Origin of the sequence: Neobacillus canaveralius (assembly GCF_047237705.1) — a bacterium.
In the GTDB taxonomy this organism is placed as follows: domain Bacteria; phylum Bacillota; class Bacilli; order Bacillales; family Cytobacillaceae; genus Neobacillus; species Neobacillus niacini_K.
The window spans coordinates 5,065,172-5,122,842 of record NZ_JBDFLL010000001.1 but is presented as its reverse complement, the minus strand read 5'-3'; the positions used below and the strand labels follow the sequence as shown (position 1 = coordinate 5,122,842).

Sequence of the window (57,671 nt, the reverse complement as noted above, 5' to 3'; positions counted from 1 at the left end):
ATGCACAGCTTGAAAAAGATAAGAATTTTAAGTGAAGAGGTAGTACTTTCGAATATATAAATTTTCATCTAACATGCTGATAACTTATCTTTTTAAAAAGACCTTTAACAGATTATAGAGAAAACCTACCTTATTAGCATTAATGTTATAAAAGTATAAACGGAATATCCCTTTCCTTTTAAAGAAGAGAATGGGTATTCTGCTTTTATAGCAATTAGCATCTCTCTTAACAACAAGTCTTCCAAGAACAAGTCCATAGGTAAAAAATGAAGCAATCGCCATGACCATAAGTGCTGTGCCAGCAGTTAAATTATACCCACCAACATCTCATGTGTTGCCACATACATTCTGGACACGTTGAGTTCGTCTCGCAGATTGTTTTAAAAGAAGGAGCAGACCCCAAATAAGACAGGATGGAAATTTGTCACTTCAGACGCATAAAGAAGTAATCAATCTCAGGTCAAAGCAAGAGGGTTATCAAATTATAGAGTATATTGAGGAACCTGCACAAAGTGCTTACAAAAAGAAGTCATTACAAAGAAAAGGAATGCAAGAGTTACTATCAAAAGCTATGGATAGTAAGTTAAATATCCAAACAATTTTCTTCTATGATGAGTCAAGGGTCTCACGACAATTTGAGATTTTATTTTAGATATCTATAATACGATCCTTAATGAAAAGCCTTTTTTCAATTGTTTTCTACAGGTTCACCAGGACATAGTATCCAATCAAAAAACAACGGACAATTTCGTTGTTTTTTTGCTCTATATGTAAGCAAGCTATTAGGATCAAAAATTATCCTACATTCACCTTTTTAATATGATGGTAAAACAAGTTTCCTTCCCAACTTGACTTTCAACGCTAATTTCCCCGAAGAAAACTATGTTCATTAAAATAAGTAACGCAAATATACCGAGTATATAAAATGTTTCACTTAAGTTTTTGAAAACTGTGAAGACTCGCTAGGGCGGTTCCGATGATTATTAAGTAAAAAACTACCCTTAAAGGTTACATCACAAAAACGGCACTACACTACGAAGAATGAAAATGTACATGATCTGGCACACTTATTCTGTGGCTGGATGAGGAAGGTTAATCAATTAAATAGTTTGGGTACAGAGCTTTGTAGGAGAAAGGATACCAAAGATCTTGGTTATATTATTGCTACCCTGAAGAGAAAAAATAAATAAGAGGTAGATGTTATCAATGGAGGAAATTCCAGATTACATCTGCCTTTTTTTTATGAAAAATTATTAGTTAAATCCCTATGCAGAATTTGAATTATTCAAATAAAGGATTCTAAATAGATAGCTACTTGGGCAGGTGGAAAGCATTAGTGGAAAAATCTTGTTTCAACCAATTTTAAATGGGGTATTAAAAAAGAAAACCTATTAGAGAGGGTGGAACAATATGAAATTAGAAGTGAAATGTAATGTTGTAAACTGCAAGTATTGGGCTGAAGGTGACCAATGTGTGGCTGACTCCATCTATGTTATAGGTCCACACGGCAGCAGAAAGGCTGATACTGTGGAAGAAACTGCTTGCAGAACTTTTGAGCATCGTGAATGAAAACATGGGGACTGCTCTTCTAGCTTCTGAAGCGAAAAGAGCAGTCCTTTTCATAAATGCTGGGAAAGTAAAAGTATAGCTTGAATGAGAGAGGGGAAAATCAAGCATGGAAAAACGATACATAATTATTCTATCGTGCTTGTTCCTGATGGGGATGCTGACTGGCTGTATCCAAAAGGACCAGCTGGCTGATGGAACAAAGCTGATAGATAAGCAGAAATTTATTTTTGCAGCTTCAGGAGAATTTAAGCCCTTTAGCTATGTTAGCAATGATGATTTATCAATGACTGGTTTCGATATTGAGGTAGGAAACGCAGTCGGGAAAGAACTGGGCCTTGAACCAGTCCAAAAAAGGATGAAATTCAAAGGACTCATCGAGGGCATTAAAACGGGACGGGCAGACGCAGCCGTTGCCAGCCATACCATTAACCCAGAGCGTGCCAAACAAGTTGATTTTTCCACACCCTACTATTACTCAGGTCCACAGATTTTCACAAGACCTGACAGCGAGATCAAAACAGTAGATGACTTAAAGGGAAAAGAGGTTGCAGTAGCAAAGGGCTCCACCTATGCGAATACAGCCAAAAAGTATACCAACAATATTAAAATGTACGACAGTGATATTACGGCATTAAAAGCGCTAAGTATTGGCCGGCATGACGCCGTTATTACCGATTTTGTCACTGGTAAAAGTGCAAAAAAGGAAGGGTTTAAAATTCAGGAGCAGCAGTTAATCGAGCGGAGTGAACAGGCTATTGTTATTCCGAAGGATAATCCACACCTGCTCAAGCGGGTTAATGAAGCACTTCAAAAACTCCGTAGCGATGGAACATTATCTCGAATCAGTCAAAAGTATTTTGGTGAGGATATTACGAAAAAACCAGAATAATAGATTTGATCATTAGAAAGAAAGGATGTTGTAATTTTGCCTAGTTTTTCGCATTTTTTACATACGTTTATCAGTAGCAAAAACCTTTTCATAGATGCAGCGTTGTTGACGTTAAAGCTTACGGTTGTCTCCATTTTAATTGGGATTTTATTCGGATTATTTTTTGCACTTTTAAAAATTTCAAGGATTAAAGTATTGGAGTATATTTCAAATGCGTATGTATTCCTTGTAAGGGGAACTCCACTCATTGTTCAGATTTTCATTCTGTATTTTGGCTTCAGCGGAATTTTCCTCATTCCTGACTTTTGGGCAGCGGCACTTGCGCTCGCCTTCCATAACGGTGCCTATATTGCAGAAATTTTCCGGGGGACAATTCAGTCCATTGATAAAGGGCAAATGGAAGCGGCACGCTCTCTTGGCATGACCAGAATACTAGCAATGCGCCGTATCATTCTTCCACAGGCCTTCAAGAGGGCACTGCCTCCCCTTGGAAACCAATTTATTATTGGACTTAAGGATTCATCTCTGGCAGCTTTTATTTCCATGAATGAACTGTTCAACGTTTCGACGACGCTGGGTTCCAATAATTTCGATGAAATGACCTACTTGTTAATAGTAGCCGTTTATTATTTAGTACTTGTTGCAGTATTAACAATGCTAGTGAGCTTGTTCGAAAAGAGATTGGCAGTTAGTGATCGATAGGAGGACGACAAAGTGAATGAACGAGAAATGATAAAAATAGAAAACTTACATAAATCTTATGGCAGTTTACATGTATTAAAAGATATAAATATGTCCGTGTACGAAAGTGAAGTTGTCTGCTTGGTGGGAGCATCTGGCTCTGGTAAAAGTACATTGCTGCGCTGTCTTAACTTTTTAGAAAAAAGGCAAGGTGGGAGAATCTCAATCCGCGGGGAAGAGATTAACCCGGAATCCCACAATATTAACTCTGTCCGCCAAACGGTGGGGATGGTTTTCCAGCACTTTAATCTTTTCCCACATAAAACCGTCCTTGAAAATGTCATCGAAGCACCCACGATGGTAAAGAAAATCCCAAAAGACCAGGCCATTGCCGAAGCAAAGGAGCTGCTTCAAAAGGTAGGTCTAGAGGATAAGGCGAATGTTTATCCTAGCAAATTGTCAGGCGGTCAAAAGCAGCGTGTGGCAATTGCCAGGTCGCTGGCCATGAAGCCGGATATCATGCTTTTTGATGAGCCGACATCTGCCCTTGATCCGCAGCTTGTTGGTGAGGTATTGGCAACCATGAAGGAGTTAGCCGATGAAGGAATGACCATGGTAGTGGTTACCCATGAAATGGGCTTCGCTCGTGAGGTTGCTGATTGGATTGTCTTCATGGACGATGGTCGAATTATCGAAAGAAATCGGCCAAATGAATTCTTTGATCATCCAAAAGAGCAGCGCACAAAAGAATTCCTCCAAGCAACCATGTTAAAATAAAATGAGTTAATCACCAAAATAAGCTGACCCTGATTTCGTGAAAAAAACTTTTGCGATGTTGGGGTCTTTTTCCTGCAAACCCTTATCAGTCCAGTATTCTTCCATTTTTCTTTTCAATCTTTTTTATCGATTTGATAAAAAGTACTAAATCATGGTATAAGTGTAAAAGAAGCAGGGACATTATACTGCTTTTTATTTTGGCAAAAAGGATTAACTCGGTAACCGATAATGAGAGGATTTGAATATATATATGAAAGAAAATTTTTGGCGTGATTTACCACGACCATTTTTTGTACTTGCACCAATGGAAGATGTGACAGATCTTGTTTTCCGTCACGTAGTAAGTGAAGCCGGTCGACCGGATGTGTTTTTCACAGAGTTTACAAACTCGGATAGCTATTGTCATCCAGAGGGTATGAAAAGTGTGCGTGGCCGTTTGACTTTTACAGAAGATGAACAGCCAATAGTGGCACATATTTGGGGGGATAATCCCGAATATTTCCGTCAAATGAGTATTGGCATGGCAGAGTTAGGGTTTAAAGGAATCGATATAAATATGGGCTGCCCTGTACCGAATGTGGCATCGAGAGGGAAGGGCAGTGGCCTTATTCTCCGTCCAGACGTTGCGGCAGAACTTATTCAAGCAGCAAAGGCGGGCGGGCTGCCTGTCAGTGTGAAAACACGACTTGGCGATAAAGAAGTTCAGGAGTGGAAGGAGTGGCTAACGCATATTTTAAAACAGGATATTGCGAACCTTTCTATTCATTTACGTACAAGAAAGGAAATGAGCCAAGTAGCTGCGCATTGGGAGCTAATTCCAGAGATCAAAGAATTACGTGACCGTATCGCACCCAATACGCTGCTAACCATCAATGGAGACATTCCTGACCGTCAAACTGGGTTGCAGCTCGCTGAACAATATGGTATTGATGGCGTTATGATTGGGAGGGGTATTTTTAAAAATCCTTTTGCTTTTGAAAAAGAGCCAAAAGAGCATAGCAGTAAAGAATACCTTGATCTTTTAAGACTGCAGCTGGATCTTCAAGATCAATATGCGGAAGTACTTCCGCGTTCAATCACGGGGCTTCATCGTTTTTTCAAAATTTATGTCAAAGGATTCCCTGGAGCTGCTGAATTGAGAAACCAATTGATGAACACGAAATCAACAGATGAAGTGCGTGTATTGCTTGATAACTTTGGAAATGAATATTGATGGGATGGGGGTTCTTTCCGGTTTTTTTCGGTAAGACCTCCTTTTTTTATGAGATCGTTTTTTGTTATAGTGAAATTGTCTTTGAATTCCTCAATACCCAAAATCTATATAAGGATGTTTTCTATGCACTATACTACTGAACGCACACGCCGCCAAATTATACAGAGCTTTATCCATGTGCTGCAAACGAAAAGGTTCTCTTCGATCACGATTCAAGATATATGTGATGATGCATTGATTCATCGTACTACGTTTTATCGTTACTATGAAGATAAGTATAGTCTGCTAAGAGATTTTATTTATCATTTATCTGAAGAAATTATTAGCAGGAATAAAAGATCGAATACTGACACTTTTAGATTCCTGGTTGATTATGTAGAAGACCATTTTGTGTTATTTGAAAATACTTTGTTAGGGTCTGATGGGCACATATTTTTCAAAAGCATGGTGAAAATTGCAAGTGATATTATGCGTGAACATTCCAAAACAGGGGATGACCCCATATCAACCAAAATCAATCAGTCCAAGTATCCTGATGTGATGTGTGAGTTATATGCGACGGCATTTATGACGATTTTACAAAATTGGGTCAGTAAAGAGTACACCTACGAAAAAGAGGAGTTGTTCGAGATCTTTAATCAGGTGATGTTCTAATAATACAAATCCATCTGAATGTAGTATTTTGAGGCACTCGTTTTATTTTGCTTTTTGAATCCTTCCTTATCCCCTGATATAGTGTCTAGTGTGAAAAAGGATTTCTTTGATGTTATGTACTTTCCGAGACAAAACAAACAGAGAAAATAACAACTATAATGCAGATAACGGGGAGGATACAAGGGTGAACAAAATCATAAAAGGGCGTTGGGCGATTTTTTCAATTTGGTTAATTGCCACCATATTGCTCACTTTCTTTCAGCCGGACATCAATGCCATACTAAGGGAAAAAGGGCAGCAAGGAACAAGCAGTGAAAGCCCTTCTGTTATCGCAGACAATATCCTGAAAAAGATGGATACGACGAAAGGCACAAGCAACATTATCGTTTTTTACGATAAAAATAAAATTTCTAATGCTGAAATGACAAATATCGGTGATGCGATTAAGGAAATTAGCGATAGCAAGAAAGAACTTGGGATTACGGATATGATTGATCCCTTTAACATGCCTGAGGCAAAAAGCTCATTAGTTTCTAAAGATAAAACTACTGTTATGGTGAGCTTTAAGCTTGATAAGAAAGGCAGAGAAGTCGATGACATCCAAAAAGATCTTGATAAGAAGCTTGGTGATGTTCCTGTTGAATACTATTTAAGCGGCGAAGATTTTATCAATAACGACTATCTGAAGGCTTCTCTCTCGGGAGTGGAAAAGAGTGCAGCCTTGACTGTTATCTTTATTTTAGTCGTACTGATTATTACGTTCAGGTCAGTGGTTACTCCTTTTGTGTCATTAGTGGCAGTAGCCTTTTCATATCTTGTTTCTATGGGAATCGCAGCGCAATTAATCGACAAAGCCGGTTTTCCAATCACAAGTCTTACCCAAATGCTCCTGGTACTAATCCTCTTTGGTATTGGTACTGATTACAACATTCTTTTGTTTAATCGATTTAGGGAAGAACTGACTCATGGTTATTCAATCGATGAATCAATCATAAACACTTATAAAACGGCTGGTAAAACGATTGCTTACAGTATACTCACGGTATTTATTGCTTTCCTTGCTCTCGTTTTTGCCGAATCACCAATTTATAAATCCGGTGTCGTTGTGGCAATTGGTGTAACCATCCTCTTGCTTGAAATTTTGACGCTGACTCCTTTTATTATGAAAGTTTTAGGAAAAAAACTTTTCTGGCCATCGAAGAGTATAAGTGGGCATAAGGAAAACAAGTTCTGGGGTACAACATCCTCCTTTGCTACAAAGCGTCCACTTATCACAGTGATTGTCATTCTTTTAATTCTGGTGCCAATGGTATATTTACATGAAGAAAAGCTTAACTTTGATACCGTGGGTGAACTGGGAAACAAATATCCTTCTTCGAAAGGATTTAATATTGTTGCGGAACATTTTGGTAAAGGTCAGGCAATGCCTGCAACGGTTGTGATTGAAAATAGTAAAGCGTTAAATAATAATGAATCTCTTGCTGTGATTGATGATGTAACAGAAAGAATTAAAAGTATTGAAGGCGTGAAGCAGGTTTCTTCGGTCACACAGCCTTTGGGTGAGCCAATTGAAGAGTTTTACGTTGATAGTCAAATGGACTCTGTTACGGATGGTGTGTCACAGACTCAAAATGGTGTTGATCAAATAAATGATGGTCTGAAACTAGCTCAAGAGAAGCTTGGAAGTGCAGATTTTTCACAGGTCAACCAAATGGTTGACGGTACAGCAAAGCTTCAAGAAGGTATGATTGCATTAACAAACGGATTAATGCAAATTCAGAATGGTATCGATAATGGATCAAGTTCATCACAAACGATTAGCAACGGTATAGCTGCCATTGAAACAAATCTCACAAAAATGAGCAGCGGTGTATCACTGTTAGCGGAAAGTTATGGGAAAATGCAAATTGGTTACGCTGAGATGGGGACTCACTATCAGGGTGCAGCACAGGCTCTTTTGGGAGTGAAAAGTGCGCTCTCACAGATGCAATTCATGGTGACTGAACTGGGTAAAAGTTATTCCGGTGCCGACACTGATGGGAATTTCCAGGGATTAAAGCTAACAATTGACCAGTTATCCTCGTCATTAACTCAGATTACACCTGAAGGAATACAAGCATTAAATGAAAATTATAATGTTGCAACTGCAGGATTTGCTGAAGCCAATAAGAATCTTGCCACCATGGGCGACGGTTTATCCCAAATGGCGGCAGGTTTGAAACAGCTCGAAAGCGGTCTTGGTGAAGCTTCTTCAGGAATAGAGACAATTGTAACAAATATGAACAATGTAACTTCAGGGCTTGGAGAAATGAAAAGGGGTCAGCAACAGCTTGCCGATGGTCTCAATGGATTCAGTATCTTTGGACAACAACTTTCTGAAGTAAACGGCGGGTTAGAACAAATTTCTGACGGACTTGGGCAAACGAATGGATTCTTAACACAGTACAAAACAAATAAAACCTTCTTTATTCCAAAGGAAGCCTTGAACGACAAAAACTTCGAAAAATCGTTGGACTCATTTATGTCTGATGATAGAAAAATTACGAAAATGATCATTGTATTAAAAGATGATCCTTATTCAAAGGAAGCTTTAAGTACCATTGATAAAATTAATGCAGAGGTTTCCAATGGACTGAAAGGCAATGATCTTTCAGATGCTAAGTTTGGCACATCTGGACCAAGTGCTACAACCAAAGATATGAATGATGTTTTAAGCAGGGATTTAAGCAGATCAACAACGATCGTCATTATCGGGGTATTGCTGGTACTGTTTATCGTTATAAGGTCGTTCTGGACACCAGTTTTTATAACGGCATCGCTTTTAGGTTCTTACTATGCTGCGATGTTCATCATAAATTATATATTCATAGATTTGCAGGGGCTTGAAGGAATTTCTTCCTTTGTTCCTTTCTTCTCGTTTATCATTATTGTCGCCTTGGGAGTAGACTACAGTATCTTTTTGATGATGCGCTTTAAGGAATACCCTCATATGTCGCAGAAAGAGGCAATTGTTACGGCTTCAAGACATATAGGCGGTGTCATTATTGCAGCAGTCATCATACTTGGAGGCACATTTGCGACACTTATGCCTTCTGGAATCATCCTTTTATCTGAATTGGCCATAGCTGTCATTACAGGACTGGTGGTGCTGTGCTTTGTACTGCTTCCTATCTTTTTACCAGCTATGATTGCCCTGCCAGATACCTTGGTGAACTTATTCTTTAGAAAAAAGAAAGCTGACTTAAATTTAGAGGAAAAAGTAATATAATTGAACTACCCACCACTTAACACCCTAACGGGTTGTTTGAAGTGGGGGATTCTTGTAAAACAAGACACATATCTCAGATACATGACCGTCTCCCGTTCAACTAGGAGGCGGTTTTTCCACTTTTTAATTTTGACAAACCTTTTGCCTCCAGGTCTGTAATAGCTCCTGAGAGGAAGAGTTCGTTCGTAGAACGAAACCTGTCTACATCAAAAAGGTCCGAGCGAAAATAGGCACAAGTGCGTATTCCTTTCAGCGATTTAGAAACATACCCCCACTGCCTCCAATGATGAGTACCTGCTATCTTCTCTGGTAACAGTGCACCCAAAACTGGTGGGAGTTTTTCTTTGAATCCCATAGCTCTACGAGCGATCACAAAACTAGCTGCTTCGTGAACGGAGATTCCAAAACGTTTCATATATTTCATTTTGCCTATCTGACTTGTGTAGGCAGGGTTTACCTCAAATACTGCCACATCCAACTTTTCAGCTCTCGATTTTATAGCTGAAATCATTTTGTTGTATGCAAACATGTTAAATTTAAAATTCAACTTTTTATTCCCGTATGCGTTGGATACCTTTGATTTTGTGGTATCTAGTTTTTCAATCGCCAATGGTTTGTTTGCCCGATGGGCAATGTTCACAAGTTCAATTACTTCGGCTTCAATAATTTTGGTAATTTGACCTGATGTTTTACCTAAAATATCGAAATTTAATGACCGTGAGGAAATAAGCTGGCCCTTTGAATTAATGTCAGAAACCGCAAAATGGTCAACGTTACAATCCACGCCAATTATTCCGTCAGATTTGGAATAGTTGACAGTTTCCTTTCTATCTTCATTAACCATACATTTTATTATGTAGTAATTACCATGATCTTCTACAGACCACGCAATAGGCTTTCCATTCTCTTTCTTATTTTTGCAGTTTGTCTGCTTTAATATCGCACTATTTACTTCAACTTGACCGAAAGGAAAACAAACATCGTTTATTTTAACAATAACACCTGACGGTGTTTTAAAAGATAAGAGATGGCTCTGAGTATCATATTGAAATACAAAATTTCCATTAACAGAATCTTTTCTGCCAGAAATAGTCATTTGGTTATAACGTGAACGCTCCCACTTTTTTAGCCATAATTTATGATTATCTTTAAATTCATCTTTTGTAAATTGGGACTTGAATAGTTTTTTGGAACCGAAAACAACGTTGGATACACCTGTTTTTAGTTGTTTGAGTTGCTGCTCGAATTTATTTAATTTAAAGGTCAAGAAACCAATTCTAGTTTTAATTCTTTGGATTTCTCAATCCAAAAAGCCATTCTCAAATTGATAAGCATGGTAGTAGATGTCTGTTTTCTTTTTAAATTGCACAACAAAAAAGTTACCCATTTTATTCAAATTAGAATTTTTAGGAAATTGGGGTTTGCCTTTTACAAAGGAATTCTTAATCTTTTCTAGCTTTGTTAATCGAGTTCTTTCTTTTTTTAACTTCTTTTTAACAGAAGATATTTGTGTTTCTTTATTTGAAATATATAACTTATTAAGCTCAGTATTACTTTTCTGTATAGCAGAAGCTTCTTGGACTGCACTATTTGCATAATAATCATCCAGGGTGAATCGTTCTTTCACCGTAAGGTGCATAGACTTTGAGCGATTGTTTTGTCCAGAGCGTTTTTCCTTTGCAGATGTGTTAAAAGAAAAATGTTTTGCTCTATTAAAAACTAAAAGAGCATGACTAATAGCATCCAGTAATTCTTTAGGAAGATTATTTTTGTACACTCGGTTCGAAAAGAATGTTCTAGTGCTCATTGCTCATGCTCCTTTCAAAGATTTTATATTTATATTTTAACAGAATATATGTTCTTATTTCAACAAAAACCTCTCCTTCGGAGGGGCGATTCATCCCCTCCCTACTCGTTTGGGCTACACCCTACCTCACTCCTTGAGGAAGGGGTCTTCTCGCCCTAAATGATAAAAAGCCGACTTACTTGTTGATGAAACAAAGTAAGTCGGCTTTTTATTTGATGTTCACATAATTGTAGAAAAGCTTTTGAAAAGACTAAATTTATCTATGGTCTAATGTGATATTATTCTATCAAATACGTTGCATTACACTTCCAAATTTTCTCCATCATTCTCCCACCAAAACAATGTCTTTATGAAAACCTCAATATTAATTATTACTTTCAAAATTATGATGATCATATTGAAACCACCTCTATATTGAATCTTCACATGTTTCTGCCATAACACCCATTTATTAAATCGTTTAATAACAAAACTTGAAGGGAGTGGTAACCATGTAAACATATACTTATTTATAAGTTCCCAACACTAATAATTTTTGAAGGAGGATGACTAATGGGTCACGATATATCAGGATTTAATAATTCAGGAGAAGAAATTGCTTACGCACGTTTTAGCATGGGGAATAATAATTCAACCATCCTTTACAGTTTACTGGACGCAGATCAATTCTATGCAGGAGTGAGTGGATCGGGCAAAAGTTCCACCTTCTCAATTAAACAAATTGAAAAAGCGTTAAATACCTACAATCAACTATATGGAAATGGTAAATCCTTATCAGAAAGAGATTGGGATCTGAAACAAATCCAGGATTTTATCCAAAACTGTTTGGCCACTGCACAAAAGGAAGGGAAGGTAAATGTATATTTTGGCTAATAAATTCTATCATTAACATTACCTTCTTATGTAGCATATAGCAAAAAATCTCCAGATAATCTTTTCATTTCTTATTTCCCCAAAACAATAATCAACTTTAGTAAATTCTAGTAGAATAATGGTATAATAGGGTCGGTTCTTTCAAAAGGAAAAATTCCCCGTTGAGGGGGACTCCGCTTTATTATTTCTTACAGCCCAATTGAGTTTTAAAATTGGGCTGTTTTGTTTTGATCATATGGCAATTAAATATTAAGGATGGTGAAAATGTTTAATTTAGCAGCATTAATGCTTGAAAAGGTTGGAATCATTGTCATTGTGGCTTTTTTGCTTTCGCAAATGAAATCATTTCGTCATATTATTCAAACCAAACACAATACAAGTGAGAGAATTTTGCTTTTTTTACTTTTTGGTGCCTTCGGAATCATTAGTAATTATACAGGGGTTGAAGTTCATTATAATACTATTAATAGAGCGACATGGCTTTCTGAATTAGAACATGAGAGTGCGCTTGCAAATACAAGAGTGATGGGGGTTGTTATAGGAGGTTTGCTTGGAGGCCCGATTGTTGGTGTTGGTGCAGGATTGATTGCTGGAATTCATCGTTACACGCTTGGGGGTTTCACCGCATTTTCCTGCGCAATTTCTACTATCTTAGCTGGGATTATTGCAGGTTACTTTGGAAGAAAAAGAAAACAGATGGGAAAACAAATAACTGCAGGATTTGCTGTCATAATAGGCATGATATTGGAATCCGTACAGATGTTACTCATTCTTGTTTTTGCTAAACCCTTTGAACAAGCATGGAGCCTTGTAGAGTTTATTAGCTTACCGATGATATTTGGCAATGGATTAGGTACATTGCTGTTTATGTTCATAATTAGAGCAATTAAACGTGATAAAGAAGTTACTCGTGCAAATCAAACCAACCTGGCCTTTCTTATTGCCGATCAAACCCTGCCATATTTTCGACAAGGCTTGAATATCCATTCCTGCAGGGAGATAGCGAAAATTATGCTAAAACTAACCGATGCTGATGCGGTTTCAGTTACAGATGACCATCAAGTCCTAGCTCATGTCGGTGATGCGTCAGACCACCATATCCCTAAGTCAAAACCGGAGACCGGGTTGACAAAAAAAGTGCTTGAAAGCGGCAAGATTTCAATAGCAAGATCGAAGAAAGAGATTCTCTGTGTACATAATGATTGTCCTTTAGAAGCCGCCATTGTGCTGCCGTTAAAGGTTAAAAATAAAATCGTCGGTACTTTAAAAATGTACTATACTGAGCCGGAAAAATTAGATAAGGTGCAGCAGGAATTAGCGGAAGGACTTGCTAATCTCTTTTCTACACAGCTGGAGCTTGCAGAAGCAGAAAGGCAGACGAAGCTATTGAAAGATGCTGAAATCAAAGCCTTACAGGCACAAATCCATCCGCACTTTTTATTTAATAGTATCAATACTATCTCAGCGCTTTGTCGAACAGATGCAGATAAAGCTCGTAAATTACTGTTGGAGCTCAGTTCATTTTTTCGCGGAAATCTACAAGGAGCAAGGCAAATGCTCCTCCCGCTGGAAAAGGAATTGGCAAATGTCAGGGCTTATCTTTCTTTGGAACAGACCCGTTTTCCAAATAAGTACTTCGTAGATTTTCAAATTGAACCAGGTCTCGAAGAACTGCTGATTCCGCCGTTTACCCTGCAGCCATTGGTAGAAAATGCAATTCATTATGGCTTTCCCCGAAGTAAATCTGAAGGGAGAATCACCATCCGGGCCTTTTTCGATAGTAATCATTTGAAAATTATTGTTGCGGATAACGGAAAGGGCATTCCTAGAGATAGGATTGAAGTGTTAGGGAAGCAAATCGTAGATTCTAAAAAAGGTAATGGTACAGCTATTTTTAATATTAATGAACGTCTTAAAGGAATTTACAATGGTCAAGCCTATTTAACTATTGAAAGTCAAGTGGACCATGGGACAACAGTCACGATTTCCATTCCGCACGACTATAAAGGAGTTTTTGATCAAAATGCTTAAAGCCTACATAGTGGATGATGAACCGTTAGCAAGAGATGAATTAAAATACTTGCTGTTACGCAGTAAGCAGGTAGTCGTTTTAGGTGAAAGTGATTGTGTCGAGGATTCCATTGCAGAAATACTTGAGCTAAAACCAGATATTGTCTTTTTAGATATTGAACTGGCTGATGAGAGCGGATTGGAATTAGCAAAGCAATTAGAAAACCTAAATCCGGCTCCAGCGACTATTTTTGCTACAGCTTACGATGAATTTGCCCTTAAGGCCTTTGAATTAAACGCGGTGGATTATATATTAAAGCCCTTTGATGAAGATCGGATTGGTAAAACACTGAAAAAAATAAAAAAGATTAAAAAAATAGGAGATCAGGATTTTCCCATTTATTCCTCTGAGAAAAACAACCAAAATGAAAAAATTGCTGTTCTTGTCAATGAAAGAATAATTTTATTACCCAATGCTGACATTGTTTATTTAGAATCCAGTGAGGGTAAGTGCACAATCGAAACAATGGACCAAAAATACACAGTAAGTGAGGCACTCGTTGTATTAGAGAAAAAGTTACCTAACACCAAATTTCTTCGTGTCCACCGCAGTTTCATTGTAAACATTGATCATATCGTCGAAATAGAGCCTTGGTTTAACTCTACATATAATTTAATCATGAAAAACGACTCAAAAGTTCCGGTCAGCCGGACCTATGTAAAGGAAATGAAGCAGATTCTAGGATTTTAAATTTTCTGTTTTTAATTTATCAATTATTGTATTTCAGCTGTTGGTTTTTGCAATTCATCTTTCCATTTGTGCAAGTTATCTTGAAAATGATATAAAAGCGTTTTCATTTTGTAAGATAATGATTGTATATAAGGAAGTAATGGAGGGAGAATTAATAATGAATGCGATTTCAATCGTAGTAGGTTCAATATGTATCCTCTTAATCGTATATCGTTTATATGGCACATTTATGGCGGCAAAGGTTTTAAAGCTAAATGACTCAAAGCCGACACCTGCTCAGAAATTAGAAGATGGACAAGATTATGTACCTACAAATAAATGGGTTGTATTTGGACACCATTTTGCAGCGATTGCTGCAGCAGGCCCTTTAGTTGGTCCAATCCTGGCAGCACAATTCGGTTATTTACCAGGCCTGCTTTGGCTGTTAATTGGTGCAGTAATTGGTGGAGCAGTCCACGATATGGTCGTTCTCTTTGCATCAATGCGCAGAGATGGAAAGTCTTTATCAGAGGTTGCAAAGGAAGAACTCGGTCCTGTAGCAGGATTCTGTACAGGATTAGCGATGTTATTCATCATCACAATTACTATGGCTGGTCTGTCAATGGTTGTGTTGGGTGCACTTGAAAGAAACCCATGGGGAACATTCGCAGTTGGAATCACCATTCCGATTGCAATGGGAGTTGGATTATACCATAAAAAGACCGGCAATTTAAAACTCGCTACAACTGTTGGTTTCATTTTAATCATGGCAGCAATTGTTTGGGGCCCAAACATTCAAGGTACATGGTTAGGAGATTTGTTAACACTTGAAAAAAGTACGCTTGCTCTTATTTTACCAATCTATGCATTTTTTGCAGCAGCGTTACCAGTATGGTTATTGCTGGCACCACGCGATTATTTAAGTACATTTATGAAGATAGGGGTATTCGCAGCATTGATCGTTGGGGTATTCATTGTAAACCCCGAAGTTCAATTCCCTGCATTTACAGATTTTATTAATGGCGGCGGTCCTGTTGTTGCTGGTCCAGTTTGGCCGTTTATCTCGATTACAATTGCTTGCGGAGCAATTTCAGGATTCCACGCATTCGTTGGTTCTGGTACAACACCGAAGATGGTCAGCCGCTGGGGTGATATAAAAGGTGTAGCTTTTGGGGCAATGCTTGTTGAATGCTTAGTGGCAATTATGGCTTTAATTGCTGCCATCTCTCTTCAACCAGGAGATTATTTTGCTATCAATTCATCACCTGAGAAATTCGCAACACTTGGAATGGAAACAGTTGAACTTGACCAACTGGAGGAAAAAGTGGGAATGGACCTTGAAGGAAGAACAGGTGGAGCCGTTACCCTCGCTGTCGGGATGACATACATCTTCGCAGCAGTTCCATTTTTCGCAAAGTTAGCATCTTATTTCTATCAATTTGTCATTCTATTTGAGGCTGTCTTTATCTTAACTGCGATTGATTCAGGAACGAGGGTTGCTCGTTATCTTATTCAAGATTTCCTTGGAGACTTTATTAAACCATTAAAACGTACAGATTCACTTGGAGCAAATATCTTTGCCAGTGCATTAGCCTGCTTCGTCTGGGGATATCTTCTTTTCTCAGGGGACATCAGTTCCGTCTGGGCACTATTTGGTGTATCCAACCAATTAATGGCTTCTATCGGACTCATTGTTGGAGCGACAGTAGTTTTAAAGATTGCTGAAAAGCGCTGGTACATGCTGACATGTCTAATCCCTCTAGCATATTTATTTGTAACAGTAATGGTTGCGGGTTACTGGATGGTTAAAAACGTCTACTTCAATGTAGATAATGCTGGTTTTAGTGTATTAAACGGGATTCTATCCATTACCATGCTCATCCTTGGTATAGTCATTATGGTTGCTTCAATAAACAAATGGATTAAGCTTTGGAAAATACCACAAAATCAATTAGTAGAACAATCGGAAAAAGAAGTAGCATAAAAAACAAGCACCCATTCGACATTGATGAATGGGTGCTGTTTTTTACAGAAGCTTTGCGGAAATAGATTTAAAGAAACCGAAACCAGATAATTTAAGTATAAGTTTCTCCTTGCCTCTAATACTTTTTTGTACATAGATAGATAAATTATCGATTATAACTTCATTAAATTGATTTAAAGCTTTAGGTTTTCCTGGTACAGCAACCAGCTCTTGTACACCTGGAGCACAGCAAGCCTTTACCTCAAGCGTTTTTACGGTCAATTGATTGCCCTTTGACTTTATCCACTGTTTTGATTCAGTATCCAATTCAACTTTCATCAATTTTCGCTCCCCCTAGCTCTTTCCTTAAGTATAATATAGTAGTTTGTTATAGACCATTAAAGATACTCCAAACAGGTTGTATTCAGGAATGGGACTTTTTGATTAAAAAAAGTGAAAAATGTAGTTTCATGGAAGAAAAAGCAGGATTTTAATTTTTAAAAATGAATATATATAACATCTAGTATCTTCAGTTCGTCTAAGTTGTTTTTACAGCTGGACCAAAAAAACTACGATTATGAATCGGTATTAGGAAAACCAATCATTTCTTTCCACCAGGAAACCTTCCCTTAACTCAAAAGCTGCAGACAGAAAAGGATCAGAATCATTTTATTCATCCAGCCCAATCAATTCATGAAAGAAGGTATGCCGTATGAACGAAAAGTTTTTTGCTGACTATAAAAAATTTATTGTTGAACCGGTCGATGAAAAGCTAAATGGTAAAGAATCATTTGATCCAAAAAATTATGCTTCACATTTTATCATGACACTGTCTATATTTAATTCGCGTATAACGAATTGGAAAGATGCTGGTAAATATGAAATAGATGCCGAAAAAAGTATAAAATCGGTTCTGAAGGAATTTAATATAAAGCACCATGAAAGGTACCATCTTCAATTACTTGAATTAGATAAGTTTAAAAACTATTTTGTACTGGCTCTTTCCTCAAGAACAGAATTTGAAACAAATGAAGAAAATGACAGAATATCTTTTATTGTTGATAAAATGCTAACGAACCCTTTTTATGTTGGACAAGGGTGGTTCAACTTAATTGGTGAAAAAGGAAGAATAGCACGTAAGCTCTTTTGTTGTTCTTTTATGAAATATGTATTAGAAGACCAAGACCATTTAAAAATAGACAAAAAATTTGAAAGCATCAGTGGATTTATCTCAAAAAATGATGAGATTAAGCTTGTGAAAAATTTCTAAAAGTTTAGGACTACGTTCGTTCAAGGCTCTTCATCGCTTTTTCAAGATATATATCAAAGGATTACGATGGGCGAGTGAATTAAGAAATCAACTGAAATTTATTCATCGTCCAATGAGTATTTTTTTTTCGTGGATATATTAAATCCATCAAAACAAAAAACCCCATGTGTTGCCACATACACTCTGGACAAGTTGGGTGTTTCTTGCAGATAGTTATAAAAGAAGAAGCAGGAACCCGTTAATGGGCAGCCTGCTTCTTCTATTAGTTATGAAGATTTTAGTAAGGCGATACAAAAGGCTAATTCTTTGCGGGAGAGTGTCTCACAATTTCCGATTGGGTCATTATCGTTATATAATAGTATATGAGAATTCCATCAAACTCCCTACGAGAGGGGTGTTAGACATAGCGGTTACAATTAAGGATGTTGCAAAGCTTGCGAATGTTGCTCCGTCAACAGTTTCAAGAGTGATTGCCGATAGTCCCAGAATTAGTGAAGCAACAAAGCGTAAAGTAAATGAAGCAATGGGAAAGCTCGGGTACCATCCAAACTTAAATGCAAGAAGTCTTGCGAGTCAATCGACACAAACCATTGGGCTTGTCATGCCGAGTTCAGGAGATGTCGTATTTCAGAATCCCTTTTTCCCAACCGTATTACAAGGAATTAGTGAAGGGGCTCATGAAAAAAAATACGCTTTGCATATGACAACTGGAAAATCAGAAAAGGAAACACTTGAAGCAGTGGTTGATATGGTTCAGGGAAAAAGAGTAGATGGGATGATTCTACTAAAATCTATGGTGGAGGATAAAATTATCTCCTATTTACTAAAAAGAAATTTTCCATTTGTCCTTATTGGTAAACCTTATAAAAATATAGAAGAAATTACCCATGTTGATAACGATAATTTTCGTGCCATGCAAGAAGCTACCGAACATTTAATCATGCAGGGCCATCATCAAATTGCCTTTATCGGTGGATGTCTTGAGCTTGTGGTAACGGTAGAGCGGTTACTTGGTTATGAACGGGCATTACGAAATGCTGGTATTGAATTGAAAAATGAATATATTATTCATGAAGAATTTTTACGTGAAGGCGGTCAAGAAGCTGTTAAAGAGCTCATGTCACTAGAAAATCCACCTACTGCCCTCGTGGTAGTTGACGACTTTATGGCTTTAGGTGTCTTGAATACACTAGATGAGTTAGGAATCAGCGTTCCAGAGGATATCTCCATTGTCAGCTTTAATAACGTACTTCTTTCAGAAATGGTGAAGCCCCCGTTAACATCTGTTGACATCAATATATTTGATCTTGGCTATCAAGCATCAAAGAACTTGATTCAAAAGATTGAAAACAGTAACGAACCAATAAAGCGTATCATCATTCCTCATAAATTAATTGAAAGATCATCATGCTGCCATCTAAAAAACAAGTAATATCCACGAAGGCCCCTAATTTTAATAGGGGCTTTTACTATTTTAATTGGAATTGCTTATTTTTACCAAAAACAAGCATAAAGACCCGTAACCAAACCTCTTAATGAGTAGAAATGTCCTATTCTTTGGAAAATACAGATAATGAGATAATACATTTTAGGGAAGCGTTTGTAATTATTTGTGCAAACGATTGCTCGAAAATAATTTAAAAGGGAGTTGAATGTATGAAGGGTAAATCGAGAAAGATTATAAGTTTCATAACTCTTTTTGTTTTATTTGCGCAAACGATTGCTCTTGGATTTATTCATCCAATTGAAACAAACGCCGCAGAACGTGTGGTAACGCTAGTGGGGAATATACAGGATGAACTTGGCGGGTCAGGTGAATGGAATCCGGCTGAACCCTCAACAAGAATGACCCTTCAGGAAAATGGAAAGTACAAGCTGACAGGCACGCTTCCTGCAGGAAACTATGAATACAAAATTGCGATTAATGGTTCATGGGATGAAAACTATGGAGTAAACGGGGTTCCTGGCGGCGATAATTATAAGCTGTCTCTGGATCAGGAAAAACAAGTCACGTTTATTTATGATGATGTTACCCACAAAGTTTCTGTTCCTGCAGAGCTGCCAGACGACCAGAAACCAAGGATTGTGGGAGATATCCAGCCTGAGCTGAACGCTGGTGGAGAATGGGCGCCAGGTGAATCAACTGCTATTTTAAAGGATGAAGACCTCGACAACATTTACACTTATTCAGCACAAGTGCCGAAAGGAAAGCATGAATTTAAGTTTGTTCTTGGGAACAACTGGTCTGCTCCTGCGTATCCAGCGAATAACTTTGTTCTGAATGTAGTAAAAGATACGATAGTTACATTCTTCTATAACCATGATACAAAGGAAGTGTACACAGATTATGATCCTGGTTTGCCAGATGGCAATGTCCAAGGAGATAAGCTGTTTCACGACACTTGGGATCGAGCTTATAGGTCACCATTTGGGGCAGTAAAGGCAGGGGATACGGTCAAGATTCGACTCCAAGCGAAGAAAGGCGATTTAACAGCTGCAAAGGTTCAGCTAAAAAACTACAACACTGGTAATACCATCATGGTGGAAATGGAATATGCCGGATGGGTTGAGCTAAATGCTGCACCAGTAGAGTTATGGGAAGCTGATATAAAGCCGGAAGAAAAGGGCGTTTATGGATATAAATTTATTGCACGTGACGGAGAATCTCAGAAGGAATACGGTGAAGATATTACTGAAGGTGGAAAAGGGACAACTTCTGATGCCAATGCTTCTCTATTCCAATTAACGGTTTTTGATCCAGCCTACAAAACGCCAGATTGGATGAAGGAAGCGGTCGTGTATCAGATTTTTCCGGATCGCTTTTTCAATGGAAATAATAAAAATGACGATGCCAAAGATACAGCACGCGGTGATGAGCCAATTGAACATCAAGAATGGAGCGAACTTCCGGACAACCCTCGTGAAGCTAATTCCGAAGGCTATACTGGAGATGAAATTTGGTCCAACGATTTCTTCGGTGGTGACATTGCTGGAGTTCAAAAGAAACTCGACTACATTCAATCTTTAGGGGTCAACACACTTTATCTAAACCCAATCGCTTATGCATCATCGAACCATAAGTACGATGCGACAGACTACAAGGAAATCGATCCAATGTTTGGTTCTCCAAAAGAATTTGAGGCTTTCACAAAAGAATTAAAGAAACGGAAAATGCATTTAATTTTAGATGGCGTGTTTAATCATGTCGGTGACGATTCCATCTATTTTGACCGTTATGGAAAATATGAAACGGTTGGTGCTTATGAATACTGGTCAGCGATTTATGACCTTGTCAATAAAGGAGTTATAGAAGAAGAGGCAAAGAAACAAGTGGAAGAAAAATTAAAGGCAGAAGGACAAACCTTTAGCCCATACGGTTTCCACAACTGGTTTAACATTGAAAATGTGAAGGTTGATGGTATTTATAAATACCAGGCATGGTGGGGCTTTGATTCATTGCCAGAAATCAAATCGATTCCTGGAGAAGTGGTGGACTATCCATCTGAGTTAAATAATAAGCAGTTTGCTAACTACATGATGTATGATGACGATTCTGTTGCCAAATCGTGGCTGGATCGGGGTGCAACAGGCTGGCGTTTAGATGTTGCGAACGAGGTCGATCCAGAATTTTGGCGTGAATTCCGTAATGAGCTTAAGACCAAAAAGAAAGATGAACCGCTGATTCTAGGTGAAATCTGGGATGATGCTTCTGAATATTTCCTTGGCGACTTATATGATTCCGTTATGAATTACCGATTCCGCGGTGCTCTTATAGATTACCTGAAAAATGGAAATGCCGAAGGGGCAGAAAATCAGTTGAATGCGGTATATGAAGATTATCCGAAAGAAGCATTTTACTCCCTGATGAACTTAATGGGCTCGCACGATACCCCTCGCGCAGCGTTTGTGTTAGGTAATGGAACCGACTCTTTTGAACGTGCAGAGTACGATAAAAATTACAACCATCAACTCGGAATTCAACGCCTAAAGCTTGCCGCGACCCTGCAAATGGGTTATGCTGGTGCGCCGACTGTTTATTACGGCGATGAAGCGGGTGTTACAGGATCGAAGGACCCCGATGACCGCAGAACTTATCCTTGGGGTAACGAGGACACAGATCTTGTAAAACATTATCAATCAATTGGAAAAGTAAGAAATACCTATCATGACCTTTTCAGTTACGGTGATTTAAACCATCTTTATGCAAAAGGCGATGTGCTTGCTTTCTCCCGTTCAGACAAAAAGAACTTTGCGGTTGTTTTAACAAACAGAGGTACTGAAGAACAGACGATTGAACTCGAATTAGAAGATTTATTGATTAATGGTGTGAAATTAACAGATCAGCTTGATAGAAAGTACAAAACTGTATCAAAAGATGGAAAGCTTTCAGTTACAATTCCAGCCATGAGCGGGCGCATGCTTGTGTCTGATAAGGGTCAAAATCTGAAACGTCAGGCTGCCGTCACGGGATTAACCATTGAAGAAGGGAGCCGCTCGGCCACTTTAAAGTGGGAAGGTGATGCAGCTAAGTATGCTATTTATCAAACAACGATTTCTGGCGCTTTTTATAAAAAAGTAAAGGAAACGTCCGCGAATACGGTAACCATCGATGGTTTAGACAATGGCCGCAACTATTATTTTGCCGTGGTAGCACTTGATAAAAACGGGAATCCTTCTGATAAAGCAGCAACAGAGAATGCTGTTATTCCACATGTTGAGTTAACAGATGGAAATCACCAGATTACGAACGTAACATCAATTGAAACGGGGATCATTGACCTTTCGAAGCCGCAGACGATCACCGCTGCTATCTTTGTACAAGGTGAAACAGAAACTGGTCAGATGGAAGGTTTACAGGCAAAGCTCGAAGTAAAGCAACCTGGTAATGAAAACTGGACTACCTATAAGGCTTCCTATATCAATCAACAGGAAACCATAAATGCCTTTAGTGGAAATTTCCTACCATTAAAAGAAGGTAACTATGAATATCGGTTTGCTTTTTCAACCGATCTTGGTCGAAACTGGATCACGAGTGAAACGCAGGAGGTACGTTTTACAAAGGGGGAAGATACAATTGATCCGGCTGATAAAGTAACGTTAGATCAGCCAGAGCAGGAATCGGGACAGGTCAATCTTTCATGGAAGCTGGAAGGTGTGAACGATCCCTATATGATTGCCTTAGTCCGCGATGGTGCAATCATCGATATGTTGTTTGATCCAACCAAGCAATCCTACAAAGATATCAATGTCTCGAATGGAAAGCTGTATTCCTACGAAGTGCACGTGTATGATCAGGCTGGGAATGTCGTTACATCAAACGCTGTTGCCGTGACGCCTGAACTTATAACCGTTAAGGTGACCTTTAAAGTCAACGCACCAGCGTACACTCCACAGGGAATCAACATTACAATGCCAGGAACGAAAAATGGCTGGAATACGGGCGCGTGGGAAATGACACGCGGCGGCGCAGTCACAAATGATTATGAGTATACAATCGAAGCACAGGAAGGGGAAGTGCTTACTTACAAATACGTCAAAAATGGCTCTTGGGAGCAAGAAGGTTTAGCAGATCACACTCCATTGAACCCAAATGATGATGACGTAAGTTACAATGGTTACGGAGCAACGGGAACTGACCTTTCTATAATCGTAACCAATCAAGGCGGTAACCAAATGGTGGTTCAAGATAAAATCCTTCGTTGGATTGATATGCCAGTGGTCGTGACTTCTCATACGGATGGGCAATCCGTCACAGCGGACAGCATCACCCTTCAGGGGAACGCCATTAAAGATGGAGTTCTCACTATTAATGGCGAGCCAGTAACAATAAAAGACGACATGACCTTCTCCTATAATATTATGTTAAAAGAAGGAGAAAACAAATTGACCATCCGTATCGAGCCATCAGACGAAAATAAATCAACTATCTTTAAAAATGATGGCGGTGCCATTGGCAAAGCTACGAAAACCATTCAAATGACGATTTTTAAAAATTTATGAAAAGAGTCTCTCTCTTCCAAGAATTATGGATATACGCATCTCAAGTAGACAGTAGAAAAAAGCACCCTCTTGATTTTTAGGGACTCACACCATGCGGGTGTGAAGAGATTAGCCAAATACACTGGTCGTTGCCGCTGAGCAGCTATTCTACCAATTTAATATAACGCTTAAATATTTGACCATTATTCCACTTGCCTTGTTGTTTATGGTTACGACACATCCCAGTGAATTTGCAGCTTCTCTTAATAAAATCGGAAGCTATCGAATTGCATATGCAGTAGCTCTTGCGCTGCGATATATTCCAGATATTCAGCGGGATTATCAGAACATCTCACTCGCTCAACAGGTACGAGGGATTGATTTATCAAAAAAACAAAAATTGACCAAAAAATTACGCTATGCATCATCCATTTTAATGCCGTTAATTTTTTCAAGCCTCAATCGGATTGAAACAATAAGTGCTACGATAGAGCTTCGAGGCTTTGGCAGTCAAAAGAGAAGATGATGGTACCATGAGAGACCCTTTACAAAAGCAGATTATTTGGCCATTATGCTTATTGGCCTTTTGTTTGTCTTTTCAATGATCATTACCTTTTTGGATGGAAATCGTTTTTATAATCCATTTAGGTAAGTAAGAACTACATCTCGTATGTTGCCAAAGACGACCAACATTCATTGAGACAGTAGCATTGATTGAAATGCATAGTTGGGTATGAATAGTTTTAGTAGATTAAGTGAAAATTGAAGTGCGTTTATGTTCCCTCAGACAAAAAAGTATGGGGGATTTTTTTGTTATGGAAGCTGATGGCAATTGGTAGATTATACCTATACTAGAATGTAAAATAGGATTATCTTTCCACATATTTATAATATTAAAATAATTACAATTATTCATGCTATTTAAATTCTACTAACCTATAATAAACTCTATGGAAAATAATAGGAGGTGTTGGGAGATGAAGAAAAAGTTTATTATACCTGTAGCTCTGTCGACAGCGATGTTGGTAGGTTCTATCCCAGTTAGTAGTGTTTTTGCGCAGCCGGCTGATACAAAGGTCGTTAATAGTGTACAAGCTTCTAAGGAATGGAATGAGAAAGCAAGTGTTCCATTATTTTTGAAGGAGCGATTTGTAGAGAAATTCTCTTCTAGTACCTCTACCGAAGCATTAAATTATTTGAAGAAAAACGAAGGCAAAACTGGAATTAATAATCCGGATAAGAATCTAAAAGTGAAGAGTGTACAAAAAGATAGACTTGGTATGACTCATGTCCGCTTTAAACAGGCAGTAAATGGAGTAAATGTTGAAGGGTCAGAGGTTGTTGTGCATTTTAATGAGAATAATGAAGTGGTATCCGTAAACGGAAGAGTAAATCAGACGATTGCGGAAGGTGCAGTGGACACTGCTGCCTCTTTAAGTAGTGATACTGCACTAAAGACGGCTTTATCCTCTGTCAATGCTCCTCAAGAGCTGACCTATGAGCCAACTACTGAGCTTGTTGTCCTTCCATTCGAAGGGGAAAATTACACAGCCTATAAAGTGAATGTTAACTTCATGGGGGATAAGCCTGGAAACTGGTTTGTCTTTGTGGATGCTAACACAGGAAAAGTCATCGACAAGTATAATGGCTTAATGCATGCTGATGAAGTGAATACACAAAAAGGTGCTGGAAAAGGTGTACATGGCGAGCACAGGGAATTACATATTACTCAGGTAAAAGAACCGAATGCTGGAACGAAGTTTGCGTTAGCTGATTACTCTCATGAGAACCTTGGAGGAATCATAACGTATGATGCAAAAAATGATAACACTTCCATTAATGATACTGTCTATGTAGGAAATTCTGCTGCATTTATCGGCGACTATGATCGGGCGCTGGTCGATGCACACTATAATTCTGAAAAGGTATATGAGTATTACTTAACTGAGCATGGCCGCAATTCTCTTGATGATGAAGGAATGGCGATTATTTCTAAAGTTCACTATGGTACCAATTATAACAATGCTTCCTGGAATGGACGCTGGATGACCTATGGTGATGGTGACGGTGTTTTCATGACGTCTCTATCAGCTGGCCTTGACGTTGCTGCCCACGAAATGACGCACGGAGTCATCTCTAATTCTGCAAATTTAGTGTACCGCAATCAATCTGGAGCATTAAACGAATCGTTTGCAGACGTCTTCGGTGCGCTTGTTGACCATAGTGATTGGGAAATGGGCGAGGATATTATGGCACCGGCTGCTAAAGCTAATGGTGTAAATGTATTACGCAGCTTAAGTAATCCAAATAGTGTTGTAGTCAGCAACGAGGAAAGAAGATCATATAGCACAAACGGCGGAGTCTATCCAGATCATATGAACGAGTTTTATAACATGCCAACATCCGTTGATGGCGGCGGCGTTCATGTTAACTCTTCGATTACAAACCATGCTGCATACTTGATTGGTCAAGAAATCGGCAGGGAAAAGTTAGGGCAAATCTACTATCGTGCTCTAACGGTTTATTTAACTTCTAATTCCGATTTCAGCGATGCCCGTCAGGCGGTTGTTCAGTCTGCTATTGACCTTTACGGTGAAGGCAGCGAGGAAGAGGCTGCAACAAATGCTGGATTTGATGCGGTGGGAATTTACTAAGTCTCAAGATTGCCTGTAAGATGAATAATGAATTCCGTTTTTTAAACCCTCAGACTAAGAGTTTGAGGGATTTTTATTATGGTTTACCAGAAGTAAGTAAAAAATAGTTTATAATGGAGTTTATCCTTTCCAGAAGGAGGGCTATTTTGGAAAAGCATGGAGTTATATCACTAGGTGAAGCTTTTGTAGATTATATTTCAACTGATAGTAACAATACAAAATTCCGGCAGCTGTTAGGTGGCGCTACTGTTAACTTGGCAGTTGGAACCAGCAGACTGGGGCTCCCTACTTACTATATATGTAAATTGGGGAAAGATTCAAACGGTCAATTTGTGGAAGAGGAATTAAAAAAGGAAGGAGTCAGCCTTGAATTTTCGGTTCGTACAGATAGGAAAAGAATGTGTGGGGTTTATGTACATCTGACAGAAAGTGGAGAGCGAAACTTTCATTCCTATATCAACCAGACTCCGGATGAAGTATTAACAGAAGATGAATTAGGAAGAGGAATTTTTGAAAAGACAAGAATATTTTATTTTGGCTCCGGCACCCTTTTTCAACAGAAATCCAAAAGGACAACCGAGGCCGCACTAAAATATGCTAAAGAAACTTCCAATCTAATCGCCTTTGATGCGAATCTTCGTTTGAAACGGTGGGAAAGTGAGCACCATTGCCGTGAGACAGTGGTTTCGTTCCTTAAACAGGCAACTATCGTCAAGTTGGCTGAAGATGAGTTGAATTTTTTAATGAAAACAACTTCACTTGAGGCTGGATTGGAAAAAATATTAAAATGGAATATTCCTTACCTATTTATCACGATGGGCGGGAAAGGTGCTTGTGGAGTGATGAATGGAAAAAAACTTTTCAGTAGTGCTCCAAAGGTAGATACCATTGATACAACCGGTGCAGGAGATGCTTTTATGGCTGGACTTTTGTATTGCTTCCACGAAAAGGGAATGCCAGCAGGGAAAACGGAATTAACGGAGTATCTTCAATTTGCCAATCATGTTGGTGCTCAAGCAACAACTGAAATTGGATCTTTAACTTCTAGAATGGATTTAATGGAGTTGAAAAAACAAATTGAGATGTAAAGTTTTTTGTTGAGCATATTTTGGTTATAATAAGAGATAGCAAACTAGAGCGGATACATAAAAAAAGTTAAAGGAAATGGCGGGAGGAAATGATGGGTAGATTAGTTCATTTTGAAATTCATGTGAGTGACATGGAACGGGCAAAGAAGTTTTATGGAGAGGTATTCGGATGGAAATTCGAAGATTATAGTGAATATGCAGGGATGCCTTATTTTGGTGCGGTGACTGGGGATGAAAAAGAGCCAGGAATCAATGGTGCTTTAATGCAGCGGCAAAGTGCTCCGCCAGAAGCAGGCCAAGCACTAAATGGATTTGCTTGTACAATGGGAGTAGAAAATTACGATGTAACCGAAGCAAAAATTCTTGAAAATGACGGTCAAGTCGCACTGCCTAAATATGCCCTGCCTGGAATGGCGTGGCAAGGATATTATATTGATACTGAAGGAAACGTTTTCGGAATTCATCAACCCGATGCCAATGCAAAATAGAATAGAATGAATTACATAATCGAAGTAGAGAGGCGAATTAATTTGCCTTTCTATTTTTTGTTACATGCTCGACAGACACCTTACGACAAAAATACCCACCTTCCTTCCTTTAATAAATACAGGAGCTGACTTTTTTAATAGATTATTCAACAATAAATTACAATTTAATTACAATTCCGACTATATCATTGTTTTTTAGCCCTCTTGCAATATAAACTAGTAATATATTAAAAATTTACTAGGGTACGTTACAAGAGGAGATTTTGTGATGATAAAAAAATTCTTTAAATATACAGCAGCAGCTTTGGTCCTTGCCACTACTATACAAGTAACACCTACTTTTGCAAATCCAGTAATAAACGGACAAATCGATGCAACTAAGGAACAAATTAATGACTTTGAAACAAAGATTCAACAATTGGACAACCGAATTAGCGTAGCTATCGAGAAGAGTCAAGAACTAAATGAAGAAATTGCCACTCAACAAGGTAAAATTGAAGAGACTGAGGCTGAAATTGGTAAAGCTGAAACCGCTTTAGAGAATCATAAAGAGGTCTATTCAGAACGACTAAAAAGCATTCAATTAAATGGGGATCAGTCTGTCGTTAGATACGCAGAACTTTTGCTTTCATCTGGCAGCGTTTCTGAGTTTTTTAATCGTTTTACTGCCATTTCACAGTTTATTGAAAGTGATACAGAATTACTAAACGGGTTAAATGAAAAAGAACAAGCCCTATTAGAAGCGAAGGAACAATTACATACTCAGATTGACCAATTAAAACAGAGCCAAGTGCAATTAGCCGCTGAACAAGCACAGATTGAAAAAGATAAGGAACAAATTGAAACAGATTTAGCTGCGGCAGAGGGCACTTTGCAGGCTCAACTGGCTCAACAAGAGGCAGAACAGCAGGCTGCTGAACAAGCCCGACAACAATTGGAACAGCAATCTTTAGTAACCACTACCACAACACTTACATCAGCATCGGCACCAGCACCAGCGCTAGCATCAGCACCAGCAACACCTACTGCTATTGCAACAAATGTAACAAGCTCTGCAAGTGCAAATGCGGTTATTGCCAATGCTAAACAATATTTGGGTGTTCCTTATGTATGGGGTGGATCAACGCCAAGCGGATTTGATTGTTCGGGATTTGTTTCATATGTGTATCGTTCCGTTGGCATTAGTCTTCCAAGAACGTCTAGCGCTCAGCAAAATGTCGGAACAAGAATCTCATTGAATCAACTACAGCCGGGAGATTTAGTATTCAGGGGCTCCCCTGCCTATCACGTCGGAATTTATATCGGGGGAGGACAATATATACATGCCCCGCAAACGGGTGATGTTGTAAAAATTGCTCCATTTAATCCGTCTAAATTCTCTACTGCTTCTAGGATTCTACAATAGGATCGATTATTTTAATAGGTGAACCATTCTAAAAAAGGCAACTACCCTGATAAAATGGGTGTTGTCTTTTTCTGCTTCTATTCAAGAAATACCTCTAACCTGTAGTCTCCTAATTCCTCAATTCATAATGATACTTTATAAAATAACTCATATATATAGAAGTAAAAGCCAATAGGAGAATAATCTTTGGATAAACAAAATAGCAAATTTAGATGGGTAGTATTTGCTTCTGTATTGTTTACTTACTTTTTAATGGCAAGCCAACGAACTGCTCCAGGACTAATAACTGACGAAGTTATGAGGGATTTTAATGTTACTGCATCAACGATTGGGTTACTGACAAGTATGCAATTTTTTGTATATACTAGTTTACAAGTTCCGATGGGGATATTGGCTGACCGTTATGGACCTAATTTTTTTCTTATAATTGGGGCAATACTTACGGGGCTGGGTACCATTATCTATAGTCTTGGAACGCATGAATCGATCCTATTTATTGCCAGGATCATCACGGGTATAGGGGATGCGACCATCTGGGTTAATATGGTGTTAATTTTGGGCCAATGGTTTAAGGTGAAGGAGTTCGTACGCTTAATAGGGATTGCAGGAATGACAGGAAGTCTTGGGTTTCTCTTGGCAACCGTCCCTTTCTCCCTGTTAATTGACTTACTTGGATGGAGAGCGGCATTTTTATTAGCTGGGATATTATTATGTTTATGTGGAATAATTCTTTATTTTGTTCTGATAAAAAAACCAAAACAAATCTTTGTTAACGAATATGTTCCTCTCAAAAAAGAGGTCCAACGCGAAAAGACCTTAGTTTTAATAAGAAGGATATTTTCGAATCGACAGGCATGGGCTTTATTCCTGTGTCACTTTGGTATTGTTGGCGCGTATGTTGGGTTTATCGGTTCATGGGCAGTTCCTTATGGGATGACTATGTATGGAATGACACGTTCAGACTCGAGTCAGCTCATCATGATTGGGCTTATCGGAGCACTTATTGGAGCTCCGTCTTCTAGTTGGATTTCAAGCCGCTTGGAAACCATTAAACGTCCTTATGTTGTTATTCATATTATTATTTTATTGTGCTGGGCCACTTTTCTTTTATTTAAAGGGAATCCTCCGCTTTCGGTGCTAATCATCCTTTTCTTTTTTATTGGCTTTGGATATGGAGCAAGTGCCTTAACCTTTGCGGTTGTTCGTCAATACTTTCCTTTAAAAGAATCGGGTATTGTATCTGGGTTTGCGAACACGGGTGGATTTCTGAGTGCCGTCCTGCTGCCGAGTATTTTTGGGGTGATTCTGGATCAATTTCAGACTGCCTCAAGCAGTGCAGGTAACGGATATTTCTACGGATTCATCACTCCGGTTATCTTCTCTTTACTCGGTTTGATTGGAGTAAGTTCGATTAAGGAAAAGCGTAAGGAAGCTGACCGATCAAGTGAAAGGTAACATAAATACGTATTTACAAATTAATGTAAAAATGAGATAATTAAGGAAATTTTGAAGGGGGAAAGTAAGTTTATGGAACCAACTAATTGCTAATGTTAATTGATTTTAAAATTAATATGGATTTTGTATGGAGTGTGAAATTGCCTATAAATAATAGGTTTATTTGTTATGCTCTTTATGGAATTACGGCAATTTAGAAGGTAACTTACTTTACTGAATCAAGATTATAATTTATTTAAAGTACTTCGTAGTTTTTAAGGCGGAGTAAATAGGCATATTCATGCGCTTTTTTAGAATGCGCATTTTGCTTAGACTATTTTAAATAAATTACATCCACTGATTATGTAGACTGTAAGAAGAAATCATCTTCTTATAGTCTTTTTTATTTTACAAATAAATAGGTAATGCAGGTTCCTCTTTGCCTTGTCCATAAAAAGTGTAACTGGAATATGGATGAAAGAAGGAGATTTTATGTTAGAGATGAAATTGCATGGCGTTAAAAAATTTATGGAAGCTACTCTTGTGGTTAATAATATATCGTTTGAAGCCTATGAAGGAGATAAGGTTGGGATTGTTGGTGCCAATGGAAGCGGTAAGAGTACGATTCTTAAACTAATCGCGGGAATCGAGAAAATGCATTATTATCCGGGCTACCCTAAAACTTCAAGCCCTGGATATGATGAAGGACTAATTAACCTGCCGAGAGGAGCGTCTAAGGCATACCTTGAACAATCCCCTGTGTATCCAGAAGGTTTAAGAGTCATTGATGTTCTTAACTTGGCCTTTGAGGAGATAGTCAGTATCGAGAGCCAAATGAGGGAATTAGAGGATCAAATGAAAACGCTGGAGGATAAGGCTCTGGAAAAAGCATTAAATAAATATAGTGATTTGGTCCAGCTTTTTGAAGTGAAGGGCGGATATGAACGTGAAGAGAAATTAAGCAAGGTTTGTACCGGGCTTAATTTTACCTACAGCTTTTTAGACAAGGATTTTGATTTACTAAGCGGCGGGGAAAAAACGACGGTAGTCCTTGGAAAGCTTTTGATTCATAATCCGGATATATTGCTGCTCGATGAGCCGACCAACCATTTGGATATGGAAGCCATTGAATGGCTGGAGGGCTACCTTAAAAGCTACAAAGGAATTGTCATTATCGTATCCCATGACAGATACTTTTTGGATAATGTCGTCAATAAAATTGTGGAAATAGAGGATATGGAATCAATATCGTATAAGGGCAATTACTCTTCTTATGTTATTCAAAAAGAAGAAAATATGCGGATTCAATATGAGCATTTTCGTGAACAGCAGAAAAAAGTAAATAATATGGAAAGTCAAGTTAAAAGTCTGAGAGACTGGGCATTGCGGGCTGATAATAATAAATTCTTTAGAAGAGCGGCAAGTATTCAAAAAAAGCTCGATAAGATGGAGCGAATTGATAAACCTATTTTTGAACGAAAAAATATGATATTGGATCTCAAAGTAGCACAACGCTCCGGAAATGAAACCATCAAGGCGATTGAACTGTCCAAAAGTTATCAGGATAAGGTAATCTTTAAGGATGCAAATTTAATGATTCATTATGGTGAAAGGGCTGGGCTGGTCGGACCTAATGGAAGTGGGAAAACCACCTTTTTAAAAATACTTTTAGGTGAAGAACAGCCTGATAAAGGTGTGGTGGAATTAGGTGCTAATGTGATGGCAGCCTACTTACCTCAAAAAATTACTTTTAAAAATGAAGAGCACACAGTGCTGGAGGCTTTTAGAGAAGATATATCTATTCTCGAAGGAAAAGCGAGGGAATATTTAGCAAAATTCATGTTCTTTAAAAAGAGTCCCTTGAAAAAAGTTAAACACTTGTCAGGCGGTGAGCGGATAAGGCTAAAGCTTGCCATGCTCCTGTATCAAGACATAAATCTATTAATCCTCGATGAGCCAACGAATCATCTTGATATTGACTCGATCGAAACTCTTGAGGAAGCACTTGAAGACTTTAAGGGTACGATATTCTTTATTTCTCATGATCGATATTTTATTAATAAAATCGCTGAAAGAGTTATTGCTTTGGAGGATTATGGTTTTAAAAGCTACCAGGGAAATTACGATTATTATAAAAGTCAGCAGCCTAAGGAAGTGCCAATCGTAAATCGTGAAAAAGATAAGAAACAAAGAATTAAAACAGAAAGTTTAAACCAAGAAGAGTTAAGTGCTAATGCACTGACTAGGATTGAAAGCCTTGAAAAAGGAATAAAAGCGATAGACTTAGCCATGTCCGACGACCAAATCGAATATGATGAACTTACTATACTTTATTCTAAAAAAATCGAATTAAGTAAAGAATTGGATTCAGTGATGGAATTGTGGTTAAGTTAAAGACGTAATATTGCAGCCAACCATAAAAGCTCTCCGCTATTCCGATATAGGCGGGGAGTTTTATTTTAGGGAAAATTATTATCTATCTTCTCAATTTGGGAGGTGATAAAATCTAAATGTGTATAAAAATGAAAGGAATTGATATCAATGGAGCAAGTTAAATTGTTTCAATTAATCTTGGAAGAAGTTAAGGAATCAAACAAGGAGATTTCGGATTCTATTAAAGAAGTTAAAGAATCTATAAAGGAAGTTAAAGAATCAAATAAGGAGCTCAAAGAATCTACTAAAGAGCTTAAAGAATCTAATAAAGAGCTTAAAGAATCTAATAAAGAGATTAAAGAATCCATTAAAGAAATAAAGAACGAACTAGGTCATTTGAATGAGAAAATAGATCGAATCGAAGTTACTGTTAACTCTCATACAGAAATATTAAATTCTTTTAAGTTTGATGTAGACTTTTTAGCTGAAAAACAAGCAAAGATAGAGATGAAGGTAAATCGACTAGAAAAGATAATGGAATCCTAACGTTAAGGTTTTTACTCGCCCCTGCAAACCCTCTATTCATACTCTGAATTTCTTTGTATAATCATCATCAAATTTCGATTTACAGCAAATTAAGTGCATTTCCAATCCCCAATTCTATCAACTGAAAAAATCATAATTCAAAATTATAAAATTAATTTCTATAGAAAGAGCAAGATTTTTAATTGTAGAGTAAAATACTGGCATACATCAATATGCTTGGGGGATAAAATAAATAGAAAGATAAAAATTAGAAAAGAGGATACGATGACAAAGGATTTAAGTGAAACAGGATGGAATTTTGATAATAGTTATGCTCGTTTGCCGCAAACATTTTTTACCAGCCAGAATCCAACACCAGTAAGTTCACCCAAGATAGCTGTCTTTAATAAACAGCTGGCAGCTTCACTAGGTTTGAATGTAAAAACCTTGCAAGGTGAAGATGGTGCAGCTATTTTCGCAGGAAATAATATTCCGGATGGCGCATCGCCACTTGCAGAAGCATATGCGGGACATCAATTTGGGCATTTTACGATGTTAGGGGACGGTCGTGCTGTACTTCTTGGAGAGCAGATAACACCCGCGGGTGAGCGTTTTGATATTCAGCTTAAGGGTTCAGGGAGAACACCATACTCACGTGGGGGCGATGGCCGGGCGGCCCTCGGACCGATGCTTCGTGAATATATTATCTCGGAAGCCATGCATGGTTTGGGCATTCCTACCACTCGCAGTTTAGCGGTGGTAACAACAGGTGAAGAAATAGCCCGAGAATCATATTTACCAGGTGCTATTTTAACCCGCGTGGCTGCTAGTCATCTGCGCGTTGGTACCTTTCAGTATGGTGCAAGATGGGGCAGCGAAGAGGAACTACGCCAGCTGGCAGACTATGCAATAAAACGCCATTATCCTGAAATTGAAGAAGACGAGAACAAATACCTTACATTCCTTCAGGAAGTGATTAAACGTCAAGCGATGCTGATTACTAAATGGCAGTTGGTCGGTTTTATACATGGAGTGATGAACACCGACAACATGACCATTAGTGGAGAAACGATCGATTATGGGCCTTGTGCCTTTATGGATACCTTTGACCCTGCTACTGTGTTCAGTTCTATTGACAGAGAAGGTCGGTATGCATATGGTAATCAGCCAAATATTGGTGTCTGGAATTTAGCCAGACTAGCTGAAGCCCTCCTGCCGCTGTTGCATGAGAATCAGGAGGAGGCAGTTACGCTCGCTCAAGATAAGCTCTCTGACTTTGCTCAGGTTTTTGAATCTAATTGGCTGGAGGGAATGCGAGCGAAATTAGGATTATTTAATGAAGAGGAAAAAGATAAACCCCTTATTAAAGACCTTCTAGATATGATGCAGAAGCACCGTGCTGACTATACGAATACCTTTCGTGCACTAACTATTGATAAACCAGAAGATACAAATCTGCACGGAAAAATAGAATACACGGAGTGGCATAAGCGGTGGGAGGAAAGATTAGGAAGACAGAGTGAATCGATGGACGCCTCCAAACTGTTAATGAGAAACAGTAATCCAGCGGTAATACCTCGGAATCACCGGGTAGAGGAAGCATTGGAAGCAGCGAATACTGGAGATTATAGTGTAATGGAGAGGCTTCTTGAAATCTTATCCAATCCATATGCGCACTCTCCAGAACAGACAAATTACACTACTCTGCCAGGGCCATCACCTCGTCCTTATCGAACCTTCTGCGGAACATGAGAAATGCAAAATGATAAAGAAAAAGCCTTTTATGAGAAAGGCTTTTTGTCTTGTATTGATTCTATCGATTGTAAATGAAAATATTTACCATTTAAATCTATTGAAAATATTTCCAGTTTGTTTATAGTTAGTAGTAGATAAATAATAGAATCCACGGGGGTATATAGGTGAAGAAAAAGGTATGGATATGGGTAGCAGTTATTGTAGGAATACTTCTCATTGCGAGCACGGGTACATATTTATATGCGAAAACAGGCACAGAAACAGTAAGTAATGATAGCGGTGTCATGAGTATAAGTGTACAAAAGGTTAGTGAACAAGAATTGGTAGAATCCATTCTTGTTACGGGTAAAATTGTCCCGGAAAGTGAGCAAAAAGTCTTTTTAGAACCTGAAAAAGGGGAAATAAGTGAATTTAAAGTGGCGGAGAACCAGGCAGTCAAAGCTGGAGACTCACTATTAATCTATGATTCTTCAAAAATAGATAATGAACTTAATAGAGCAGTCCGTGAGAAGGAATTGCTGCAGAGTAGAGGGAAAACAGAACAAAGCCAAATTTCCGATATAACGAAGCGCTTAGCCGATACCAAAAAGAAGTTAGAGACTCAGGGTACTGGAACAGAAGAAGAGGCAGCTGAAGGCTTACTTACACAAGAAGACGTAAACCAGCTAGCGAATGAAAAGGTCCAACAAGAAATGCAATATGAAAGTACAAAGTCGGAAATTACCTCGGCTGAAGACAGAATAAAAGAATTAAACGCACAGAAAAATGAAATGACGATTGTAAGCAAAATGGATGGGATTATTGTAAAGATTAATCAAAATGTCGCAAATACAGAAGCAGGAGCTGCGGAACCAGTTATCCACATTATTTCAAGTCAACCCTATAAAGTTATTGGGTCGATGAGCGAATTTGACACAGTCAAGATTAAGGAAGGACAACCGGTTATTATCCGTCCAAAAGTGTTTAAAGACCGTGAATGGAATGGTGCGGTTGAATCTGTTTCACAATTCCCCAATGCTGATGGCGGCGGCGGTGAAGGATTTGAAGGCGGTGGGGGAGCTGGTAATGTGACCATGTATCCTTTTAAAGTAGTTATTACAGATGATACCTCCGAGTTGCGTCAAGGTTTCCACGTTTCTTTAGAAATAAAAGCTGGTGATTCTACCAAAAAAATTGCAATCCCACATCCCGCCTTAATTTATGAAGCTGGAATCAAAATTGTTTATGTCCTCAAAGATGGGACATTAGAAAGACGTGAAGTTCAAACAGGGGTTATGAATGATGCCTTTATTGAAATTACATCTGGAGTTACATCTGGAGAACTTGTGGTCCTTACACCAACTGGAGAAATGCATGATGGAATGGAAGTGACCTCCTATGATGAAGTTGAGTGATATTACAAAAATATATGGCAAGGGTTCTTTAGAGGTCCCAGTACTTCATGGTATTGATTTAACGATAGAAGATGGAGAGTTTGTCGCTATTATGGGTCCTTCTGGATCTGGTAAATCTACTTTGATGAATATAATTGGATTCCTAGATTATCCGTCTACAGGTACATATGAATTAAATGGGGAACAAATCGCTTCCGCAAAAGAGAGCACTCTTGCTAAGTTGAGGAATGAACATGTGGGTTTTGTTTTTCAACAATTCTTTATGTTTCCAAGAGACAACGCCATTAAAAATGTAGCCTCACCGCTTGTATATGCTGGAGTTTCCAAACGTGAAAGAACAACGAGAGCAAAAGACCTACTAGTAAAGGTCGGCTTAGGTGACCGAATGAAGCATTTACCCAATCAATTGTCTGGAGGTCAGAAGCAGCGTGTTGCAATCGCTAGAGCACTGGTTAATAATCCTACTATTCTCTTAGCTGATGAACCGACGGGTGCACTTGATTCGAATACGAGCGAACAAATAATGAAACTTTTTAAACAGCTCAATGAAGAAGGAAAAACGGTGATCATAGTTACCCACGAAGAAGAAATAGCAGCATATGCTAAGAGAATTATTACGATAAAAGATGGGCGGATAACGGATGACCGGAGGGTGACATCATGAATATATGGGAGAGTTTCAAAATTGCCCTTTCATCTATCTGGAATCATAAAATAAGATCCATTTTAACTATGCTTGGAATTATCATTGGTGTAGCAGCGGTTATCATTATCGTGGCAATTGGTCAAGGCACAAGGAAGCAAATGACGAATGAATTGTTTAGTACAGATAAAAATGCTATTCAAATTTATTATGAGTATATCCCGCCAGAAGGTGAAACTGAAATGTTTTGGCAGGAACCCGAATTAACCTCTGAAGATATCCAAACGCTCATGGAAGTTCCTGGCGTTAAGGCTGTTGTTGCTACGAATCAAGGCTGGGGGATGATGGCACATGATGATGAGCAAGGTGAAATGCAAATTACCGGTGTTGGTGCGGAATTTTTTCCTGCTAGGGATATTAAAGTAGTAGAAGGAAGAGCTTTGTACGCTGCTGATAACGATGGTTTGAATCGGGTAGTCCTAATTGACACCATAGCAAGGGAAAAGTTCTTTGCGGAAACTGAAAACCCAATTGGTGAAATTATTGATTTAAATGATAATCCTTACAAGGTGGTGGGTGTGTATGAATCACCACTGCCTGAGCAATTTCGAAATACGGAAACTGGTGAGATGCTTATGCCGCGTTCTGTTATCTCGATGATGTTCGGTAACCGAGAAATCGAACAATTATCGGTAATTGCTAGTGATCCGGAGAACATATCTGAGACAGGCAGGCTAGCTGCAGATACATTGACAGCAGAAAAAGGACTTGAAGACGGCAAGTATTCGACAAATGACTTTGAAGATTATGAAAGAGAATTAAACACAATGATATCTTTATTAACTTTATTAATTGGGAGTATCGCAGGTATTTCCCTCTTAGTAGGCGGGATTGGCGTAATGAATATTATGCTAGTTTCTGTCACAGAAAGAACACGAGAAATTGGACTTAGGAAAGCCATTGGTGCGACAAGAAGGAAAATACTCTTACAGTTTCTAATTGAGTCTATTACGTTAACTTCATTAGGAGGATTGATTGGAATTGGTCTGGCAGCAGTAGGCAGTATCCTCGTTTCCAAGTTTTCGCCCATTACTGCAACCGTTAGTCCATTAATCGTTCTTATAGGTGTGAGCTTTTCAGCCTTAATTGGTATTATCTTTGGGATGCTTCCAGCAAACAAAGCCTCAAAGCTTAGTCCGATTGAGGCATTACGATACGAATGACTGAATATTTTTTCCCTCAGATCAAAAAGTCTGAGGATTTTTTAATTTAATTTTCAGTTTACTAGTTATAAAGCTAATGCTTACGTGTATTATTAATATACAAACTAAAGTGAACGTGAAGTCGAGGTAATGTTTAAATGATTAAGATGTCATTAATAAATGAAGAAACATGCTATGGTATGGCTGAGCAAAAGGCAAGTGATTATTTTCAATCACTGTATCAGCAAGTTATCCAAAAAAGCTATGTTTCTACTCTAACGAGAGATATCCAATCCTGGAAGCACAACCATATTCACCATCATTCATTCGTAACTTTCCTTTCTCGCAGAAAGAGAAAGCCGACTTCTTTTGAGTATCATAGTTATCTCCAATGGCTGGATTATACAGGAAAATTAGATAGCTATCTGGATAGAAGCATTTCTTATATTTTTATGCGTGATTTAGGAAAAGCACTAGATTCTAAAGAAACACAGGCAAGGATTCAAAGTGTCGTTACCAATTTAAAAAACAATCTTACTCAACCCAATGAAAATCGTGTAAATAAAAATGAGCTGTTCTCGATGTCCTGGCTCTACAGATGGGCGCAGCAGGAATCTATTGAATTGACCATTATCTGGGTAATGAACAAACTAAAGACGGTAGCAAACCATATACCACAGGGGATGGATGCTAATCATGCCCAGCGTAAGCTAATTAAAATAATAGCTGGAGTCATTCTGCACGAGGTCGAAGAAATGGGGGATAAAACCACGGCTGAAGAACGTGCACAAAGACTTGATAGAGCCATTCGGTTAGGTTATGCCTATGGTTTAACCTATCCATTCATTGATGATCTTCTCGATTCCAAAGTTTTATCCTATAAAGAGAAAAAACAATATTCAAACTTAATACGTACCACGCTTACCACTGGAGCAGTACCGAAATTGGGCGGGGGGTGGGACGAAAAGAACCAAGCGTTGATCACGTTCATTCATTCTGAGCTTCGCGAGGGATTTGAATATATAAAAGCCCAGCAGCGGCCAGAGACAATAAAATCATTTTTTGAACAATCTTATGTTTTTTTTCAATCACAGGAAGTGGACCGAGAAAAGGATTTATCCAATGGAAATTACACGAATGAGGAGCTTTATATTCCGGTTATTCTAAAGTCTTCTTCTTCACGATTGATCGTCCGCTCCGTCATCACTGCCGATGAAGATGAAGGCTTTGACAAGCGAACCTTCTATTATGGTATATATAACCAACTGGCAGATGATTTTGCAGATATGTTTGAGGACTTGGAAAATGGTGCAGTGACACCTTATACCTACTATCTGAGGTATCATGAAAAGCGTGCCGACCTTATAAATCCATTTGAATTATATTGGAGTGTCATTTCCAATTTAATTCATCATGTTTATCAATCAGATAAGAAGGCACGTGAAGTAATTTTAAATCGTGCGATTAATGGATTAAAAAGATTTAAAGAACGTGTGGGTTCCAAGAAGTACAATGAAGTGATGGAGTTATTTGCTTCTGGGGATCCTAAATTTTATGCAGTGATTCAAAAAATGGTCAGCAAAGCAGATGATGTCGATTTCTTCGATAAACTTCTCCGGGATCATATGATTACCAATCTTAAAAATGAGCGTAAAGAACAAGAAGAATTTCAAGAGTGTATTGAAAGTGTACGGGAACAGATTAACCACCTGCTGCCTATCCCTAAAGATGAAAATACAGCTTTGTTGAGTGAGCCGATTACCGAGGCAGCAAACTATAGTCTTGAAGGCGATGGAAAACGACTGAGACCCATCATTACGTGGATTATGGGGATAAACGAATATCAATTAAGTCAATCGGCCATTGTACCGCTGCTACGATCATTGGAGTTTATGCATACTGCTTCCCTAATCTTTGATGATTTGCCATCCCAAGATAATGCATCGATCCGCAGAGGGCGTTCCACTCTCCACATGGTTTATAACAATGCAATCGCAGAATTAACGGGACTCTTTCTTACTCAAAAGGCGATTGAAGAACAAGCTTCGCTTGACGATTTTGATTCGAAAACGGTACTTAACTTGATTCATTATTCTGCACAAATGACAGGCGAAATGTGTAAAGGACAGGCGATGGACTTAGGTTCGAGAGGTAAACCATTAACACTGGATCAATTGAATATGTTGTGTTTTTATAAAACTGGTATTGCTTTTGAAGCTGCTCTCATTATGCCGGCTATTCTTGCAAATGCAAAAGACTTGGAAATGCAGGCGTTGAAAAAATACGCCTATCATACTGGGATCGCCTTTCAAATTAAAGATGACCTTCTAGATGTTGAGGGGGATATTAACACTCTAGGAAAATCCATTGGAAAAGATGCAGCAAATAACAATTCAACCTTTGTATCAATCTTAGGGGTGGATGGTGCTAAAAAAGCGATGTGGGAACATTATTGTCTTGCAATAGAAACCTTGCAAGAGGTTCCGCGAAATACTGCTTTTCTAAAGCATCTATTAAATTATATTGTCCACCGGGATCATTAAAAATTTATTCAAAAGAAAGGTAGCAACCCAAGGGCTGTTACCTTTTTGGTGTTTTAGTAAGGGGAAATGTAAATAAATGAAAATTTTTTTCGAATAGTAATGAATATTTCTATTATTTGTAATAAAATAATATTTCGCGAGGGGGGTTATTATGAATTTATTAAAAACTACACTGGATCATTTTAAACCATATTGGAGAAAATTGCTGCTCGCTCTTACCTTTTCATTAATTGGCGGAGCATTTACAATTCTGCCTCCTATATTGGCAGGTAAGTTAGTGGACGAAGTGATTGGGGCAAGAGAGACGACCTTTTTGCTATGGATTGTCGGTGGTGTTCTCGTTGCTTTCCTAGGCAAGTCATTATTTGAAACCTTGCAGGAGTATGTGCAGGTTAAAATCGGTCTTGATGTAATAACTGACATGCAGATTCGGGCCTTTAAAAAGCTGCATCGAACACCGATGTCCTTTTTTACGACAACATCAAGAGGTGATATGTTATACCGGTTAACTCATGATGTCGAGTCTGTTCAAAACTTAAATAATACGGTTGTCCCACGTATTTTACAACAAGTTATCGGTGCTATTGCTGCATTTTCAGCGGTATTTGCTTTGTATTGGCCAGCAGCAATCGTAATGTTTGCTGTATTCGCTATTTACATATTGCCTTCATTTAAGCTGGGAAAAACGATGAGGAAAATGAGCGCTGTACAAAGAGATATGAGCGCAGATATGTATCAGCACCTGCAGGAGAGCATTGAAAGTACTAGACTTGTAAGGACATTTCAGACTCAAAGAAAGGAAATTGAAACGCAGAGGAAAAAGCAGACAGAATGGAAAAACTACTCGATTCGTGCCGCTTTAATAGGAAAGGTCAATTGGCGTTTAGGGAATTTATTTAATATAGCAACTCCGGGAGTTGTCATGTTAATCGGAGGCTTTTCCATCTGGAAAGGTGACCTTACCATTGGAACCTTGATTGCATGCCTTAACTTTATACCCATCATGTTTTTGCCAGTAAGATCGTTGGCTGAAAATGCTTTAACGATCCAACAGGCAATACCAGCTCTACAGAGAATCTATGAATATTTTGATTTACCAGAAGAACATGACGAAAAGCTGCCAGCGTTTGGAGTGGTAGAAGGAAATATAAACTTAGATAACATTTGGTTCACTTATCCAGAAAGTGATAAAAAAATCCTAAAAGGCGTTTCCCTTTCAATGGACCAAGGGAATCACATTGGTATTGTTGGTACAAGTGGAGGCGGGAAGAGTACACTGATACAAATTCTCCTTGGATTATACGAACCTGAAAAAGGGTCGGTTCTTATAGATGGAAAGAACCTCTTTGCCTATAACCGAAATAGCTTTAGGCAGCAGGTTGGGGTCGTCTCTCAGGAAACTTTTCTTTTAAACAGTACGCTGCGAAATAATCTTTTGTATGGAAAAAAGGAAGCAACCCAAGAAGAATTAGATAGAGCAGTAGAAGCTGCGGGGTTAACTGAATTGATACAGTCCTTGGAGGATAAGTACGAAACAATCGTTGGAGAACGAGGTTTAAAGCTATCCGGCGGACAAAGGCAAAGGGTGGCACTTGCTAGAGCAATTTTACGACAGCCGCCAGTTTTGATATTTGATGAAGCGACATCCTCCTTAGATGGCGAAACGGAAGAAAAGGTTCAGGAGGCGCTTGAACAATTAATTCCAGGGAGAACAACCATCACCATTGCCCATCGGCTTATTACTGTTAGGAATGCGGATAAAATTCTCCTTTTAGACCAGGGCATGGTCGCTGAAGAAGGAACACATGAAGAACTGCTGGCATTAAGAGGGCAGTATTATGAATTATACAAAGCCCAATACAGTGAGCTGGAAAAGGAGATGATTGGATGAGTGTAAACACTGTCTCAGGACAAAATAAAAACCGTGATGGCCGCAGAGTTCTGTCGTTTTTAAAGCCTTATAAAAAGTGGGTCATTGCTGACTCAGTTGTTATTGCGATTAGTCAGGTTTTTTCAGCACTTATCCCAACATTAGCGCTTAGCTGGCTTGTGGATACAATCATTCCGAATGAAAACCACTCCTGGCTGTGGGGGTTAATGTGGTTATTAATTTTTTCGGCTATATTTGATTTAGTCATGATGGTCATCGATGAATATTTTTGCCATCAAACTGCCAAGACGGTCACCAATTGGCAAAAGCTGCGTCTGTTTAGTCATTTGCAGATCCTGCCATACTCTTTTTACCATAACAATTCATCTGGAGAACTGCTGGCAAGAGTCTCAGATGACCCTGATACGCTCCACAATTTCCTTGCCTGGGAAGGTTCCACCTTTATGGCAAGTGTTCAGGGGGTTATTATTTATAGCCTGGTACTGCTTTGGATTCATCCTTATTTGATGATTGTCAGTGTTGTTCTAGGTGTAATCTTTTATTGGACGTCTAATTACGTCGGGGCTAGGACTAGAGCTGCGTCCGCTGATGCGAGACAAGAGGCTTCAAGGTATCTTGAAAGACTAAGAGAATCAGTTACAGGAATTCATTTATCGCGGGTAATGGGAGTTTCTGAAAATGAAGTAGAAAGTGTTATTGCCATCCGAAACTCTTTCGTTAAGCACTCGATTAAGGAACTAAAGGCAAGAATGCAATCAGTAGTGGTGATTGCCAGCTATAATGGGTTTGCATTAGGGATTGTCTACTTAATTAGTACATTATTAATTTGGAACGATAGTTTAACAAGTGGACAAATGCTAACCGCCGGTGGATTAGTTACGATTGCAGCCAACGAAATGCAGCGATTGCTTCGCAACTGGCTTTCAGTTAGAAGAACAGGTCCGGCACTGGATCGTTCTGACATTCTACTTTCGCACGAGCGAGCGGAAGCTGAAATTGTAGAAGGCATTAAAGGTGGAAGGGCGAACGGCAGTATCAGACTAAAAAGTGTAACATTCGCTTATCCAGAAAAAGAAGAAAACGTATTATCAGGTGTTACTTTTGATATTCAAGCTGGTGAAAAAGTAGCCTTGGTTGGACCGAGTGGGTCAGGAAAATCAACTATTGTGGACCTGTTATTTAGATTATATGAAACGAAAAATGGTCAGATTGAAGTAGATGGAAGAAGTATTACGGAATGGGATACAGCGTGGCTGCGGTCACAAATTGCCATCGTGACCCAGGATGTTCAATTACGGAGTGGTTCCTTAGCGGATAACTTACGAATTGGTAAGCAGGATGCAACGGATGAAGAATTACTAAAAGCCTTGCATGATAGCGGTCTGGATGAACTAATGGAAAGCCTGCCGGAAGGTCTGAATACAAAGGTCGGTGAACGAGGAAGCCTTCTTTCTGGAGGACAGAAGCAGCGCTTATCGCTGGCTAGAGCCATTATTAAAGATGCGCCAATCCTAGTTCTTGATGAAGCAAGTTCTGCTCTCGATCCGATTACAGAAACGAAGATCAATGAGTCAGTATTAAAAACCGGTAAGAAACAAACGATTCTCATTATTTCTCATCGTCTTTCTACGGTTCTCTCAGCAGATAAGATTATTGTTCTAGAAAATGGAAGAATTGCCGAACAAGGCGGACACGCAGATTTACTCGAAAAAGACAATGGTGTCTATGCAAGACTGTTTGGGAGAGAAGTAGAAATCGGAGAAGAATCAATCAGCCATTCAATGTAATAAAGTCATTTAAAAGAGTCTTTCGTTTCCTAGAAAGACTCTTTTTTATTCGATATGGACTATTTGGTAACATTACCCCAAATTTATATCTGCTCTGCTATGGTAATATCATAGATAGGATATTTAAGAAAAGCAGGGGTGGAACAAAATGAAGAAGGATAAAATTGAAGCCATTCTCGAAAAAGAATTAGTCATTGCACTTGGCTGTACGGAGCCGGTTGCGATTGCGTTGGCCGCAGCAACAGCAAAAAGCTATGCCAAAGGGAAAATAGAAAAGATAAATTTAAAAGCAAGTGGAAATATAATAAAAAATGCTAAATCTGTTGGGATTCCAGGAATGATCTCTATTGGTCTCGATTTCGCTACTGCTCTTGGTGCAGTAGCGGGAGATTCAACCAAACAACTGGAAGTATTGGATGGACTTACTTTTGAGGATGAGCAGTCCGCATTAAAATTAATAGAAGAAGGTAAAGTATCATCTTGTCAAGCCGATACACCAAAAAGACTTTATATTGAAGTGACCCTCAAAACGGATCAACATACAACTAGAGTGATTATATCTGATAATCATAGTAATATCACGTTAATTGAGGTTGATGGTAAGGTTGTGTTTCAAGGTGGATGTGAAAATATCGGCATTCAGTCTGATGAAGAGGAGTTAATCTCACTTTCAATTGATGAAATTGTAGAATGGGTTCAAACGGTTGATATACGAAACTTATCTCTCGTAAAAAAGAGTATTGAACTAAATAGAGTAATTGGACAAGAAGGTCTTTCAGGAGAGTATGGATTAAAAGTAGGTAAGACTATTAAAGAAAATGTAAAAAGGGGAATTCTATCTGATGATATAGCCACTGCTGCGATGTCTCTAGCTGCCGCTGGTTCGGATGCTCGAATGGCAGGCTCAACACTCCCGGTAATGGCGAACACCGGAAGTGGCAACCAAGGAATTGCCGTGACACTTCCAGTTGTGGCAGTCGCAGAGAAACTGCAGGTTTCAGAGGAAAAGATGATTCGAGCAGTTGCACTTAGCCATCTTATTACGATTCATATCAAATCAAAATTTGGGCGTCTTTCAGCATTATGTGGTGTAACCGCCGCAGGAATGGGTGCAAGTGGGGCAATAGTTTATTTACTTGATGGTCATCTGGATCAAATTAAAGCGGCAATTCAGAACACAATTGGAAATGTTTCGGGAATGATTTGTGATGGTGCCAAGGCTGGATGTGCGATGAAAGTATCCACATGTTCAAATGTAGCGGTACAATCAGCTCTTCTGGCACTTAACAATCAAGAAATTAAATCTACTGATGGATTTATCCATGATGACGTGGAGAAAAGTATTGAAAGCTTTTGTAAGTTGGGGAATGAAGGGACAAGGCATACAGACGAATTAATTTTAAAATTAATGATGGAAAAATAACTTATATACCACAGAATCTTCAATGGATCTCCTTAATATTTTTGGAATATCTGCAGATACTATTTCTGAATTAATTAAGGAGGTGCCACATATGCCAAAGGCCAAACAATACGTTGACCAAAGTATGTCATCGGTACAAAACACGGTTGATACATTGCAACAAGCACTAAGTAACACTGAAAAATTAGATAACAAAAACAAGATCCAACAAGCAATTAATTCCCTAAACGAAGTCCAGCAACAATTATCAGGATATCAAGATTAACTGAAAAGTGCCTGACATTTATATGTCAGGCAGTCTTTTTGTACTAATATTTGGGCTTCATCCATATTTTCGATAAATCAACATAACCAAAATGCTTCATTTTGATGTTCATTAAATTAATGGAAAAAGGTATTTGCCTCTTTGAATAATAGAGCGGGATACAGAGAGAATTTGTTATTAAATAATCTTCTATTTTTAAATGCTGATCGATCCATTGTTCAAAAGGCAATTGGATATAGGCTTGGATAGAATTCTGTAAATATGGATCAGTTTGAATTAATTTTCTTAGTGGGGAAATGTTATTCTTCATAAAAGTAAAATAGGAAAAACTTTGGTTCAGCTCAAATATTTCTCCATGAATAAATAAATCCGCATTTACTTTTAAATGATCATCATACACGGCATTGTGAAACGAGACTTCTTCTAACTCGACTTTAATTCCAGCTCTTTCAAGGATGTTTTTCAGCCAAATGGATACATCCTTAGCATAGCCTGTGTACTTCATTTGTAATGGTTTTGAAAGTGAGGGTTTTGCTATTTTTGGCACCGAATAAGGCTTGGAAAACCCGATTAAACAACCAGAGCAATTTTCGGAAATAAGTGCATTAATTGTAGAAATTTGCGAACGATTTTCGTCTATCAACATATGAATGTAATCCCGTACTTCTTTTCTAGCAATATCGGTTTGACGATTACTATTCATCACCACAATACCAAAGCCCGAGTCACTTTCCACTTCAAAGGTTCCTACCTCTTTCGATTCATGCGCCCCATAATATACATTTCCAAACTCTCTCGAAACCTGGATAAATTCTACAGTATCTAATAGCGGGCGCTCACCGTAATATTGTTTAAAAGCACGTAATATGGTTTTCTCCTCCGTATTCTCCCCCATATAAAAGCTGCCTGTTCCAATCACCTGACCGTTAGATTCTTTATAAATACTTGCGGTTATCATACTAAGAAGCGGCAAAATATAGGTACAGCCATTTGGAAATTCAATTTCTACTATTAGAGGTGCAGAAGAATATATCTTTGTGATAGGTTTCCATAGTTCAGCATAGATTTCATCTTGCTTCATCCGAGAAAAGGATTGGACGACGTCCTCTGCTTTGAGAATGGAACCATCATGAAAGGATACATCTTTTCGCAGGTATAATGTTAACTTCTTATCAGTGACTTCCCAGCTATGAGCAAGCTCTGGAATGATTGTATTATCTTCCTCTAATGCTACAACACGGTTATAAATGTTTGCGATTAGATTTGCGCTATGTACGTCTGCAGCCTTTAATGGATGATACGTTAAGAAACGGTAAAATCGGGGAATGATTAAACGATCCTGCTCCTCTTGATGAAACCCAAATTTAGTTTGAAATCTGGACATTAAACGCTGTTTGGTTCCCAATGACCATTCATATAATAATAATTTACTTACTTGCTCAATAGAATATTTTTCTAGTTTTGATAGGAATAGTTGTTCATACACTGATTCCACGTCTGTATACCATTTCAGTTTTGATTCGTTCCCCCGACCTATTCCAGCTTGAAAAGTGAGCCAGCCATCTTCTTGCCATTGATTTAGCTTGCGCCGTGTTTGCTTTGAACTAAGATTAAGTATTTCTGCAAGCTGTTGTACTTTTACTTCTCCAACAGCCCCTGAATTCCACAATCTGAGTAGATAATGGTCCATATTCTCATTCCTTATAAAAGTAGACATTATTTTGAAAAGTGGTCATTTTTACATATTTACGTCTAGTTTACTATAAATAGTATGAAAGGTGTTGGTAAATATGGCATGGAAAGACTATCCCCAAAATATTAAGGTCCGACTGATAACCTCGTTTTTTAACCGAGCGATTGCAAGCTCAGTAATGCCGTTTATGGCGCTCTTCTTTGCACAGCATAAAAGTGCGGTTTGGGCAGGTGTTTTCTTAGCAGTTACAGTCATTATAAGCTTTTTTATTAACTTTATCGGCGGCTATATTTCAGACCGTTTCCCTCGTAAAAAAATTATTATCACATCATCAGCGTCTAGTGCGCTTATGTTTGGTCTTATGACAATAAGTTTATTACCGGTTCAAAAATGGATTTTATTATTTGCCATTAGCTATGTGATTTTCACGATTACTAGCAGTCTCGGCCGTCCTGCTGTACACGCGATTATCATTGACTCGACAACGCCAGAAAATCGAAAGAGTGTTTATGCCCTCGATTATTGGCTTGTTAACTTAGCGATGGCTATCGGAGCTGCATTAGGTGGACTTTTATATGTGAATCATCAATTAGAACTTTTTATCACATTAACGATCGTGTCTACTAGTTTGCCGATTGCCTATGGCATCTGGTTACAAGATACACGTGTGAAGCTGCTAGAGAAAAAACATGAAAACATTTTTATTGATCTATTCCAAAACTACAAGGTCGCATTTCAGGATAAACCATTTGTAATGGCTGTTGCAGGGTCAATGTTTATTTTTGCAGCAGAATTTTCTTTAAATAGTTACATAGGTGTTCGATTAGCGGAAGAGTTTAAGTCTGTATTTGTGGGTGATTTTGAAGTTGCTGGTGTAAGGATGCTTAGTTTTCTAAATATCGAAAATATGCTCATGGTCGTGGCACTAACATTCTTTGTTACCAAAATGACAGATAAATTTTCCCCGCGGAAGATGCTGTTGCTGGGGCTTCTGCTGTATAGTGCAGGCTATACCTTCGTCACATCGGCGAATATATGGTATGTCTTGATTTTATTTAATGCCATTGCGACAATTGGCGAGCTTATTTATTCACCGATAGCTAATGCTGAAAAAGCAAATATGATGCCGGAGGATAAACGCGGTTCCTATTCTGCTTTTTCTAATTTAGGCTTTAGCGGAGCAGATTTAATTGCTCGTGGTGCAATCGTATTGGGCGCATTTTTAGTGCCGACGATGATGTCCGTTTTCCTTGGTATGATATTAATGGCCGGGACTTTCCTTCTCTATAGTGGACTTTTTGTGGTAAATAAAATCAGAGTTCAAAAAAATATATCATCGTGATTTAGGAGGCATTGGATGCAAACAGTCGAGATAAGAAGACCTAGAATGGAAGACATAAAGGAACTGAATCAATTTTTTAGAATCGTCATTACCGAGACCTTCCGAAGAGAAGGTCTAGTGGGATTAATTGATGATATCGAAGGTGAAATTGATAGTAAGAAAAATTATTTGCATTCGGATTTGGGTAGCAAGGGTGAGAAAAGGTATTTTTTAATAGCTTTGGCAGAAAACAAAATTATTGGAACAATAGAATATGGTCCTGCTAGTGAATTGATTCAAGAATGTACAAATGGAAAACTGGGGAATCTTGTTGAAGTAGGAACGGTATTTGTACACCCTGAATATCAAAGACAGGGAGTAGGGAACAAGCTGTTAGCTGAAATGCTGTATAACTTAAAAGCTAAGGGAATCGTAGAATTCTGTCTCGACAGCGGTTACAAAAATGCTCAAGCCATTTGGATAAAGAAATTTGGGGAACCTGATTATTTACTAAAGGATCATTGGGGTCAAGGGCAAGATCATATGATATGGAAAATACCTACGAATGGGGCCTATTTTTAAAAATAGGCTCTTATTTATTATTTTGTTGAATTACATAATATTATAGTGTTATAATGTGGTAGTATGATAATATGGTAACGTACTAAAGCGAAAATTAAATTTATATAAAAGGGGTACTTACAAATGAAGAAACGATTAGTAACGATTATTCTTATTGTAGCTGCAGCACTTGTCATTTTTACTGGGTGCTCAAAATCAACAAGTAAAGAGGAAGAAAAGCTTGTTATTGGAATCGATGATAAATTTGCCCCAATGGGCTTCCGTGATGAGGATAACAATATTGTAGGCTTTGATATTGATTACGCTAAAGCAGCAGCAGAAAAGATGGGAACTGAAGTTACATTTCAGCCGATTGATTGGAAAACAAAAGAAGCTGAGCTTAGCAGCGGACGAATTGATTTGATCTGGAATGGATACACGATAACTGACGAACGAAAAGAAAAAGTCCTTTTCACAAAACCATATCTAAAAAATGCACAGGTAATTGTTACTCTTGCTGATTCAGAGCTTACTAAGCTTGAAGATTTAGAAGGTAAAGTAGTTGGGTTGCAGTCACTTTCTTCCGCTTCTGACGCCCTAAACGCTGCACCGGTTAAAGAAAAAATAAAGACGGTTACCGAATTTGCTGATAATGTACAGGCTCTTACAGACCTAAAGAGCGGTCGTTTGGACGCAGTCGTGATTGATGAAGTTGTTATTAAATATTACATGGCACAAGAGGAAAAGACATTTAAAGTGCTTGAGGAGTCGCTTGCTCCTGAAGAATATGGTATCGGTGTTAAAAAAGGCAATGAGGAATTATTAGACAAGCTTCAAAAGGCACTTGATGAGATGAATGAGGACGGTACGGCTGCTAGCATTTCTGAAGAGTGGTTTGGAGAAGATAAGGTATTAAAGTAATATGAAAATAAGGTAAAACAGGATTTCCTTTGGGAACCCTGTTTTGTTTTTGGAGGAGTTTTCAATGACGTTAGACTATTTCACGTCCATTCTTGTACCAATGCTTGAAGGTGCACAAATGACCGTTCTATTGTTTGTTATCGCAATTATCGTCTCAATTCCGCTTGGTTTCCTGCTGACCATCGCTGTTAAAAGCAGCTTGAAGCCTTTATCATTACTTGCTCAGGGCTATATTTATATCATGAGAGGAACACCTCTATTACTGCAATTACTATTAATTTGCTTCGGCTTGCCGATGCTGCCCGTGGTCGGTGAATATTTAGTTTTAGATAGATTCGTGGCTGCTTGTTTAGGATTTGTTTTAAATTACGCAGCATACTTTGCAGAAATATTCCGCGGTGGGCTACTGGCAATTGATAAAGGTCAATATGAGGCTTCACAGGTTCTTGGTTTAAGTAAGTGGCAGACAACAACAAGGATCATTTTGCCGCAAATGTTTCGGGTCACACTTCCGGCTATTGCGAATGAATCCGTTACTCTTGTTAAAGACACAGCCTTGCTCTATGCAGTTGCGGTGCCAGAGCTGCTGCACTACGCTCAAACAGCTGTAAACCGTGACTTTACAATTGTTCCATTTTTCGTTGCCGGTTTGATTTATTTGGTAATGACACTCTTTTTAACATTTATTTTTAAAGGAATTGAACGAAGATACAAATTTGAATAAGAAGGATTGGTAATTGTGGCAATCATTGAAATATCCAACCTGAAGAAATCGTTTGGCAAGCTGGATGTACTAAAGCAGATAACATTTGATGTAAATAAAAATGATGTAATAGCGGTAATTGGCCCATCTGGGTCGGGGAAAAGCACAATGCTCCGAAGTTTAGTTCACTTGGAAGAAATAAATGCAGGAAGTATTACCATTGCTGGAGAAGCCTTTGTTAAAGATGGAGTCTACGCAAAACCGCAGGAAATCAAAAAGATTACCTCTAAAATGGGTATGGTCTTTCAGCACTTTAATTTATTTCCGCACCTGACGGTTAAGGAAAACCTAGAACTGCCTCCTAAATTGGTAAAGAACGAGCCAGTTGCCTCCATTCAGCAGAGAAGCACGGAGCTGTTAAGGAAAATTGGCCTGACTGAAAGAGCGGATGCCTACCCAGCTAGTCTTTCAGGCGGTCAAAAACAAAGGGTGGCAATTGCGAGAGCATTAATGATGAATCCTGAAATTCTATTATTTGATGAACCTACTTCAGCATTGGATCCTGAATTGACGGGAGAGGTTCTTGAGGTCATAAAGGCACTAGCACAAGAGCAGATGACGATGATCGTTGTTACACATGAAATGGGCTTTGCCAGGGAAGTGGCGAACCGGGTTGTTTTCATGGATAACGGCGAAATTATTGAAACGGGGCACCCTTCAGAATTGTTTACAAATCCTCAGAATGAACGGACAAAAGCCTTCCTAAGCAGAAGCTTGAAATAAGTAAAGGATACAGTCACCAAACGACTGTATCCTTTTTTATGTGAGAATTAACTTCCATATTCTCCGCTGTCATGGCTTATCTGCCAGTGGATTCCGAATTTATCTGTTACTTGACCATAGAGTTTAGCCCAGAAGGTTTCTTGCAGTTCCATTGTTACAGTGCCGCCTTCTTTTAATTGATCATACCAAGATTGGATATCATCCAAATTTTTACTTACTAATGCCAGTGTTACATTATTGCCTTCGACAAATGGTGAACCAGGGAAATTGTCAGAGAACATAACAGTACTTCCATCGATGTTCAGTCGAGTATGCATGATTAAATTTTTTGCTTCCTCTGGCATAGGATAATCAGGATGCTGCGGTTGATCACCAAAGGTCATAATTTGCGGTGCCTCAGTTTTAAAAACTTTCGCATAAAATTCTACTGCTTCACGGGTGTTACCATTAAAAACAAGATAAACATTTACTGGCATTTTCGTCACTCCTCTTAAATGGCTATGTACAAATTTCATTCTAACCGATTAATTCGATATTAGACTGTTTTTATCCTTTTTTTAAATCAACGGATTTAAACTAAAATAATCTAACGCCTGATTGATATCATAAAAATCATATATTTTTTTCTCGAGGCAGAACTGGATGACTAAATCAAGGGTATCACTGTCAGATAGAGAGTAACCAGCTGAACCTAATAGTTGTTTCTGAGCGAAGACAGGCTAGGAAGAAAAAGAGAGTGTAAAAAGATAAAAGAGCAGCCATTTGGCTGCTCTATATCGCTATGCAGTTGTCATAGTGCTTTCGTTTATGTCAGGTCGATTCTTTTTCCGCTTCAATCTTATAATGAATTTTTCAATATAGTAAATGAGAATGATAAAGACGGACATAATTCCAAAATATGTTGTGATTACACTTAAAGCATTCGCACCTTCAAATTGCCCTCCTTTGCCTTCAAATCCTTCAGGTAGGCTTCCTTTACCGAATTGCCCTTCACCACGTTCAAATCCTTCAGGAGGAGTTCCTCGATCAAATTGCCCTTCACCACGTTCAAATCCTTCAGGAGGAGTTCCTCGATCAAATTGTCCCTCACCACGTTCGAATCCTTCAGGTGGATTCCCTCTTTCAAAATTTCCTTCTCCCCTTGAGAAGTTACCTTCTGATGTTTGAGTAGCAAATACACTTGAGACTCCTTGTAGGTGCATTATGAAATTGGTTGTGTACATTTGATATATTCCAAATACTAATAGAGCTGCTGTTGCTACCTTTGCTGCAATTCCTAAGCTTCGTTTTTGAGATTTTAGATGAACGATATTTTTGAAAACATTGACTACCCACTTCCAATGTAGTCCAACGTGAGCCGCTACTAAAATCAATATTAAAAACGAGATAGAAATATGAGTGACTTGAAACCAGCGTTCATTGCCAATGTTGATATTCGGAAATACAACCCTAGAAATAAAAATTCCACTAATAATAATAAATGCCATCGTAATTAACAATATTAGGTTTAATACATAACCAACCTTCGTTTTTATGGGTAATTTTCGGTCGAAATGTTTTACTGTGACTTTTTTTACCCATTGCCAGTTGAGCAGGACATGGGTGAAGAAAACAGCTGCAATCGCTAAGCCGGCAATTTCATGAAAGGTCAAACCGCCTAATACTTGTTTATTGAAAAATAATACAAACGTCACCGCCATTAAAATATCAATTGCGAACTTAACATACGTGATTTTTTTCATACTTGCCTCCTAATGAACTCCTTTTGTTTATAGGATTACTTTACTACCCTAATGTGTCAGGAAGATGTCCGAAAAATTGTATTGGGAGATGTTTTTTGGAATACTAACGTAGTCTAGAATGTATTTTGTTGAAAGAAGGTAGTAACGTGCCGTACAGAGTGAAAGATACGATGGTTTCGGAGAATGAAATAAAACAAAGAGTGAAAGAATTAGCTATGGAGATAGAAAGAGATTTTAACAATGAGGCAATCATGTTAATCGTTGTGCTGAAAGGATCGTTTGTATTCGCAGCAGACTTGATACGTGAGATGAAAGGAGATATAAACGTTGATTTCATTTCAGTTTCTAGCTATAGCGACCAAACAGAATCTACCGGAAAAGTAAAGCTATTAAAAGATCTTGATTCAGATATTACGGATAAGAATGTACTAGTTGTAGAAGATATCATTGACAGTGGGCTTACATTGCATTTCTTGAGGGACCATTTAAATATGCATAAGCCAAAACAAATTAAAATTTGTACACTCTTAGACAAGCCTGAGAGAAGAAGAATTGAACTGCCTGTGGATTACGTTGGTTTTGTCATTCCAGATGAATTCATTGTCGGCTATGGCATCGACTATGCCCAACGGTATAGAAATTTACCATATATTGCGACTGTGGAGGAATATTAAAGGAGGTACTATGCATTGACTGCAAATATTTTTAAAGGAAAAAGTGAAGAAGAAAAAAATAACCTTGAAGAGATTCTTGAGCATTCGATCGAAGTAGAAGAAGAATTAATGAGGACTTATTTAATAACAGCAGAGCGGATTCATGATGATGAAGAATTAAAGGAACGCCTCGAAAACTTTGCAGAGGGAAATGCGAAAAGAACAAAACAACTTATTGATGAATTGAGCGAAGGCAAAGAGAAGTAGTAAAAAGCTGTGCGGATTCCATAAATCCACACAGCTTTTTTCATATTTCGAATAAAAGGTGATACATACTAGTAGGAAAGGAGTGTGTTTAATATAGAAAAAGGATATATGGTCTTAGACTTGGCGGGGATGGTAATATAAAAGCCTAAAAGTGATTCAAATCATGCAAGATATTAATAAAGTATGCTTTAATAAGGTGAAGATATGTAGGGAGGTATAGTAAATGAATAAAGACGAAATACCTTCTATTAACAAAAGGAAAACTTCTTTTTTAAGTGCTTCTACCTTAATCAAAGACCTAAAAGCACTCTTAAAGGCAGGTGTTTTGGCAGCTAATGTTCTACCTGTTTTTTCTGGATTTTGGCTAGCCCTGCATTTTTCTAATAAATCTTTTGTCGATTACTGGGAATTATTCCTATTAACCATCATTGGCAGCACAATGGTTATGGCCGGAGCACTTATCCTTAATAATTGGTATGATGTTGATATTGATACTATCATGGAAAGAACAAAAAATCGTCCAACTGTTACAGGAAATATCCCATTAAAAGCAGTCTTATTGATGGGAGTTATCTTTACAATAATTGGGTTTATCCTTTTACTTTTAACCACTGTTGAGGCGACCATTTACGGATTTGTTGGTTGGTTCACTTATGTATTTTTATATACCATGTGGTCGAAACGGAGATATACATTTAATACGATAATTGGCAGTGTCTCAGGGGCTGTAACACCCTTAATCGGTTGGACAGCCATTGGATCCAGCGCCCATATCGTCCCGATTATCTTGTTTCTGATACTATTTATTTTTCAAATGCCGCATACCTTTGCGATTGCGATGAAGAAATGTAAAGAATATAGCGCAGCTGGTGTAGCGATGCTTCCAGTTGTACGCGGGTTTGCAGTAACAAAAGTGCAAATAGTCGTCTATGTAGCCTGTTTACTGCCTTTACCATTTTTTTTAACAACACTAGGAACAGCCTTTATTGTGCTTGCCACTCTATTTAATGTGGGCTGGTTAGCTGTAAGTATCGGCGGATTTTTTACCAAGAACGATTTAAAGTGGGCACACGTGATTTTCCTATATTCTGTAAATTATATAACACTCTTATTTTTACTAATGGTGATTGTTACCATTTAATATTAATAATGAACTGTCCCTTGGGTTGCTTACCTTTGCAACTCAAGGGACAGTTTTTTTTATTAAAAAATAACAGCGCCCGTGATTCAGTTCACTACATTGAGAATGACTCGCAATTATTATAAAGGTAAGAACAAATTAAGGGGGTTGATTTTTCGATGGCAGCTACAAAAGGTAATCAAAAAAATAAAGAACAGCATGAAGCACCGCTAAAAGGAACATGGATTTCCGTAACAGTGGTTGGGGTCGTGATTGTTGCTACGTATATAGTTCTATACGGTCTTTATATGGCCAGAATATAAGGGGGATAGAGAGATGAAAATGCATCTTGATGAAAAAATATGGCTTACGATAAGTTTTGGTATCATCATGGGGTTCATGTTAATCACAGGTTACCAAGCCTTTGCACTAGAAATGGGACCGCCAAGTAATATGGAAACGATCGACCCGCAAAAGGTTGATCAAACTGCACCATTCGATAATCCAGGTGTGAAAAAAATTGGTGACAATGAATATGAAGTCGTTATGACCCTGCAAGCGTTTGGTTTTAATCCAAATAACATTGAAATACCTGCAGGGGCAAAAGTTACGTTTATTATGACTTCAAAGGATGTTGTTCACGGATTTGAAGTTGCTGGAACAAATATTAATGCAATGGTTATGCCAGGGCATATTCAAAAAATCACCCAAACATTTGATAGATCAGGAAATTATTTAGTTATCTGTAATGAATATTGTGGTGCCGGTCACCAATTAATGAGTACAACAATTACGGTTAAATAAGGGGGGATAGCAGATGAAAATGGAAGCAGATTTAAAAGCAGGTTTTAAAGATAAGGCAAATAAAATGCTGGGATATCATCCAGAGGATGCAAAATTATCGAAATCATATATAGCAGTAGCATTTATCGCATTATTAGTAGGTGGATTTTTAGGATTATTACAAGGTTTAAACAGAGCTGGGTTGTTAGAGTTACCTACTTGGTTTAATTATTATCAAGTATTGACTGCACATGGGTTATTGCTAATCCTCGTGTTAACAGCATTCTTTACGATTGGATACTTTTATGCAGCACTTTCTCATAATTTAGGGGGGCTTCTTCCAATAGTAAGAAAGCTTGCTTGGGTTGGTTTCTTCGTTAAGCTTGTAGGATTTGTATTAGCCGTTATTCCAATCTTAATGAATGAAGCATCTGTTATGTACACCTTCTATCCTCCGATGGCTGCACATCCAGTATTTTATATTGGTTTGGCATTAATCGTAGTTGGTGTTTGGTTATGCTGTATTGGGGCATTTATCCAAGTAGCAAATTGGAGAAAAAATCATAAAGGA

At 38.3% G+C, this 57,671-nt stretch carries 49 protein-coding genes and 1 pseudogene (2 of these 50 running past the window's edge); 44 read left to right on the top strand and 6 right to left on the bottom strand.

The window, feature by feature from the left end:
• The 9 genes from ABC255_RS25100 to ABC255_RS25060 form a co-directional block, all read left to right on the top strand.
• Nucleotides 1-60, top strand: the final stretch of a protein-coding gene (locus tag ABC255_RS25100) for a ribulokinase (RefSeq protein ID WP_412997725.1). Its footprint begins 1,632 nt before the window's first position; only the last 60 of its 1,692 coding nucleotides appear in the window; its start codon lies off the left edge, out of view; the stop codon is at nt 58-60.
• Nucleotides 61-421: 361 nt separating this feature from the next.
• The gene (locus tag ABC255_RS25095) at nt 422-652 is read left to right on the top strand and encodes a recombinase family protein (protein WP_412997723.1); all 231 of its coding nucleotides are present in this window, start codon (nt 422-424) and stop codon (nt 650-652) included.
• A 758-nt stretch (nt 653-1,410) separates the two neighbouring features.
• Nucleotides 1,411-1,569, top strand: a complete 159-nt coding sequence (locus ABC255_RS25090) for a DUF1540 domain-containing protein (protein ID WP_412997722.1) — start codon at nt 1,411-1,413, stop codon at nt 1,567-1,569.
• A 106-nt stretch (nt 1,570-1,675) separates the two neighbouring features.
• Complete coding sequence (locus ABC255_RS25085; RefSeq protein WP_412997720.1) at nt 1,676-2,458, top strand: transporter substrate-binding domain-containing protein; 783 nt, start codon at nt 1,676-1,678, stop codon at nt 2,456-2,458.
• A 36-nt stretch (nt 2,459-2,494) separates the two neighbouring features.
• A complete protein-coding gene (locus ABC255_RS25080; protein WP_335513835.1) occupies nt 2,495-3,160 on the top strand; it encodes an amino acid ABC transporter permease in 666 nt (221 codons plus the stop codon).
• Nucleotides 3,161-3,172: 12 nt separating this feature from the next.
• Complete coding sequence (locus ABC255_RS25075) at nt 3,173-3,916, top strand: amino acid ABC transporter ATP-binding protein (RefSeq protein ID WP_412997718.1); 744 nt, start codon at nt 3,173-3,175, stop codon at nt 3,914-3,916.
• Between the two features lie 250 nt (nt 3,917-4,166).
• The gene (locus tag ABC255_RS25070) at nt 4,167-5,129 is read left to right on the top strand and encodes a tRNA dihydrouridine synthase (RefSeq protein ID WP_412997716.1); all 963 of its coding nucleotides are present in this window, start codon (nt 4,167-4,169) and stop codon (nt 5,127-5,129) included.
• A 123-nt stretch (nt 5,130-5,252) separates the two neighbouring features.
• Nucleotides 5,253-5,783 (top strand): TetR/AcrR family transcriptional regulator, encoded by a 531-nt coding sequence (locus tag ABC255_RS25065; RefSeq protein ID WP_335532433.1) that lies wholly within the window; start codon nt 5,253-5,255, stop codon nt 5,781-5,783.
• Between the two features lie 184 nt (nt 5,784-5,967).
• Nucleotides 5,968-9,051, top strand: coding sequence for an MMPL family transporter (locus ABC255_RS25060; RefSeq protein WP_412997714.1), 3,084 nt, complete (start codon nt 5,968-5,970; stop codon nt 9,049-9,051).
• 100 nt (nt 9,052-9,151) lie between these two features.
• Here the strand turns inward: ABC255_RS25060 and ABC255_RS25055 are convergent, their stop codons facing one another.
• Together ABC255_RS25055 and ABC255_RS25050 are read right to left on the bottom strand one after the other, a co-directional pair.
• The gene (locus ABC255_RS25055; protein WP_412997713.1) at nt 9,152-10,318 is read right to left on the bottom strand and encodes an IS200/IS605 family accessory protein TnpB-related protein; all 1,167 of its coding nucleotides are present in this window, start codon (nt 10,316-10,318) and stop codon (nt 9,152-9,154) included.
• 33 nt (nt 10,319-10,351) lie between these two features.
• Nucleotides 10,352-10,828, bottom strand: coding sequence for a hypothetical protein (locus tag ABC255_RS25050; RefSeq protein WP_412997712.1), 477 nt, complete (start codon nt 10,826-10,828; stop codon nt 10,352-10,354).
• Between the two features lie 582 nt (nt 10,829-11,410).
• On the opposite strand from ABC255_RS25050, the gene ABC255_RS25045 reads away from it, so the two are divergent.
• From ABC255_RS25045 to ABC255_RS25030, 4 genes are all read left to right on the top strand, one after another.
• Nucleotides 11,411-11,731: a hypothetical protein gene (locus ABC255_RS25045; RefSeq protein ID WP_335532426.1), complete on the top strand. Its 321-nt coding sequence runs from the start codon at nt 11,411-11,413 to the stop codon at nt 11,729-11,731.
• Nucleotides 11,732-11,995: 264 nt separating this feature from the next.
• Nucleotides 11,996-13,762 carry a LytS/YhcK type 5TM receptor domain-containing protein gene (locus ABC255_RS25040; RefSeq protein ID WP_412997711.1) on the top strand — a complete coding sequence of 589 codons (1,767 nt, stop codon included), beginning with the start codon at nt 11,996-11,998 and terminating at the stop codon, nt 13,760-13,762.
• On the top strand, nt 13,755-14,492 hold the full coding sequence (locus tag ABC255_RS25035) for a LytR/AlgR family response regulator transcription factor (protein ID WP_412997710.1): 738 nt from the start codon (nt 13,755-13,757) through the stop codon (nt 14,490-14,492). Before ABC255_RS25040 ends, ABC255_RS25035 begins: the two co-directional genes overlap by 8 nt.
• Nucleotides 14,493-14,649: 157 nt before the next feature.
• Nucleotides 14,650-16,455: a carbon starvation CstA family protein gene (locus ABC255_RS25030; protein ID WP_412998636.1), complete on the top strand. Its 1,806-nt coding sequence runs from the start codon at nt 14,650-14,652 to the stop codon at nt 16,453-16,455.
• A 42-nt stretch (nt 16,456-16,497) separates the two neighbouring features.
• Here ABC255_RS25030 and ABC255_RS25025 read toward each other — a convergent pair whose 3' ends face one another.
• Complete coding sequence (locus ABC255_RS25025; protein WP_412998635.1) at nt 16,498-16,773, bottom strand: CC/Se motif family (seleno)protein; 276 nt, start codon at nt 16,771-16,773, stop codon at nt 16,498-16,500.
• A 373-nt stretch (nt 16,774-17,146) separates the two neighbouring features.
• Here ABC255_RS25025 and ABC255_RS25020 point away from each other — a divergent pair, with 373 nt between their 5' ends.
• The 20 genes and pseudogenes from ABC255_RS25020 to ABC255_RS24925 all read left to right on the top strand — a co-directional run bounded on the left by ABC255_RS25020 (nt 17,147) and on the right by ABC255_RS24925 (nt 46,553).
• Nucleotides 17,147-17,704, top strand: a complete 558-nt coding sequence (locus ABC255_RS25020) for a hypothetical protein (protein WP_412997709.1) — start codon at nt 17,147-17,149, stop codon at nt 17,702-17,704.
• 403 nt (nt 17,705-18,107) lie between these two features.
• Complete coding sequence (locus tag ABC255_RS25015; RefSeq protein WP_412998634.1) at nt 18,108-19,136, top strand: LacI family DNA-binding transcriptional regulator; 1,029 nt, start codon at nt 18,108-18,110, stop codon at nt 19,134-19,136.
• Between the two features lie 224 nt (nt 19,137-19,360).
• The gene (locus ABC255_RS25010) at nt 19,361-23,704 is read left to right on the top strand and encodes an alpha-amylase family glycosyl hydrolase (protein ID WP_412997707.1); all 4,344 of its coding nucleotides are present in this window, start codon (nt 19,361-19,363) and stop codon (nt 23,702-23,704) included.
• Nucleotides 23,705-23,831: 127 nt separating this feature from the next.
• A pseudogene (locus ABC255_RS25005) lies at nt 23,832-24,335 on the top strand (energy-coupling factor transporter transmembrane component T family protein); the annotation flags it as partial.
• A 325-nt stretch (nt 24,336-24,660) separates the two neighbouring features.
• On the top strand, nt 24,661-26,337 hold the full coding sequence (locus ABC255_RS25000; protein WP_412997706.1) for a M4 family metallopeptidase: 1,677 nt from the start codon (nt 24,661-24,663) through the stop codon (nt 26,335-26,337).
• Nucleotides 26,338-26,483: 146 nt separating this feature from the next.
• Nucleotides 26,484-27,425: a carbohydrate kinase family protein gene (locus tag ABC255_RS24995; RefSeq protein ID WP_412997704.1), complete on the top strand. Its 942-nt coding sequence runs from the start codon at nt 26,484-26,486 to the stop codon at nt 27,423-27,425.
• A 92-nt stretch (nt 27,426-27,517) separates the two neighbouring features.
• On the top strand, nt 27,518-27,913 hold the full coding sequence (locus tag ABC255_RS24990; protein WP_412997702.1) for a VOC family protein: 396 nt from the start codon (nt 27,518-27,520) through the stop codon (nt 27,911-27,913).
• Between the two features lie 268 nt (nt 27,914-28,181).
• Entirely contained in the window at nt 28,182-29,318 is a 1,137-nt protein-coding gene (locus ABC255_RS24985) for a C40 family peptidase (protein WP_412997700.1), read from the top strand.
• Nucleotides 29,319-29,504: 186 nt separating this feature from the next.
• Nucleotides 29,505-30,773: an MFS transporter gene (locus ABC255_RS24980; protein ID WP_412997698.1), complete on the top strand. Its 1,269-nt coding sequence runs from the start codon at nt 29,505-29,507 to the stop codon at nt 30,771-30,773.
• 471 nt (nt 30,774-31,244) lie between these two features.
• Nucleotides 31,245-33,146, top strand: a complete 1,902-nt coding sequence (gene abc-f / locus ABC255_RS24975) for a ribosomal protection-like ABC-F family protein (protein WP_412997696.1) — start codon at nt 31,245-31,247, stop codon at nt 33,144-33,146.
• Nucleotides 33,147-33,293: 147 nt separating this feature from the next.
• A complete protein-coding gene (locus ABC255_RS24970; protein WP_412997694.1) occupies nt 33,294-33,671 on the top strand; it encodes a coiled-coil domain-containing protein in 378 nt (125 codons plus the stop codon).
• A 264-nt stretch (nt 33,672-33,935) separates the two neighbouring features.
• The gene (locus tag ABC255_RS24965) at nt 33,936-35,402 is read left to right on the top strand and encodes a protein adenylyltransferase SelO (protein ID WP_412997693.1); all 1,467 of its coding nucleotides are present in this window, start codon (nt 33,936-33,938) and stop codon (nt 35,400-35,402) included.
• A gap of 167 nt (nt 35,403-35,569) precedes the next feature.
• The gene (locus ABC255_RS24960) at nt 35,570-36,799 is read left to right on the top strand and encodes an efflux RND transporter periplasmic adaptor subunit (protein ID WP_412997691.1); all 1,230 of its coding nucleotides are present in this window, start codon (nt 35,570-35,572) and stop codon (nt 36,797-36,799) included.
• Complete coding sequence (locus tag ABC255_RS24955; protein WP_412997690.1) at nt 36,783-37,463, top strand: ABC transporter ATP-binding protein; 681 nt, start codon at nt 36,783-36,785, stop codon at nt 37,461-37,463. Before ABC255_RS24960 ends, ABC255_RS24955 begins: the two co-directional genes overlap by 17 nt.
• Nucleotides 37,460-38,665 carry an ABC transporter permease gene (locus ABC255_RS24950; RefSeq protein WP_412997689.1) on the top strand — a complete coding sequence of 402 codons (1,206 nt, stop codon included), beginning with the start codon at nt 37,460-37,462 and terminating at the stop codon, nt 38,663-38,665. Before ABC255_RS24955 ends, ABC255_RS24950 begins: the two co-directional genes overlap by 4 nt.
• Before the next feature lie 146 nt (nt 38,666-38,811).
• Complete coding sequence (locus tag ABC255_RS24945) at nt 38,812-41,187, top strand: polyprenyl synthetase family protein (RefSeq protein WP_412998633.1); 2,376 nt, start codon at nt 38,812-38,814, stop codon at nt 41,185-41,187.
• Nucleotides 41,188-41,338: 151 nt separating this feature from the next.
• Nucleotides 41,339-43,078, top strand: a complete 1,740-nt coding sequence (locus ABC255_RS24940) for an ABC transporter ATP-binding protein (protein WP_412997687.1) — start codon at nt 41,339-41,341, stop codon at nt 43,076-43,078.
• Nucleotides 43,075-44,865, top strand: a complete 1,791-nt coding sequence (locus tag ABC255_RS24935; protein ID WP_412997686.1) for an ABC transporter ATP-binding protein — start codon at nt 43,075-43,077, stop codon at nt 44,863-44,865. The genes ABC255_RS24940 and ABC255_RS24935 overlap by 4 nt, the downstream gene beginning before the upstream one ends.
• A 148-nt stretch (nt 44,866-45,013) precedes the next feature.
• The gene (locus ABC255_RS24930) at nt 45,014-46,288 is read left to right on the top strand and encodes an L-cysteine desulfidase family protein (protein WP_412997684.1); all 1,275 of its coding nucleotides are present in this window, start codon (nt 45,014-45,016) and stop codon (nt 46,286-46,288) included.
• A 91-nt stretch (nt 46,289-46,379) separates the two neighbouring features.
• Nucleotides 46,380-46,553: a hypothetical protein gene (locus ABC255_RS24925; protein WP_412997683.1), complete on the top strand. Its 174-nt coding sequence runs from the start codon at nt 46,380-46,382 to the stop codon at nt 46,551-46,553.
• Between the two features lie 43 nt (nt 46,554-46,596).
• On the opposite strand, the gene ABC255_RS24920 is transcribed toward ABC255_RS24925, so the two are convergent.
• Nucleotides 46,597-48,270, bottom strand: coding sequence for an ABC transporter substrate-binding protein (locus ABC255_RS24920; protein ID WP_412997682.1), 1,674 nt, complete (start codon nt 48,268-48,270; stop codon nt 46,597-46,599).
• Between the two features lie 73 nt (nt 48,271-48,343).
• On the opposite strand from ABC255_RS24920, the gene ABC255_RS24915 reads away from it, so the two are divergent.
• The 5 genes from ABC255_RS24915 to ABC255_RS24895 all read left to right on the top strand — a co-directional run bounded on the left by ABC255_RS24915 (nt 48,344) and on the right by ABC255_RS24895 (nt 52,535).
• Nucleotides 48,344-49,588 (top strand): MDR family MFS transporter, encoded by a 1,245-nt coding sequence (locus ABC255_RS24915; RefSeq protein ID WP_412997680.1) that lies wholly within the window; start codon nt 48,344-48,346, stop codon nt 49,586-49,588.
• Nucleotides 49,589-49,603: 15 nt separating this feature from the next.
• Complete coding sequence (locus ABC255_RS24910; RefSeq protein WP_412997679.1) at nt 49,604-50,149, top strand: GNAT family N-acetyltransferase; 546 nt, start codon at nt 49,604-49,606, stop codon at nt 50,147-50,149.
• Nucleotides 50,150-50,272: 123 nt separating this feature from the next.
• Nucleotides 50,273-51,049: an amino acid ABC transporter substrate-binding protein gene (locus ABC255_RS24905; protein WP_412997677.1), complete on the top strand. Its 777-nt coding sequence runs from the start codon at nt 50,273-50,275 to the stop codon at nt 51,047-51,049.
• 64 nt (nt 51,050-51,113) lie between these two features.
• On the top strand, nt 51,114-51,773 hold the full coding sequence (locus ABC255_RS24900) for an amino acid ABC transporter permease (protein WP_335532378.1): 660 nt from the start codon (nt 51,114-51,116) through the stop codon (nt 51,771-51,773).
• Nucleotides 51,774-51,788: 15 nt separating this feature from the next.
• Entirely contained in the window at nt 51,789-52,535 is a 747-nt protein-coding gene (locus ABC255_RS24895) for an amino acid ABC transporter ATP-binding protein (protein ID WP_412997675.1), read from the top strand.
• Nucleotides 52,536-52,582: 47 nt separating this feature from the next.
• Here the strand turns inward: ABC255_RS24895 and ABC255_RS24890 are convergent, their stop codons facing one another.
• Nucleotides 52,583-53,011 (bottom strand): VOC family protein, encoded by a 429-nt coding sequence (locus ABC255_RS24890; RefSeq protein WP_412997673.1) that lies wholly within the window; start codon nt 53,009-53,011, stop codon nt 52,583-52,585.
• Nucleotides 53,012-53,314: 303 nt separating this feature from the next.
• Nucleotides 53,315-54,277 (bottom strand): DUF4405 domain-containing protein, encoded by a 963-nt coding sequence (locus ABC255_RS24885; RefSeq protein WP_412997671.1) that lies wholly within the window; start codon nt 54,275-54,277, stop codon nt 53,315-53,317.
• A gap of 170 nt (nt 54,278-54,447) precedes the next feature.
• On the opposite strand from ABC255_RS24885, the gene hpt reads away from it, so the two are divergent.
• The 6 genes from hpt to ABC255_RS24855 all read left to right on the top strand — a co-directional run.
• Nucleotides 54,448-54,951, top strand: coding sequence for a hypoxanthine phosphoribosyltransferase (gene hpt / locus ABC255_RS24880; RefSeq protein ID WP_412998632.1), 504 nt, complete (start codon nt 54,448-54,450; stop codon nt 54,949-54,951).
• Nucleotides 54,952-54,966: 15 nt separating this feature from the next.
• On the top strand, nt 54,967-55,197 hold the full coding sequence (locus tag ABC255_RS24875) for a hypothetical protein (RefSeq protein ID WP_412997669.1): 231 nt from the start codon (nt 54,967-54,969) through the stop codon (nt 55,195-55,197).
• A gap of 223 nt (nt 55,198-55,420) precedes the next feature.
• Complete coding sequence (gene cyoE, locus ABC255_RS24870; protein WP_412997667.1) at nt 55,421-56,338, top strand: heme o synthase; 918 nt, start codon at nt 55,421-55,423, stop codon at nt 56,336-56,338.
• Nucleotides 56,339-56,496: 158 nt separating this feature from the next.
• Nucleotides 56,497-56,640 (top strand): hypothetical protein, encoded by a 144-nt coding sequence (locus tag ABC255_RS24865; protein ID WP_335529826.1) that lies wholly within the window; start codon nt 56,497-56,499, stop codon nt 56,638-56,640.
• A 13-nt stretch (nt 56,641-56,653) separates the two neighbouring features.
• Nucleotides 56,654-57,121, top strand: a complete 468-nt coding sequence (locus tag ABC255_RS24860; RefSeq protein ID WP_412997665.1) for a cytochrome c oxidase subunit II — start codon at nt 56,654-56,656, stop codon at nt 57,119-57,121.
• A gap of 19 nt (nt 57,122-57,140) precedes the next feature.
• Nucleotides 57,141-57,671, top strand: the beginning of a protein-coding gene (locus ABC255_RS24855) for a cbb3-type cytochrome c oxidase subunit I (protein ID WP_412998631.1). 1,152 nt of this gene lie beyond the right edge of the window; only the first 531 of its 1,683 coding nucleotides appear in the window; the start codon lies at nt 57,141-57,143; the stop codon falls past the right edge of the window.

Excerpts from the sequence above, each read along its gene's own strand:
- ABC255_RS24965 (WP_412997693.1), top strand. The coding sequence starts at position 33,936 with ATGACAAAGGATTTAAGTGAAACAGGATGGAATTTTGATAATAGTTAT.
- abc-f (WP_412997696.1), top strand. The coding sequence starts at position 31,245 with ATGTTAGAGATGAAATTGCATGGCGTTAAAAAATTTATGGAAGCTACT.
- ABC255_RS24920 (WP_412997682.1), bottom strand. The coding sequence starts at position 48,270 with ATGTCTACTTTTATAAGGAATGAGAATATGGACCATTATCTACTCAGA.
- ABC255_RS24930 (WP_412997684.1), top strand. The coding sequence starts at position 45,014 with ATGAAGAAGGATAAAATTGAAGCCATTCTCGAAAAAGAATTAGTCATT.
- ABC255_RS25090 (WP_412997722.1), top strand. The coding sequence starts at position 1,411 with ATGAAATTAGAAGTGAAATGTAATGTTGTAAACTGCAAGTATTGGGCT.
- ABC255_RS24925 (WP_412997683.1), top strand. The coding sequence starts at position 46,380 with ATGCCAAAGGCCAAACAATACGTTGACCAAAGTATGTCATCGGTACAA.
- ABC255_RS25045 (WP_335532426.1), top strand. The coding sequence starts at position 11,411 with ATGGGTCACGATATATCAGGATTTAATAATTCAGGAGAAGAAATTGCT.
- ABC255_RS24885 (WP_412997671.1), bottom strand. The coding sequence starts at position 54,277 with ATGAAAAAAATCACGTATGTTAAGTTCGCAATTGATATTTTAATGGCG.
- ABC255_RS25070 (WP_412997716.1), top strand. The coding sequence starts at position 4,167 with ATGAAAGAAAATTTTTGGCGTGATTTACCACGACCATTTTTTGTACTT.
- ABC255_RS24890 (WP_412997673.1), bottom strand. The coding sequence starts at position 53,011 with ATGCCAGTAAATGTTTATCTTGTTTTTAATGGTAACACCCGTGAAGCA.
- ABC255_RS25030 (WP_412998636.1), top strand. The coding sequence starts at position 14,650 with ATGAATGCGATTTCAATCGTAGTAGGTTCAATATGTATCCTCTTAATC.
- ABC255_RS25020 (WP_412997709.1), top strand. The coding sequence starts at position 17,147 with ATGAACGAAAAGTTTTTTGCTGACTATAAAAAATTTATTGTTGAACCG.
- ABC255_RS25035 (WP_412997710.1), top strand. The coding sequence starts at position 13,755 with ATGCTTAAAGCCTACATAGTGGATGATGAACCGTTAGCAAGAGATGAA.
- ABC255_RS24950 (WP_412997689.1), top strand. The coding sequence starts at position 37,460 with ATGAATATATGGGAGAGTTTCAAAATTGCCCTTTCATCTATCTGGAAT.
- ABC255_RS24910 (WP_412997679.1), top strand. The coding sequence starts at position 49,604 with ATGCAAACAGTCGAGATAAGAAGACCTAGAATGGAAGACATAAAGGAA.
- ABC255_RS24860 (WP_412997665.1), top strand. The coding sequence starts at position 56,654 with ATGAAAATGCATCTTGATGAAAAAATATGGCTTACGATAAGTTTTGGT.
- ABC255_RS24900 (WP_335532378.1), top strand. The coding sequence starts at position 51,114 with ATGACGTTAGACTATTTCACGTCCATTCTTGTACCAATGCTTGAAGGT.
- ABC255_RS25025 (WP_412998635.1), bottom strand. The coding sequence starts at position 16,773 with ATGAAAGTTGAATTGGATACTGAATCAAAACAGTGGATAAAGTCAAAG.
- ABC255_RS24915 (WP_412997680.1), top strand. The coding sequence starts at position 48,344 with ATGGCATGGAAAGACTATCCCCAAAATATTAAGGTCCGACTGATAACC.
- ABC255_RS24935 (WP_412997686.1), top strand. The coding sequence starts at position 43,075 with ATGAGTGTAAACACTGTCTCAGGACAAAATAAAAACCGTGATGGCCGC.
- ABC255_RS25085 (WP_412997720.1), top strand. The coding sequence starts at position 1,676 with ATGGAAAAACGATACATAATTATTCTATCGTGCTTGTTCCTGATGGGG.
- ABC255_RS25065 (WP_335532433.1), top strand. The coding sequence starts at position 5,253 with ATGCACTATACTACTGAACGCACACGCCGCCAAATTATACAGAGCTTT.
- ABC255_RS25040 (WP_412997711.1), top strand. The coding sequence starts at position 11,996 with ATGTTTAATTTAGCAGCATTAATGCTTGAAAAGGTTGGAATCATTGTC.
- ABC255_RS24945 (WP_412998633.1), top strand. The coding sequence starts at position 38,812 with ATGTCATTAATAAATGAAGAAACATGCTATGGTATGGCTGAGCAAAAG.
- ABC255_RS24905 (WP_412997677.1), top strand. The coding sequence starts at position 50,273 with ATGAAGAAACGATTAGTAACGATTATTCTTATTGTAGCTGCAGCACTT.
- ABC255_RS24955 (WP_412997690.1), top strand. The coding sequence starts at position 36,783 with ATGATGAAGTTGAGTGATATTACAAAAATATATGGCAAGGGTTCTTTA.
- ABC255_RS25010 (WP_412997707.1), top strand. The coding sequence starts at position 19,361 with ATGAAGGGTAAATCGAGAAAGATTATAAGTTTCATAACTCTTTTTGTT.
- cyoE (WP_412997667.1), top strand. The coding sequence starts at position 55,421 with ATGAATAAAGACGAAATACCTTCTATTAACAAAAGGAAAACTTCTTTT.
- ABC255_RS24990 (WP_412997702.1), top strand. The coding sequence starts at position 27,518 with ATGGGTAGATTAGTTCATTTTGAAATTCATGTGAGTGACATGGAACGG.
- ABC255_RS24865 (WP_335529826.1), top strand. The coding sequence starts at position 56,497 with ATGGCAGCTACAAAAGGTAATCAAAAAAATAAAGAACAGCATGAAGCA.
- ABC255_RS24985 (WP_412997700.1), top strand. The coding sequence starts at position 28,182 with ATGATAAAAAAATTCTTTAAATATACAGCAGCAGCTTTGGTCCTTGCC.
- ABC255_RS24940 (WP_412997687.1), top strand. The coding sequence starts at position 41,339 with ATGAATTTATTAAAAACTACACTGGATCATTTTAAACCATATTGGAGA.
- hpt (WP_412998632.1), top strand. The coding sequence starts at position 54,448 with ATGGTTTCGGAGAATGAAATAAAACAAAGAGTGAAAGAATTAGCTATG.
- ABC255_RS24970 (WP_412997694.1), top strand. The coding sequence starts at position 33,294 with ATGGAGCAAGTTAAATTGTTTCAATTAATCTTGGAAGAAGTTAAGGAA.
- ABC255_RS25000 (WP_412997706.1), top strand. The coding sequence starts at position 24,661 with ATGAAGAAAAAGTTTATTATACCTGTAGCTCTGTCGACAGCGATGTTG.